This window comes from Zobellia russellii, from assembly GCF_044597075.1.
GTDB lineage: Bacteria > Bacteroidota > Bacteroidia > Flavobacteriales > Flavobacteriaceae > Zobellia > Zobellia russellii.
Map to the genome: position 1 here is coordinate 4370834 of NZ_CP139000.1, position 56242 is coordinate 4427075.

62 protein-coding genes and 1 tRNA gene (2 of these 63 cut by a window edge) are annotated in these 56242 nt (G+C 38.4%); 40 read left to right on the forward strand and 23 right to left on the reverse strand.

Annotation, left to right across the window (positions count from 1 at the left end):
* Nucleotides 1–146, reverse strand: partial view of a transcription termination factor Rho gene (rho, locus tag SJY45_RS17920; RefSeq protein WP_400072506.1) — the 5' end (the start) only. The gene continues 1474 nt to the left of window position 1, outside the view; 146 of the gene's 1620 nt are visible here — the first part of the coding sequence; it begins with the start codon at nt 144–146; the stop codon falls past the left edge of the window.
* Nucleotides 147–339: 193 nt separating this feature from the next.
* Between rho and SJY45_RS17925 the strand changes: the two genes are divergently transcribed.
* The 3 genes from SJY45_RS17925 (at nt 340) to SJY45_RS17935 (ending at nt 2504) form a co-directional block, all read left to right on the forward strand.
* Entirely contained in the window at nt 340–750 is a 411-nt protein-coding gene (locus tag SJY45_RS17925) for a DUF4293 domain-containing protein (protein ID WP_215441371.1), read from the forward strand.
* A gap of 269 nt (nt 751–1019) precedes the next feature.
* On the forward strand, nt 1020–1517 hold the full coding sequence (locus tag SJY45_RS17930) for a hypothetical protein (RefSeq protein ID WP_400072509.1): 498 nt from the start codon (nt 1020–1022) through the stop codon (nt 1515–1517).
* Between the two features lie 126 nt (nt 1518–1643).
* Entirely contained in the window at nt 1644–2504 is an 861-nt protein-coding gene (locus tag SJY45_RS17935; RefSeq protein ID WP_215912594.1) for a hypothetical protein, read from the forward strand.
* Nucleotides 2505–2551: 47 nt separating this feature from the next.
* Here the strand turns inward: SJY45_RS17935 and SJY45_RS17940 are convergent, their stop codons facing one another.
* Entirely contained in the window at nt 2552–3046 is a 495-nt protein-coding gene (locus tag SJY45_RS17940; protein ID WP_215441374.1) for a metallophosphoesterase, read from the reverse strand.
* A gap of 112 nt (nt 3047–3158) precedes the next feature.
* Here SJY45_RS17940 and truA point away from each other — a divergent pair, with 112 nt between their 5' ends.
* Nucleotides 3159–3911, forward strand: a complete 753-nt coding sequence (gene truA / locus SJY45_RS17945; protein ID WP_400072511.1) for a tRNA pseudouridine(38-40) synthase TruA — start codon at nt 3159–3161, stop codon at nt 3909–3911.
* Nucleotides 3904–5670: an ABC transporter ATP-binding protein gene (locus SJY45_RS17950; protein ID WP_215441377.1), complete on the forward strand. Its 1767-nt coding sequence runs from the start codon at nt 3904–3906 to the stop codon at nt 5668–5670. Before truA ends, SJY45_RS17950 begins: the two co-directional genes overlap by 8 nt.
* Here the strand turns inward: SJY45_RS17950 and SJY45_RS17955 are convergent.
* Both SJY45_RS17955 and folP read right to left on the reverse strand, forming a co-directional pair.
* Nucleotides 5667–6455, reverse strand: a complete 789-nt coding sequence (locus tag SJY45_RS17955; RefSeq protein WP_400072514.1) for a diadenylate cyclase — start codon at nt 6453–6455, stop codon at nt 5667–5669. The two genes, SJY45_RS17950 and SJY45_RS17955, sit on opposite strands and share 4 nt — an antisense overlap.
* A gap of 41 nt (nt 6456–6496) precedes the next feature.
* Nucleotides 6497–7324 (reverse strand): dihydropteroate synthase, encoded by an 828-nt coding sequence (folP, locus tag SJY45_RS17960; protein ID WP_400072516.1) that lies wholly within the window; start codon nt 7322–7324, stop codon nt 6497–6499.
* A gap of 107 nt (nt 7325–7431) precedes the next feature.
* On the opposite strand from folP, the gene SJY45_RS17965 reads away from it, so the two are divergent.
* The 5 genes from SJY45_RS17965 to SJY45_RS17985 all read left to right on the forward strand — a co-directional run bounded on the left by SJY45_RS17965 (nt 7432) and on the right by SJY45_RS17985 (nt 11183).
* Entirely contained in the window at nt 7432–7980 is a 549-nt protein-coding gene (locus tag SJY45_RS17965; RefSeq protein WP_400072518.1) for a DUF1599 domain-containing protein, read from the forward strand.
* A 1-nt stretch (nt 7981) separates the two neighbouring features.
* Nucleotides 7982–9079 carry a BT_3928 family protein gene (locus tag SJY45_RS17970; protein ID WP_400072520.1) on the forward strand — a complete coding sequence of 366 codons (1098 nt, stop codon included), beginning with the start codon at nt 7982–7984 and terminating at the stop codon, nt 9077–9079.
* A 57-nt stretch (nt 9080–9136) separates the two neighbouring features.
* A complete protein-coding gene (tpiA, locus tag SJY45_RS17975) occupies nt 9137–9886 on the forward strand; it encodes a triose-phosphate isomerase (protein WP_215441382.1) in 750 nt (249 codons plus the stop codon).
* Nucleotides 9887–10043: 157 nt separating this feature from the next.
* Nucleotides 10044–10880 carry a 50S ribosomal protein L11 methyltransferase gene (gene prmA, locus SJY45_RS17980; RefSeq protein WP_215441383.1) on the forward strand — a complete coding sequence of 279 codons (837 nt, stop codon included), beginning with the start codon at nt 10044–10046 and terminating at the stop codon, nt 10878–10880.
* Nucleotides 10881–10907: 27 nt separating this feature from the next.
* A complete protein-coding gene (locus SJY45_RS17985) occupies nt 10908–11183 on the forward strand; it encodes an ATP-dependent Clp protease adaptor ClpS (protein WP_215441384.1) in 276 nt (91 codons plus the stop codon).
* Between the two features lie 14 nt (nt 11184–11197).
* Here SJY45_RS17985 and SJY45_RS17990 read toward each other — a convergent pair whose 3' ends face one another.
* The 3 genes from SJY45_RS17990 to SJY45_RS18000 form a co-directional block, all read right to left on the reverse strand.
* On the reverse strand, nt 11198–11611 hold the full coding sequence (locus SJY45_RS17990) for a DUF6691 family protein (protein ID WP_289041457.1): 414 nt from the start codon (nt 11609–11611) through the stop codon (nt 11198–11200).
* A gap of 3 nt (nt 11612–11614) precedes the next feature.
* Nucleotides 11615–12172, reverse strand: a complete 558-nt coding sequence (locus SJY45_RS17995; RefSeq protein WP_303407604.1) for a YeeE/YedE family protein — start codon at nt 12170–12172, stop codon at nt 11615–11617.
* 147 nt (nt 12173–12319) lie between these two features.
* Nucleotides 12320–12393, reverse strand: a tRNA-Arg gene (locus tag SJY45_RS18000).
* 130 nt (nt 12394–12523) lie between these two features.
* On the opposite strand from SJY45_RS18000, the gene SJY45_RS18005 reads away from it, so the two are divergent.
* Entirely contained in the window at nt 12524–13036 is a 513-nt protein-coding gene (locus SJY45_RS18005) for an adenine phosphoribosyltransferase (protein ID WP_289041452.1), read from the forward strand.
* Here SJY45_RS18005 and SJY45_RS18010 read toward each other — a convergent pair.
* On the reverse strand, nt 13033–13185 hold the full coding sequence (locus SJY45_RS18010; RefSeq protein WP_289041451.1) for an SsrA-binding protein: 153 nt from the start codon (nt 13183–13185) through the stop codon (nt 13033–13035). The two genes, SJY45_RS18005 and SJY45_RS18010, sit on opposite strands and share 4 nt — an antisense overlap.
* 571 nt (nt 13186–13756) lie before the next feature.
* Here SJY45_RS18010 and SJY45_RS18015 point away from each other — a divergent pair.
* Nucleotides 13757–14695, forward strand: a complete 939-nt coding sequence (locus tag SJY45_RS18015) for a calcium/sodium antiporter (RefSeq protein WP_400072524.1) — start codon at nt 13757–13759, stop codon at nt 14693–14695.
* Nucleotides 14696–14822: 127 nt separating this feature from the next.
* Nucleotides 14823–15977, forward strand: a complete 1155-nt coding sequence (locus SJY45_RS18020) for a glycerophosphodiester phosphodiesterase (protein ID WP_400072526.1) — start codon at nt 14823–14825, stop codon at nt 15975–15977.
* 95 nt (nt 15978–16072) lie between these two features.
* Here the strand turns inward: SJY45_RS18020 and SJY45_RS18025 are convergent, their stop codons facing one another.
* The gene (locus SJY45_RS18025; protein WP_215441395.1) at nt 16073–17089 is read right to left on the reverse strand and encodes a glutamine synthetase beta-grasp domain-containing protein; all 1017 of its coding nucleotides are present in this window, start codon (nt 17087–17089) and stop codon (nt 16073–16075) included.
* Nucleotides 17090–17300: 211 nt separating this feature from the next.
* Here SJY45_RS18025 and SJY45_RS18030 point away from each other — a divergent pair, with 211 nt between their 5' ends.
* The 7 genes from SJY45_RS18030 (at nt 17301) to pyrF (ending at nt 24820) form a co-directional block, all read left to right on the forward strand.
* Complete coding sequence (locus SJY45_RS18030) at nt 17301–19487, forward strand: glutamine synthetase III (protein ID WP_215441396.1); 2187 nt, start codon at nt 17301–17303, stop codon at nt 19485–19487.
* A gap of 117 nt (nt 19488–19604) precedes the next feature.
* Nucleotides 19605–20786, forward strand: coding sequence for an AIR synthase related protein (locus SJY45_RS18035; protein ID WP_400072529.1), 1182 nt, complete (start codon nt 19605–19607; stop codon nt 20784–20786).
* A 50-nt stretch (nt 20787–20836) separates the two neighbouring features.
* Nucleotides 20837–21289: a ubiquinol-cytochrome c reductase iron-sulfur subunit gene (locus SJY45_RS18040; RefSeq protein WP_400072530.1), complete on the forward strand. Its 453-nt coding sequence runs from the start codon at nt 20837–20839 to the stop codon at nt 21287–21289.
* Between the two features lie 28 nt (nt 21290–21317).
* Nucleotides 21318–21752: a thioredoxin family protein gene (locus SJY45_RS18045; protein WP_215912612.1), complete on the forward strand. Its 435-nt coding sequence runs from the start codon at nt 21318–21320 to the stop codon at nt 21750–21752.
* Nucleotides 21753–21787: 35 nt separating this feature from the next.
* Nucleotides 21788–22744, forward strand: coding sequence for an FAD:protein FMN transferase (locus SJY45_RS18050; protein ID WP_289041439.1), 957 nt, complete (start codon nt 21788–21790; stop codon nt 22742–22744).
* Nucleotides 22745–22888: 144 nt separating this feature from the next.
* On the forward strand, nt 22889–23965 hold the full coding sequence (prfA, locus tag SJY45_RS18055) for a peptide chain release factor 1 (RefSeq protein WP_400072533.1): 1077 nt from the start codon (nt 22889–22891) through the stop codon (nt 23963–23965).
* A 45-nt stretch (nt 23966–24010) separates the two neighbouring features.
* Nucleotides 24011–24820, forward strand: coding sequence for an orotidine-5'-phosphate decarboxylase (pyrF, locus tag SJY45_RS18060; protein ID WP_400072535.1), 810 nt, complete (start codon nt 24011–24013; stop codon nt 24818–24820).
* Between the two features lie 12 nt (nt 24821–24832).
* Here pyrF and SJY45_RS18065 read toward each other — a convergent pair whose 3' ends face one another.
* Nucleotides 24833–25063, reverse strand: a complete 231-nt coding sequence (locus tag SJY45_RS18065) for a hypothetical protein (protein ID WP_289041435.1) — start codon at nt 25061–25063, stop codon at nt 24833–24835.
* Nucleotides 25064–25415: 352 nt separating this feature from the next.
* Here SJY45_RS18065 and SJY45_RS18070 point away from each other — a divergent pair, with 352 nt between their 5' ends.
* Nucleotides 25416–26204 (forward strand): alpha/beta fold hydrolase, encoded by a 789-nt coding sequence (locus SJY45_RS18070; RefSeq protein ID WP_289041433.1) that lies wholly within the window; start codon nt 25416–25418, stop codon nt 26202–26204.
* 263 nt (nt 26205–26467) lie between these two features.
* Here SJY45_RS18070 and SJY45_RS18075 read toward each other — a convergent pair whose 3' ends face one another.
* The 3 genes from SJY45_RS18075 to SJY45_RS18085 form a co-directional block, all read right to left on the reverse strand.
* Nucleotides 26468–27172, reverse strand: coding sequence for a DUF4197 domain-containing protein (locus SJY45_RS18075; protein WP_289063239.1), 705 nt, complete (start codon nt 27170–27172; stop codon nt 26468–26470).
* A gap of 103 nt (nt 27173–27275) precedes the next feature.
* On the reverse strand, nt 27276–28127 hold the full coding sequence (purU, locus tag SJY45_RS18080) for a formyltetrahydrofolate deformylase (RefSeq protein WP_215441412.1): 852 nt from the start codon (nt 28125–28127) through the stop codon (nt 27276–27278).
* 89 nt (nt 28128–28216) lie between these two features.
* Nucleotides 28217–28630 (reverse strand): hypothetical protein, encoded by a 414-nt coding sequence (locus tag SJY45_RS18085; protein ID WP_215441414.1) that lies wholly within the window; start codon nt 28628–28630, stop codon nt 28217–28219.
* 127 nt (nt 28631–28757) lie between these two features.
* On the opposite strand from SJY45_RS18085, the gene SJY45_RS18090 reads away from it, so the two are divergent.
* The 4 genes from SJY45_RS18090 (at nt 28758) to SJY45_RS18105 (ending at nt 33843) form a co-directional block, all read left to right on the forward strand.
* Nucleotides 28758–29204 (forward strand): Lrp/AsnC family transcriptional regulator, encoded by a 447-nt coding sequence (locus SJY45_RS18090; RefSeq protein WP_215441416.1) that lies wholly within the window; start codon nt 28758–28760, stop codon nt 29202–29204.
* 115 nt (nt 29205–29319) lie between these two features.
* Entirely contained in the window at nt 29320–31389 is a 2070-nt protein-coding gene (locus SJY45_RS18095; protein WP_400072538.1) for a choice-of-anchor L domain-containing protein, read from the forward strand.
* Nucleotides 31390–31516: 127 nt separating this feature from the next.
* The gene (locus SJY45_RS18100) at nt 31517–32341 is read left to right on the forward strand and encodes a mechanosensitive ion channel family protein (RefSeq protein WP_400072540.1); all 825 of its coding nucleotides are present in this window, start codon (nt 31517–31519) and stop codon (nt 32339–32341) included.
* Nucleotides 32342–32430: 89 nt separating this feature from the next.
* On the forward strand, nt 32431–33843 hold the full coding sequence (locus SJY45_RS18105; RefSeq protein ID WP_400072542.1) for an alpha/beta hydrolase: 1413 nt from the start codon (nt 32431–32433) through the stop codon (nt 33841–33843).
* A gap of 2 nt (nt 33844–33845) precedes the next feature.
* Here the strand turns inward: SJY45_RS18105 and SJY45_RS18110 are convergent, their stop codons facing one another.
* A complete protein-coding gene (locus SJY45_RS18110; protein WP_400072544.1) occupies nt 33846–34586 on the reverse strand; it encodes a DJ-1/PfpI family protein in 741 nt (246 codons plus the stop codon).
* 83 nt (nt 34587–34669) lie between these two features.
* On the opposite strand from SJY45_RS18110, the gene SJY45_RS18115 reads away from it, so the two are divergent.
* Nucleotides 34670–35320 carry a DUF1684 domain-containing protein gene (locus tag SJY45_RS18115; RefSeq protein ID WP_400072546.1) on the forward strand — a complete coding sequence of 217 codons (651 nt, stop codon included), beginning with the start codon at nt 34670–34672 and terminating at the stop codon, nt 35318–35320.
* A 77-nt stretch (nt 35321–35397) separates the two neighbouring features.
* Here SJY45_RS18115 and SJY45_RS18120 read toward each other — a convergent pair whose 3' ends face one another.
* The 5 genes from SJY45_RS18120 to SJY45_RS18140 all read right to left on the reverse strand — a co-directional run bounded on the left by SJY45_RS18120 (nt 35398) and on the right by SJY45_RS18140 (nt 39089).
* Complete coding sequence (locus tag SJY45_RS18120) at nt 35398–36480, reverse strand: outer membrane beta-barrel protein (protein ID WP_400072548.1); 1083 nt, start codon at nt 36478–36480, stop codon at nt 35398–35400.
* A gap of 115 nt (nt 36481–36595) precedes the next feature.
* Nucleotides 36596–37828: an ammonium transporter gene (locus SJY45_RS18125; protein WP_400072550.1), complete on the reverse strand. Its 1233-nt coding sequence runs from the start codon at nt 37826–37828 to the stop codon at nt 36596–36598.
* Between the two features lie 29 nt (nt 37829–37857).
* Nucleotides 37858–38196 carry a P-II family nitrogen regulator gene (locus tag SJY45_RS18130; protein ID WP_215441431.1) on the reverse strand — a complete coding sequence of 113 codons (339 nt, stop codon included), beginning with the start codon at nt 38194–38196 and terminating at the stop codon, nt 37858–37860.
* A 286-nt stretch (nt 38197–38482) separates the two neighbouring features.
* A complete protein-coding gene (gene crcB, locus SJY45_RS18135; RefSeq protein WP_215441433.1) occupies nt 38483–38854 on the reverse strand; it encodes a fluoride efflux transporter CrcB in 372 nt (123 codons plus the stop codon).
* Nucleotides 38855–38909: 55 nt separating this feature from the next.
* The gene (locus SJY45_RS18140; protein ID WP_215441435.1) at nt 38910–39089 is read right to left on the reverse strand and encodes a hypothetical protein; all 180 of its coding nucleotides are present in this window, start codon (nt 39087–39089) and stop codon (nt 38910–38912) included.
* Nucleotides 39090–39461: 372 nt separating this feature from the next.
* On the opposite strand from SJY45_RS18140, the gene SJY45_RS18145 reads away from it, so the two are divergent.
* Entirely contained in the window at nt 39462–39848 is a 387-nt protein-coding gene (locus SJY45_RS18145; protein ID WP_400072553.1) for a hypothetical protein, read from the forward strand.
* Nucleotides 39849–39944: 96 nt separating this feature from the next.
* Here SJY45_RS18145 and SJY45_RS18150 read toward each other — a convergent pair whose 3' ends face one another.
* On the reverse strand, nt 39945–41009 hold the full coding sequence (locus tag SJY45_RS18150) for a branched-chain amino acid aminotransferase (protein ID WP_400072554.1): 1065 nt from the start codon (nt 41007–41009) through the stop codon (nt 39945–39947).
* 106 nt (nt 41010–41115) lie between these two features.
* Between SJY45_RS18150 and SJY45_RS18155 the strand changes: the two genes are divergently transcribed.
* From SJY45_RS18155 to SJY45_RS18200, 10 genes are all read left to right on the forward strand, one after another.
* Entirely contained in the window at nt 41116–41610 is a 495-nt protein-coding gene (locus tag SJY45_RS18155) for a DUF4920 domain-containing protein (RefSeq protein WP_400072556.1), read from the forward strand.
* 1 nt (nt 41611) lies between these two features.
* The gene (gene mnmD, locus SJY45_RS18160; RefSeq protein ID WP_215441443.1) at nt 41612–42271 is read left to right on the forward strand and encodes a tRNA (5-methylaminomethyl-2-thiouridine)(34)-methyltransferase MnmD; all 660 of its coding nucleotides are present in this window, start codon (nt 41612–41614) and stop codon (nt 42269–42271) included.
* 127 nt (nt 42272–42398) lie between these two features.
* On the forward strand, nt 42399–43364 hold the full coding sequence (locus SJY45_RS18165) for a TIGR01777 family oxidoreductase (protein WP_400072558.1): 966 nt from the start codon (nt 42399–42401) through the stop codon (nt 43362–43364).
* Nucleotides 43365–43567: 203 nt separating this feature from the next.
* Nucleotides 43568–44113, forward strand: a complete 546-nt coding sequence (locus tag SJY45_RS18170; protein WP_215441447.1) for a nucleotide exchange factor GrpE — start codon at nt 43568–43570, stop codon at nt 44111–44113.
* Nucleotides 44114–44122: 9 nt separating this feature from the next.
* Nucleotides 44123–45256: a molecular chaperone DnaJ gene (gene dnaJ, locus SJY45_RS18175; protein WP_289063226.1), complete on the forward strand. Its 1134-nt coding sequence runs from the start codon at nt 44123–44125 to the stop codon at nt 45254–45256.
* A gap of 185 nt (nt 45257–45441) precedes the next feature.
* Nucleotides 45442–46383, forward strand: a complete 942-nt coding sequence (locus SJY45_RS18180) for an ABC transporter ATP-binding protein (protein WP_215441451.1) — start codon at nt 45442–45444, stop codon at nt 46381–46383.
* Nucleotides 46376–47704: an ABC transporter permease gene (locus SJY45_RS18185; RefSeq protein ID WP_400072561.1), complete on the forward strand. Its 1329-nt coding sequence runs from the start codon at nt 46376–46378 to the stop codon at nt 47702–47704. Before SJY45_RS18180 ends, SJY45_RS18185 begins: the two co-directional genes overlap by 8 nt.
* Before the next feature lie 2 nt (nt 47705–47706).
* Nucleotides 47707–48642: a mechanosensitive ion channel family protein gene (locus SJY45_RS18190; RefSeq protein WP_400072563.1), complete on the forward strand. Its 936-nt coding sequence runs from the start codon at nt 47707–47709 to the stop codon at nt 48640–48642.
* A complete protein-coding gene (locus SJY45_RS18195) occupies nt 48635–49510 on the forward strand; it encodes a DUF6268 family outer membrane beta-barrel protein (RefSeq protein WP_400072565.1) in 876 nt (291 codons plus the stop codon). The genes SJY45_RS18190 and SJY45_RS18195 overlap by 8 nt, the downstream gene beginning before the upstream one ends.
* A 12-nt stretch (nt 49511–49522) precedes the next feature.
* A complete protein-coding gene (locus SJY45_RS18200) occupies nt 49523–50686 on the forward strand; it encodes a sigma-54 dependent transcriptional regulator (protein WP_215912632.1) in 1164 nt (387 codons plus the stop codon).
* Nucleotides 50687–50726: 40 nt separating this feature from the next.
* Here the strand turns inward: SJY45_RS18200 and SJY45_RS18205 are convergent, their stop codons facing one another.
* The gene (locus SJY45_RS18205) at nt 50727–51413 is read right to left on the reverse strand and encodes a hypothetical protein (RefSeq protein WP_400072567.1); all 687 of its coding nucleotides are present in this window, start codon (nt 51411–51413) and stop codon (nt 50727–50729) included.
* A 200-nt stretch (nt 51414–51613) separates the two neighbouring features.
* Between SJY45_RS18205 and SJY45_RS18210 the strand changes: the two genes are divergently transcribed.
* The 3 genes from SJY45_RS18210 to SJY45_RS18220 all read left to right on the forward strand — a co-directional run bounded on the left by SJY45_RS18210 (nt 51614) and on the right by SJY45_RS18220 (nt 54917).
* Nucleotides 51614–52498, forward strand: a complete 885-nt coding sequence (locus SJY45_RS18210) for a PPK2 family polyphosphate kinase (RefSeq protein ID WP_400072569.1) — start codon at nt 51614–51616, stop codon at nt 52496–52498.
* Nucleotides 52495–53877: a M20/M25/M40 family metallo-hydrolase gene (locus SJY45_RS18215; protein ID WP_215912634.1), complete on the forward strand. Its 1383-nt coding sequence runs from the start codon at nt 52495–52497 to the stop codon at nt 53875–53877. The genes SJY45_RS18210 and SJY45_RS18215 overlap by 4 nt, the downstream gene beginning before the upstream one ends.
* A 107-nt stretch (nt 53878–53984) precedes the next feature.
* Entirely contained in the window at nt 53985–54917 is a 933-nt protein-coding gene (locus SJY45_RS18220; protein WP_215441466.1) for a peptidylprolyl isomerase, read from the forward strand.
* 529 nt (nt 54918–55446) lie between these two features.
* Here SJY45_RS18220 and SJY45_RS18225 read toward each other — a convergent pair.
* The gene (locus SJY45_RS18225; RefSeq protein WP_013994176.1) at nt 55447–55641 is read right to left on the reverse strand and encodes a cold-shock protein; all 195 of its coding nucleotides are present in this window, start codon (nt 55639–55641) and stop codon (nt 55447–55449) included.
* 300 nt (nt 55642–55941) lie between these two features.
* Nucleotides 55942–56242, reverse strand: the final stretch of a protein-coding gene (locus SJY45_RS18230; RefSeq protein ID WP_215441468.1) for a peroxiredoxin. It continues 338 nt past the right edge of the window; the window shows 301 of its 639 coding nt (coding positions 339–639); the start codon falls outside the window, past its right edge; it ends in the stop codon at nt 55942–55944.

A 56242-nucleotide genomic window follows, 5' to 3' on the forward strand; every position in this document is an offset into this window, starting at 1 on the left:
ACTTTGGGGTTGGCTGCTTGTACATCCAAGATTTGATAAACAAGGTCCAGCTTTTTTAAGGTTTTGAACTTTGGCACATTTAAGCCTTTGGCAATTTCCTGCAATTCAGGCAGTTTTTTTGCTTTTAAATCTGAAATTTCAAACATTAAGTATGATATAAATTATACGTCTCTAGTATTGATAAGAAGTGAATTGTTATCCGAGTATTACGAGGGAAAGATTTCCCAATAGGTAAGTGTAATAACTAATAATCTCACAATATTACGAATTATTTTGCTTGTGACACCGTTTTTTTTCAAAAAGACGTGTATTTTTGTGGAGCAAAATTGCGTTTAGAGAATGATTCAAAGAATACAGACGGTTTTTTTATTAGTAGTAGTTCTTGTTGCAGGGGTATTGCCGTTCTGGGTAAATTTGTGGTCAGATGCGGAGGGAAATGAAATTTTTGCAAAAAATGACGTTTTTATATCGGGAGCGTTTTATGTTTCCGCTTTGCTGGCGCTTATTGCCATTGTGCTGTTTAAAAATAGAAAAAATCAATTTGTGATGAACAGATTGAATATGATATTGAATCTTTTTTTACTAGGATTTTTCGTGTACAGGTCGCTAAATTTATCCGGAGAGATTTCGGTCTCGGAGAAGGGTATTGGGATGCTCATTCCTATTATTTCTATCGTTTTCTTGGTTCTTGCCAATAGAGCCATTAAGAAGGATGAGGATCTTGTAAAATCTGTTGATCGTTTGCGATAAACCTTACATCTTAGTAGTATTAGTGCGTAAAACCCGGAGTAGTTACCGGGTTTTTTTATGCTTTCCATTTAGTTGAAAAACCGTTCCGGTTTGTAAAGTATCACAAAAGTATCGCAGAATGCGAATTTAATGTGATAGACTTTTCATCTTTTCTTGAATTCTTCGTGATACCACCTTTCTATGTTTGTCCCAAGAAACAACGGAGCTATCGATAGTCGGTAACGAAACTGTTTCAAAAAACAATTAAACAATTTAAAAATTTTACGATTATGAAAAACAGAAAATTTTCTTTAGCACTAGTAGCTTTTGCCATGACAGCTTTTGTAGTTAGTTGTTCGGATGACGATGTAGAAACAGTAACAGTAACAGAAACGGTTACCGAAACAGAAACCGTTGAAGTAGATTCATCTATGCCAATTGGTGATTTAACAGTAACTAGAAGCGGAAACTTAACAGCAGAGAGTGGTACGCCTACCCAAGGTCTTGTAGAATTGGGAGCAGATACGGAAAGCACCAATTTTGTGCATTTTGATGATGACTTTATGACAGAATTGGGAACAGGTACAGTAGGTATCTTTTTCTCTACTTCAGAAACTTTTACTGCTGATCCTGCCAATGGAAACCCAGATTTAATGTTGATCGGCAACGTACAGGGTAATGGTGAAATGTACATTAAGTTAGATGCAGCTCCTGAGGATAAATATACTCACATTATTTTATGGTGTGCTACTGCAAACATTCCTTTTGGAAATGTACAATTGCAGTAATTAGAATTTTATGGCCTTTGGGAATAGAGACACATGATTCTGTTTTTCTATGTCTCCCAAAGGCTTTTTCTTTTTTGGGTGAAGCGAACAAATAGGTTAGCTCGCCCAAACAAATAAAACGGAGTTATGAAAAATAATAAATATATAGTTCTCTTGGTATTCTCCTTTTGTGCAGCTTATGTACAGGCGCAGAGTGGGTGGACAAGAGAAGCAAAGGGATTTTATGTTCAGGCTACTGCATCATATTTTTCCTCTAATGATTACTATACTACAGAAGGTAGACTGGCCGATCAGGGTAGTACGTTCAACAGTGGCGGACTTTTGATTTACGGTGAGTACGGTATTTCCGATAGGTTTACCGCTATATTGGATGTGCCATTGGTAAGATTGAATAGTTTTAGTACCACCGAAACCGTTGCTGGGGTAGGTAACATTCAATTGGCAATAAAATATAGACTGTTAAAGAGCTTTCCGTTATCGCTCCAAGTTGGGTTGGATATACCTAGTAATGATGGTGAGAATTTTGCGCGATCCAACACTGCGGATGACTTTGGCCAGTTTAACGAAATTAACCTTCCGCTTTCGGATGGGGAGTTTAATGTATGGACCACCTTAGCGGCATCTCATGGTTTTGCTAATGGAAAAACGTATGCTTCCGCCTTTACAAGCATCAATTTCAGAACGGAGTCTTTTAGCAATCAACTTCAGGTTGGAGCAGAAGTAGGGCACTTGTTTTTTGATAAGTTGTATCTAATAGGGAAGTTAAAAATTCAAGAACGGTTATCGTCCGAGAACAATGTTCAAAGCGGTTCTTTTCTATATGGTGAAGGAACTACGTTTACCAATTTTGGTTTAACGTCTATGTACAAGTTAACGAACCATTTGAATTTGGTAGCCAACTATTCCGATTATTCCGGTTTTTTGGTAGAGCGAAAGAATATATATGACGGGGGCACTTTTTCATTGGGCCTTTCTTTGGAATATTAGCTAGGGTAAAAAATTGGGGCGCCCAATGGTTTTGGTGCCCTATATTTTTACCTTTTTCCAATTTCTATTACTTCTAGATCCTTTATGTCATTTCCATCAATTACAAAACGAAGCATCGTTCTCATTTGGTGAAAACCGTGCTTTCCGCAGGCACCAGGATTCATATGTAGCACACCCAATTTTTTGTCCATCATTACTTTTAGGATATGTGAATGTCCGCAAATGAACAGTTTAGGTGGGTTTGCTTTAATAACATCGCGGGTTCTAATATTGTATTTGGGTGGGTATCCGCCAATGTGGGTCATATAAACTTCTACACCTTCACAGAAAAAACGACTATCTAATGGAAATTCTTTTTGAATAACATGGTCGTCTATGTTTCCGTAAACCGCTCTTAGGGGTTTAATTTTTTTTAAGGTATCGGTTACTTCTAAAGTGCCTATATCACCTGCATGCCATATTTCATCCGCTTGACGGGCATATTTTAAAATAGTATCATCCATATGCGAATGGGTGTCGGATAGCAATAGAATCTTGGTCATAAACGGATTTGAAATTAAATGATGGGTTGTGGCTCGGCTACTATTTTATAGTGCCTTGTTTCGTTTGTTCAAAGAAAAGTATCTTTGCTGCTCACAAAATTAAAGGTTTCGGTTGAGATATTTCGTTGAATTTTCATACTTGGGCAAGGATTACCATGGTTGGCAAAACCAACCTAACGCAATTTCTGTACAGGAAGTTCTGGAAAAGGCATTTTCTACTTTGTTACGGACTCCTCTGGCCTTGACCGGTGCGGGAAGGACAGATGCAGGTGTGCATGCCAAACAAATGTTCGCTCATTTTGAGGTTGACGAGATTAAAAACTTGGAGCAATTGGTTTATAGGTTGAATTCGCTTTTGCCCGAAGCTATTGCCGTTCATGATATTTTTGCCGTTCATGAAGATGCCCATGCCCGTTTTGACGCCCAAGAGCGTACCTATGAATATTGGGTGCTACAAAATAAAAATCCGTTTTTTATTGATTTTGCCCATTACGTAAAACACCCCTTGGATATAGGAGCTATGAACGATGCTGCTCAATTCCTTTTACAATTCAGTGATTTTGAATGTTTTTCCAAGACACACACAGACGTAAAGACCTATTTGTGCGATGTTAAAAAGGCGGTTTGGGAAATAAAAGACGATAAATTGGTGTTTACTATAACTGCAGATCGTTTTTTAAGAAATATGGTACGTGCCGTGGTTGGTACGTTACTGGATGTAGGCACGGGAAAAATAAAACCGGCCCATGTTAAATCAATCATAAATAGCAAGAACAGGGGCAATGCCGGCCCATCGGTACCGGCAAAAGGGCTATATTTGACCTCTGTTTTATACCCCAAAAAGATTACTGAAAAACATGGATAAAGATTCGGGAAAAGCATTTGACATGAGGCTGTTCAAACGGCTGTTAGCGCATACACGTCCGTATCGAGTTACTTTTTACGGGGTAGCCCTTGCGGCTATTCTGTTATCCGGATTTGCCGTGATGACCCCAATAATTGTTCAGAGAATTATTGATGATGCCATTAAATTGGGAGACGAAGACAAGCTGTTGTTTCTTACTATGGCTATGGCAGGTGTTCTTTTGGGGCAGGTTATTTGTCAGCTTTTGTTTAATTACTACGCCAACTGGTTAGGGGAATCTGTTATAAAGGATATCCGTATCAACCTATTTAAGCATATGCTGGGTTTCAGAATGAAATATTTTGATAATTCCTCATTGGGCGTGCTGGTAACACGGGCCGTTGCGGATATGCAGCGGATCGGTGAAATTTTTAGCCAAGGCTTTTTTGTTATTGTTGCGGATTTGTTGAAAATGTTCGTGGCTGCCGTGGTAATGCTTATAATGAACTGGCGGCTGGCTCTTATTGTTTTTGCCATTTTGCCGTTAATTCTTTATGCAACGCGTTTGTTTCAAAAGGCAATGAAAGTGGCGTTTGCGGAAGTTAGGGCCCAAGTGTCCAATCTCAATTCTTTTGTGCAGGAACGAATAACGGGCATGAAAATCGTGCAGTTGTTTACGCGAGAAAAAATTGAAAGCGAGAAATTCAGGGTCATTAATGAGAAGCACCAAAACGCTTGGTTAAAAACGGTTTGGTACAACTCCATCTTTTTCCCGATTGCAGAAATCGTTTCGTCAATTGCTGTGGGTTTAATTGTTTGGTACGGCGGACTCCAAAATGTATCCGACCTTTCTAAGGAAGAGCTGGGTACGTTATTTGCATTTATACTGTTAATCGATATGCTTTTTAGGCCCTTGCGCCAAATTGCGGATAAGTTCAATACGTTGCAAATGGGTATGGTAGCGGCTAACCGAGTTTTTAAAATTTTAGATACCCAAAGTAATATACAGGATGTGGGTACTGTGGTCAAAGAGAATGTAAAAGGAGATATAACCTTTAAGAATGTACGTTTTGGATATTTGGAAGATGAGGAAGTCTTGCATGGTATTTCATTTGAAGTAAAAGCAGGGGAGACGGTAGCAATTGTAGGAGCCACAGGTGCCGGAAAATCCACAATAATTAATTTATTGAATCGCTTCTATGAGATTAATTCAGGCTCTATTTTAGTTGATGGAGTGGATATTAAAGATTTCAGTTTGGCATCGCTTAGGTCTCAAATAGCAGTTGTTCTTCAAGATGTGTTTCTTTTTGCGGATACTATAGAGAACAATATATCCTTAAAGGACTCAAATGTTACTTTAGAGCTTATTGAAGAAGCTGCCAAACAGATTGGGGTAGATGAATTTATTACCAGTCTTCCGGATGGCTATAAGTATAATGTAAAGGAAAGGGGAACAATGCTTTCCAGTGGGCAACGCCAACTTATTGCATTTTTACGGGCCTATGTAAGTAACCCCAGTATTTTGGTTTTGGATGAGGCAACGTCTTCCGTAGACACTTATTCTGAGCAACTAATACAGAGGGCTACGGAGAAAATAACCGAAGGCAGAACCTCTATAATAATTGCACATCGTTTAGCTACGATTAAAAAAGCCGATACTATTATTGTAATGGATGCCGGTAAAATTGTTGAAACGGGAACCCACAAGCAGCTGTTGAAAAAAGGAGGATATTACAGTAACCTTTACGAGGCACAGTTTCTTTCGGAAGAAGTAGCTTAGTCTATTAAGTCTTCTTTTATTATTGCAGTCAGCTCGTCCATGCTGCCAAAATCAACAAATCTTCCGTTTTTTATATAAGATATATTTCCGGTCTCTTCACTTACAACAAGTGCCAAGGCATTTGTTTTTTCAGTAACCCCAACGGCGGCCCTATGTCTAAGTCCGTAGCGCAATGGAATATTACGTTCATTGGAAACCGGTAAAATTGCACGTGTAGCTACAATGTGGTTGTTTTCTATTATTGCGGCGCCATCATGTAGCGTGCTGTTCTTGTAAAAGATACTCTCAAGAATTGGTTTGTTCACTTCAATGAACATTTTATCGCCTGAGGATTTAATGAAATCCAAAGAGTTGTTTCGCTCCAGTACGATCAAAGCACCGGTTTTGGTAGAGCTCATTTTTTTGCAGGCAGCAACAATGGCGTCTACATCCATACTCACGGTTACGCCATCTTGCCTTAAAAATTTAAAATGCTTTATAAAGTTTCGCTTATTGGCAAAATTGGTAGAACCGATCATTAATAGGAACTTCCTTATCTCTTGCTGAAAAACTATGATTAGGGCAATAAGTCCCACTTGCATAAAGGCACCAACCAGACTGCTGATCATTTCCATGCCCAAGAGTTCGGTCAATTTCCAGAATCCCCAGACAATTACAATTCCAATAAAGATATTAATGGCAACAGAACCCCGTACCAACTTGTAAACATAGTACAAGAGTATGGCTACTAGAATAATGTCTAGTATATCAGTAATCTTAAATTCTAGAAAATTCAGAAAGTCCAATCCGGAGGTGTTTTTGTAAAATTAGTGAAATCCATACACTTTTAACAAGGCATTAATTCTTCTGCAAGTTTAACACATTCATACGCTTCTTTAACGTCATGAACCCTTAAAATATTGGCGCCGTTCATAATTGCGGCCATATTAAGGGCAGTGGTTCCGTTTAAAGCATTTTTTGCATCGGTTTTAAGTACTTTGTAAATCATGGATTTTCGGCTTAGGCCTATAAGCAATGGATGCTCAAGATTTTTGAAAAGCCCAAGTTTTTGTAAAACTTCATAATTCTGCTCCAAGGTTTTTGCAAACCCAAACCCAGGGTCTATAACAATGTCTACAATTCCCAAGGCCTTAGCGGCATTGATTCGTTCGGAGAAATAGGAAATTATATCAACTAGAAGGTCATTGTACGTGGTTTGCTGTTGCATGGTTTGGGGTGTGCCTTTCATGTGCATTATTATGTAGGGCACACGATGTTTAGCTACGGTCGGGAGCATTTGGTCGTCTAGCTTTCCGGCGGAAATATCATTTATCATGGCAGCTCCGGCATCAAGGCAGGCAGCGGCCACTTTACTTCTAAAGGTGTCAATGGACAGAATAATATCCGGGAAGTGCTTCAGTAACAGTTCTGTTAGGGGAAGCATACGTTTTATTTCCTCTTCTTCCGTAACATGTTCGGCACCCGGTCTGGAACTGTAACCGCCCACATCTATAAAGGTGGCACCATCATTCAGCATTTTCTCGGTCTGCTTTAAAATGGAGTCGTTGTTCCTGTATTTTCCGCCATCGTAAAACGAGTCTGGAGTACAGTTTAATATGCCCATCACTTTTGGGGTGGATAATTGGATGAGGCGGCCTTTGCAATTTAGTGTCATATATGATAAAGTTGAAGCGGTATTCCCTTGATTAACCAAGTTTAAAACACGAACTTTGAAAAATTCAAAATTTTGAGTGAAATTTACGCAAATTAGAAAGGATAGCCATGCAGAAGACTTCCGAACAATATGATGAGGTGATCAAAACCTGTAGAGACCTCTTTGAAAAGAAAATGAAGGATTACGGTAGTGCTTGGCGTATACTAAGACTTCCTTCGTTAACCGACCAGATTTTTATTAAGGCCCAGCGCATTAGGGGTCTTCAGGAAAACGAAGTTCATAAGGTGGATGAGGGCGAACGTTCTGAATTTATTGGGATTATCAACTATTCCATAATGGCGCTTGTTCAGTTGGAGAAAGGCGTGGCCGATCAACCAGACCTATCCGCAGAAGAGGCGGTGGCACTTTTTGATAAGCATGCTTTGGTTACTAAAACCCTAATGGAAAATAAGAACCATGACTACGGAGAGGCATGGCGAGACATGAGGGTAAGTTCTTTAACAGATCTTATTTTACAGAAACTTTTACGTGTAAAACAGATTGAGGATAATAAGGGTAAGACCTTAGTGAGCGAAGGTATAGATGCCAATTATCAGGATATGGTCAACTACGCAATTTTTGCAATGATTCATCTAGGTGTAAACTCTAAATCATAATATGAAATATCTTGTTGGCATTAGCCGAGTAATCGTAGGTATACTTTTTATTATCAGTGGTTTTATAAAATTGAACGATCCGGTTGGTTTTTCGTTCAAGCTAGAAGAATATTTTAGTCCGGGAGTTCTTGACCTTGCATTTTTTGAACCTCATGCACTTGCCATTTCTATTTTTGTCGTGATTTTTGAAGTGCTTTTGGGTGTGATGCTCTTAGTGGGTTTTAGGGTAAAATTTACCGTTTGGAGTCTGCTGCTCATGATTATAGGGTTTACATTTCTAACCTTTTACTCCGCTTATTTCAATAAGGTTACGGATTGCGGTTGTTTTGGAGATGCAATTAAACTAACGCCTTGGGAATCGTTTACGAAAGACATTATTCTTCTTGTGTTCATCATAATCCTTTTTAAGGGTAAGCAATATATAACACCAATAATTGGTGCCAATGCTAAAAGAATTGCTACGCTTGCCTCTTTGGTTTTGTGTATTGGATATTGTGTCTATGTGTTAAACCATCTACCGGTTATAGACTTTAGACCCTATAAGATTGGGGCGAATATTAACGAAGGAATGATTGTTCCGGATGATGCTCCAAAGCCTATTTATGATTATGCTTGGCGGTTTAAGGTGAATGGAGAGGATAAAATTATAGTAACCCAAGGAGATTATCCGCAGGTAGACGGAGAATTCATTGATGTTGAAACTACAGAAGTCCAAAAGGGATACGAGCCTCCTATTCATGATTTTACCATAGAGCAGGAAGGTGTGAACCTTGCGGATACCTTACTGCAAGAACCCAAGTTGGTCATGATTATAGCTTATGACCTTAGAAAAACCAATAAGGATGTATATTCCGAGGTGAAAAAAGTTACGAACAAGGCTATAAAGAAAGGATATAAGGTCATTGGTATGTCCGCCTCAAATAATGAGTTGACAGGCGCATTAAGAAAAGAATATAAATTGAATTTCGAATTCTATTTCACGGATGAAACCGCATTAAAAACAATAGTACGTTCCAACCCAGGGGCTTTGGTCTTGGAGAAAGGAACGATCAAACAAAAAGTACATTATAACGATTTGGATGAGTTGGTTTTTGAATAATTTCAGAAGTCGATGAAAATGAATCAACCCCATACAATAACACTAAACACTTAAAAAATGAGAAGCAAAATTGTTGCAGGAAACTGGAAAATGAATAAAAACTTGGCTGAAACTGAAGCATTGTTGACCGAATTAGGGGCTAAGTTACCGGATACGCAGGCCGAGGTTATGGTTGCGCCAACTTATGTAAACTTGGCATCTGCCGTAAGAACTTTAGAATCTTCGGCTATAGAGGTTATTGCCCAGAATATGCACTTTGCGGAAAGTGGTGCGTATACCGGAGAAATATCTGCAGACATGTTGTTGAGTATTGGTATTGATACCGCGATAATTGGACACTCGGAAAGAAGGGCTTACTTTGGAGAGACCGATGAAATATTGGCAAAAAAAGTAAAGGCTGCCTTGGCTAAGAACATTCGTGTTATGTTCTGTTTTGGAGAGGAGCTTGAAGATAGAAAATCCGATAACCACTTTAAAGTTGTTGAAAGTCAGTTGAAAAATGCACTTTTCTCTTTGGACGCATCGGATTGGAGTAAAATAGTTTTGGCCTATGAGCCGGTTTGGGCTATTGGAACAGGTGAAACGGCTTCACCGGAACAAGCACAGGAAATGCATGCCTTTATCCGCAAGGCCATTACGGAAGCTTATGATGCTTCTATAGCTAATAATGTTTCTATCCTTTATGGAGGTAGTGTAAAACCAGCTAATGCAGAAGAGATTTTTGGCAAGCCAGATGTAGACGGTGGTCTTATTGGTGGTGCGTCATTGGTGGCAGATGATTTTGTAGCCATTATAAAAGCAATCTAAATTTAGATCGGAACGTTACTTTAATAGCCCTTTCCCAGTGTGTGGAAAGGGTTGTTTATTTAACAAAGAAATGACCATATACTAAATAGCAAAGCCAAGGGAGTTTTGTAAGTTAACGAACGAAAAGCCGACTAAACATCGGTCAAAAAGTACTAGGATGTCCAACACTATATATATTGAGTATAATTTCTCCGTAACCCCAATGCAGCCTGGTTCGGATATTTTAATTGCCGAGTTAGGCGAGGTTGGTTTTGAGAGTTTTGTGGAAAATGAAGATGGAGTGTTGGCCTATATTCAGAAAGACGACTGGAACGAGAGTATTCTTGAAACGGTTGAAATTCTGGATAATGAGCTGTTTACCGTAAACTTTGCTGTAAAAGAGATTGAACAGGAAAACTGGAATGCCACTTGGGAAGAGAATTTTGAGGCAATTCAAGTAGCGGACCAATGTGTTGTTCGTGCTCCGTTTCATGAAAAGCCCAATGTGCAGTATGATATTGTTATTGAACCTAAAATGAGCTTTGGTACCGGACATCATGAAACCACTCATATGATGCTTCAGTTTATTTTGGAAAATGATTTTGAAGGAAAGGACGTTTTGGATATGGGTAGTGGTACCGGAGTTTTGGCCATACTGGCGGCAATGAAAAATGCCGGTCATGTAGATGCTATCGATATTGATAATTGGTGCTATTTGAACGCCAAGGAAAACGTAGAACGTAATAATTGTGGACATATTTCCGTTTTTGAAGGTGATTCTTCGCTTTTAGGTAAACAGAAATATGATATCATTCTAGCGAATATCAATAGAAATATTTTGCTGGCGGATATACCGGTGTACGCTGAAAACTTAAGGGAAAACGGAATCCTATTCTTAAGCGGTTTCTATGAAGAAGATATTCCCTTAATTTCGGAACAGTGCCTGAAGTCAGGGTTAAAGTTTGAAAAAAATCTGCAAAAAAATAATTGGGTTGCAGTAAAATACGTATTTTAGAAGGGTATACTATTTTAAATTGATTGTATGAGTTTCAAAGAAAAAGTATCGGAAGAGCTACTATTAGAGGAAGAAGTAGTAAAACAAAATGAAATTGTTGTTTTTAATGATGATGTAAATACTTTTGACCATGTTATAGAAACTTTGGTTGATGTATGTGATCATACACCTGTGCAAGCGGAGCAATGCTCCCTTATTGTACATTACAATGGTAAGTGTACCGTAAAGACAGGTGAGTACAAAGATTTAGAACCTAGATGTAGCAAATTGCTACAGGCGGGTCTAAGTGCGGAAATCGTCTAGGATTTCTATAGGTTTTAGTGTGGAAGTTTGTTTCTAAGCACGCCATAGGCAAATGTGCCAAGCGTGGCGGCCGCTATAACAATGAGCATACTAAAGAACCCAGCTCCTAAGAGTATATACATAGGGCCCGGGCATGCACCCGCTAGCGCCCATCCTAATCCAAATATGGTACCGCCCAATATATAACGGGTAAAACTTTTATCTTTAGGGGGAAGATTTATTTCTTTCCCCTCTATACTTTTTACACGGAATTTTTTAATTGCCCACACGGAAATAGCTCCTAGTACCACGGCCGAGCCGATGATTCCATACATATGAAATGATTGAAACTTGAACATTTCAAATATTCGGTACCAAGAAACAGCTTCTGATTTAACCAATACAATGCCAAAAAATATACCAACAAGTAAGAATTTTAGAAACTTCATGCCTTAAAAAATTAGGGGTAATAGAAAGTGTGTCATAATAAGTCCTCCTGCAAAAAAGCCGATAACGGCAATTAAAGAAGGTAGTTGAAGGTTGCTTAAGCCGGTAATGGCGTGCCCAGAAGTACAGCCACCGGCATAACGGGTCCCAAAACCAACTAGAAAGCCACCTACTATTAAAACAGCCAGGCCTTTTAAAGTCAATACGTGGTTCCAATCATAGATTTCGGCCGGTAGCAAGGAAGTGCCGGCATTTTCAAAACCCAGTTCTTTTAGGTCCAATACGGTTTGTGGGTTAAGTTCTATAGCAGAACCATCCGATAGAAAGTTAACGGCAATAAAACCACCTATAATAGCACCAAGAACTACGGTAAGATTCCACTTTTGGGCCTTCCAATCAAACTTAAAGAAGTCGGAATATTTGCCGGCACCACCAATACTACAAAAGGTTCTTAGGTTGGAAGACATGCCAAAAGTCTTTCCAAAATAGATAAGGAAAACCATTACTAAGGTGATTAACGGGCCCGAAACGTACCATGGCCAGGGTTGAAGTATGCTATCCATATTAAAAATTTGTACAAATGTAAAGCTAAAGTGTTTAGGGCAATGTAATAGATGTTACATTATGCAGATTTGCAGAGATCTTGAATTTATTATAGTTTGTTGCAAAAATAAAACCCCTAGAAACGGGTGTTTCTAGGGGTTTCGAAGTGATCCTGACAAGATTCGAACTTGTAACCTTCTGATTCGTAGTCAGATGCGCTATCCAGTTGCGCCACAGGACCAATAAAATAACTTTGATTAGGTTTCCTCTTAGTAGAAGAAAAAAGAAACTGAATATTGCCAGCTTTTTACCTAACGGGGTGCAAATATATTTCTTTTTACATTTACGGCAAAATATAAGTTACTTATTAAATGAATTTAAAAACCTTTATTAGGGATATTGACAACTTTCCGCAAGAAGGAGTTGTCTTTAAAGACATAACTCCCTTGCTGGCAAATGCCCGGGCCATGCAATATACATTGGATAAACTCTTAGAGTTAGTAGGTGATGTTGCTATAGATAAAGTGGTAGGAATGGAAAGTCGTGGTTTTTTCTTTGCACCGCTATTGGCTCAAAAGCTTAATGCCGGGTTTGTTCCTGTGCGAAAGCCTAACAAACTTCCAGCTGCAAAAACCAGTCAGACCTACGATTTAGAGTATGGTACTGATACACTGGAGATTCACAGTGATGCAATTCTACCTGGAGAAAAAATATTGGTACATGATGATGTATTGGCCACTGGCGGGACGGCAAAAGCCACCTGTAATTTAATTGAGCGTTTGGGCGGTGAAATAGTCCAATGTAATTTTTTAATTGAACTGGATTTTTTAAGTGGAAGACAAAAGCTAGGTGATATTCCTGCTCAGGCACTTTTGCATTACTAGTCCAATGCCCGGGTTGTAACAAAATAACGCCAACCAATTAAAGCCATCTGCAATTTTGAAGCCTTTGAAAGGTCCAGTCTTCTTTTGGTAAAAGAGGGGAGTAGTACTTGGTTTGCTTTGGCAAGAAATTTAAAAAACGCTTTTTTCATCTGTTAGTTTATCTCATCTACTAACTTATTGAAAATAAAGTAAAAGACCGCCATATGGCGGTCTTTTATTATATAGGCCTATATGATTTAACTTACGCTACTATCGTGATCAGCGATACTAGAATTAATAATAGAAGTTTAGCAAGTGTAATCATAATTAGGGGTTTTTAGGGTTAATAGATAGCTGGTAATAATCGATTATCCAATCAAGATAATTAAAAGAAATGCGCATTTCCTAATGAATTGATACGAATTATTCAATTTGAATGCGGTTTTATAAGCGTATAAATGAATTAAGTTTATAATTTGAAAATTTATTCTTCGGTAATGTTGTAAATTGAAATTTAAATGAGCTTAAAATGTTCTAAAGTGTAATGTGTGAAGGGGTATTTTTAGAGCTGTTTTATTTTTTAAGCATAGTTTTGGTTAAGAATTGATGTTTTTTGGGTAAAACCATTTTTGGGCAGTAAGTTGTTTTACAGTAAATGATGCTTGGCTGGCCCGGAAAGAAAGCTATCAATAAGTTAAAATGTTCATATATCTTTGTTACATAATACCCTGAAACCAGTACATGCAAAATCTTCTTTTTATTTTTCTAGGCCTAGCACTTTTAATTTCCGGAGGTAACTGGCTTTTAAAATCGGCTGTGGCACTTTCATTACGATTGAATATTCCAAAAATTGTTATAGGTATGACGGTGGTGTCCTTTGCTACCTCCGCTCCTGAGCTTATTGTTAGTATTAAAGCTGCTCTTGATGGTTTCCCGGATTTGGCATTAGGCAATGTAGTAGGGTCCAATATAGCCAACTTAGGACTGGTATTGGCGGTAACCGTACTTATGGGAAGTATAGATGTGCGTAAGACATTTTACACAACAGATTGGCCTGTTATGATGGTTGCGTCATTGCTTTTTTTCGGGTTTATATTTTTTGATGGAGAATTACAGCAGTATGAGGGAATAATTATGGTTTTAGGTTTATTTCTGTTCTTGGTGTATTTGCTCCGTTTTCAAAAGCAGGCCGTTGAGGATGAAGCGCCCGAAGATGATGAACCTTTGCCTTTATATAAATTGGTACTGTTTTTAGGACTTGGAGGTACAGCGCTTTGGGGCGGCTCAGAACTGCTTATTAGCGGGGCTGTAGGTTTGGCTACACTATACGGTGTTAGTGAGCGTGTAATTGCAGTAACGGTTGTTTCTGTTGGTACAAGTATACCGGAATTGGCCGCATCTGTAATCGCAGTTATTAAAAAAGAAAAAGCAATCTCCTTAGGTAACCTTCTTGGGTCCAATATTTTTAATCTTCTAGCGGTATTGGGAATCACTTCTATAATCACCCCTATTAAAGTGGTAGATGAAGGGTTGTTGAGTAATGATATTTTTTGGATGCTGGGTATTTCTTTTCTTATCCTTCCTTTGGTGTTCATTCCTAGAGGTTTGCGTTTGGGATGGCGAGACGGGTTGGTTTTGTTAGCTTGCTATATCACCTTTGTTTGTATTACGGTTTCATAAGTCTCTTTTCTGCTTATTTACAATTTCCTAAAGATTTCTATAGCTAATCGTATAGATATGGTAACCTAAATTAACCCTTGGCTAATATGTGTTTTGTTGTTTTAGTGTCAACTTAAAAACCACTAAAATGAAAAAAATGAAATTGTTGTCAATGGCCGGATTATGCTTTTTATCCCTATTTACTTCTTGCGATAAGTTAGATGATTTTGTCGGAGGAGGAGCTCAGGACAAGGAGCGTAAAGAGCCATTGGTAATAGCGCACAGGGGCGCACAGTCTATTTACCCTGAACATACCTTAAAGGCTTACGCAAAAGCTATTGAAATGGGGGCGGACTATATAGAGCCAGACTTGGTTATGACCAAGGATAGCGTTTTAATTGCAAGACACGAACCTTTTATCTCGGGTACCACCAATGTTGCAGATTTACCGGAGTTTGCTGATTTAAAAACTACCAAAAACCTAGATGGAAAGGAAATAACGGATTGGTTTGTGTCCGATTTTACTTTGGAGCAAATCAAAAAATTAAAGGCCAAGCAGGCACGTTCCGACCGTTCTAATAGTTTTGATGGTATGTTCCAGATTCCAACTTTGGACGAAATCATCTCCTTGGCAAAATCAAGAAAAACTACAAAAGGAGAAAAAGTAGGGATATATCCAGAAATGAAGCATCCGTACTTTCACAATCAATTGGGGCTTGCTATTGAAGATGCTTTGTTAGAGAAATTGTCCGAAGCAAAATTAAATTCTTACCATTCGCCTGTATTTGTACAGTGTTTTGAGGTGGCTCCTTTGCAGTACATCAACTCAAAATCAGATGTAAAGTTGGTTCAACTTATATCAACCTATAATGTAAATGCAGATGGTACGTTAGATTTTAATGTTCCTGAGGGCGATTTTATTTCGTATGCCGCTCCTTTTGATTTTTATGCCAATGGTGATGCTAGAACTTATGAGTATTTCTCTACGGAAGAAGGTATGCGCTTTGCTTCTGAATATGCAGATGGTATAGGACCATGGAAACCTTTTGTAATTTCCTTTTCGAGGGATGAGAGTGGGGCGATTACTGTTCTGCCAAAAACCGATTTTATTGATTTGGCCCATAAGTATGATTTAGATGTACACCCTTATACCTTTAGAAACGAAGATGAGAAGTGGAGCAACGGTAATGCCCAAGCTGAATATCACTTGTTCTTTGATGCCGGTGTAGATGGTGTTTTTACGGATTATACGGATGAGGCCGTAAATGCAGTGCGTACTTGGGAAAGACTTAAGGAGGATTAAATTCTCCTATTAAAATAACTAGATGTAAAAAAAACGTCCGAACCCATGGGTTCGGACGTTTTACATTATGTCAACAACAAAAAAATTATATGCAATTATACATCTGCAGACTTAACTGTCTTGATGATTCTACCTGCAATTTTGTATGGATCACCGTTAGAAGCTGGTCTACGATCTTCTAACCAACCTTTCCAGCCTTGTTCAACTGTAATGATTGGAATACGTATAGAGGCACCTCTATCTGAAATACCATAACTAAAGTCGGTAATAGAAGCAGTTTCGTGAAGACCGGTCAAACGTTGGTCGTTAAATTCACCGTAAACGGCAATGTGCTCTTTTACTACTGGACGGAAAGCCTCACAAATTTTCTCGTAAGTTTCTTTATCGCCACAAGTTCTTAATGTAGTGTTAGAGAAGTTGGCGTGCATACCGGAACCGTTCCAATCCATGTCTTTTCCTAATGGTTTTGGGTGGTACTCAATATAGTAACCATGTTGTTCTGTTAATCTATCTAAAAGGTATCTAGCAACCCAGATTTCATCTCCAGCTTTCTTAGCGCCTTTAGCAAATAATTGAAATTCCCATTGTCCAGAAGCAACCTCTTGGTTAATTCCTTCAAAGTTCAATCCTGCATCAATACAAAGGTCAGCGTGCTCTTCTACGATATCTCTACCGTGAGTGTTTTTACCACCTACGGAACAGTAGTACATTCCCTGTGGAGCAGGGTAACCACCAATAGGGAAACCTAAAGGAAGTTGAGTGGCCGTATCCATAATAAAGTATTCTTGCTCAAACCCGAACCAGAAATCGTTATCATCATCATCAATAGTTGCTCTACCGTTAGATACATGTGGTGTTCCATCGGCATTTAAAACCTCGGTCATTACCAAGTATGCATCTCTACGTGCAGGATCTGGGTAAATGGCAACTGGCTTTAATAAACAATCTGAAGATCCACCTTCTGCTTGTCTTGTTGAACTTCCATCAAAAGACCACATTTCACAATCTTCCAATTTTCCTCCAAAATCGTTTACGACTTTGGTCTTGCTACGCATGTTCTGTGTAGGGAAATATCCATCCAACCAGATGTACTCTAATTTAGTTTTGCTCATAATTACGGTAATTAATTTTAAATTTAAAGACAAACAAAAATATGTTTTTTGTTGAATTATACTAATTTTTAGGGGGGTAAATGTCAAAAAATTGAGTATAATTTAGGATAGCCCTATTTTTGACAGGGTATTTTGTGGTAAGTTGATTATTTTAAGTTTTTATTATTAAATCGTTAATCCTTATTTTAGCCGTTCAAAATTTTGTAAAAGTATGTCTAGACAGCGATTTGATGCTATTGCCGAGAGCAGAAAGAGAGAGCGTATAAATGTTGATGAAAAGGGCCGTAGATCGGAGCTTTTTGCCAGCAACGTCTTCAATAGTGAACGAATGTTGCAATATCTTACCAAAGATGCATTGGCAAGTGTGCAGGGTGCTATTTTTTCAGGTTCAAAAATTGATAGAAAAATAGCGGACCAAGTAGCCGAGGCTATGAAATGTTGGGCTATTGAAATGGGGGCAACCCATTATACACATTGGTTTCAACCGCTTACCGGAGCTACAGCGGAGAAGCATGATGCTTTTTTTGATTTGATGCCCGATGGCAGGGCTTTGGAAAAATTTGGCGGCGGACAATTGGTGCAGCAAGAACCAGATGCTTCCAGTTTTCCCAGTGGAGGAATAAGAAATACTTTTGAGGCAAGGGGGTATACGGCATGGGATCCAACTAGTCCCGCGTTTGTGTATGATACTACCCTATGTATACCTACAATTTTCGTTTCCTATACGGGAGAGGCTTTAGATAATAAGGCGCCTTTGTTACGTGCATTAAGTGCGGTTGATGAAGCGGCAACTGCAGTTGCCCGATACTTTGATAAAACCGTGGTTAAGGTAAATGCAACATTGGGATGGGAACAGGAATATTTCCTAATAGACAAAGAACTTGCTTTTTCTCGCGTAGATATAAACTTAACGGGTCGCACTTTGGTAGGGCATTCTGCGGCTAAAGGTCAGCAGTTAGATGATCATTATTTTGGTGTAATACCGCTACGGGCCATTAATTTTATGAAAGAATTAGAGGTGGAGTGTATGCGCCTTGGTATTCCGGTTAAAACAAGACATAACGAGGTGGCTCCCAATCAGTTTGAGTTGGCCCCGGTTTTTGAGGAAGCCAATTTAGCGGTGGATCACAACCTTCTTTTAATGGATGTGATGGATCGTATAGCCGATAAACATCATCTAAAGGTACTTTTTCACGAAAAGCCGTTTGCCGAGATTAATGGATCCGGTAAACATAATAATTGGTCATTGGCCACAGATACGGGAGTAAACCTTTTAAGTCCGGGTTCTACGCCCATGAAAAACCTTCAATTTTTGACCTTTTTTATAAACACGATAAAGGCGGTTGATACGTATGAGGAGTTGTTGAGGTCTTCCATTGCATCGGCTAGTAACGATCATAGGTTGGGGGCAAATGAAGCACCACCGGCAATTCTATCCATATTCGTAGGTAAGCAGTTAGGTAGTGTTCTAGATGAGTTGGAGGGAGTCTCCAAAGGTAAATTGTCACCGGAGGAAAAAACAGAACTTAAACTTAATGTTGTTGGGAAAATACCGGAAATATTACTGGATAATACGGATCGTAACCGTACATCGCCCTTTGCGTTCACCGGAAATAAATTTGAAATGCGAGGCGTTGGTTCAAAGACCAATTGCGCCAAGCCTATGACTATTCTGAACACCATAGTCGCTAAGCAACTACAGGACTTTAAAAAGGAGGTAGATGCATTGGTAGACAAAAAGAGCCTGAAGAAAGATGAGGCTGTTTTTAATGTGCTGCGTGAGTATATTAAAACCTCTAAGCGCATTCGTTTTGATGGCGATGGCTATAGCGATGAGTGGGAAAAGGAAGCAAAAAGAAGAAAATTAAGTAACAATAAAAATACGCCGCAAGCCTTACAGGTTCTTACCTCAAAGGAAAGTTTGGACCTTTTTGAGTCTATGGGCGTTATGAGTGAAAAAGAGGTTGCTGCCAGACAGGAAGTAGAGCTAGAGGCCTATATATTACATATTCAGATAGAAGGTAGGGTTTTTAATGAATTGGTGTACAATCATATAATTCCATCGGTTGTTGAGTATCAGAATATGTTGATTAAAAATGTTTTGGGCCTAAAGGAAATCTATGGTGCGGCACACCGTAAGTTAACAGACGGACAGTCTGGAATTATTGAGCAAATAGCGGAACATATTGCCGAGCTAAAAAAACAAACAGATGCTATGACCGATGCTCGAAGAAAAGCCAATAAATATACGGACACCCATAAAAAAGCTTTTGCATACAGTGATAATGTAAAACCTTATTTTGATGAGATAAGGATGCACTGTGATAAGCTGGAAAGGTTGGTAGATAATCGCTTTTGGCCATTAACCAAGTACAGGGAGTTATTGTCTATTAAATAAAGGCATGGTATAGGTATTCAGTGAAAATTCTTCTGTATTTAAGAACTTTTGGAAAGTTTTTTTTGTCAAGCAAGGATTATTCGGTGAATACCTTATTTTTGCCAAAAAGCTGTAATAATGAGTTCGTCTACTAGTGAAAGATATAGCCAAAGAGGGGTTTCGGCCTCAAAAGAAGATGTGCACAATGCCATAAAAAACATTGATAAGGGACTCTTTCCAAAGGCGTTCTGTAAAATTGTTCCGGATTATTTAACCAATGATGAAGACTATTGTTTGGTAATGCACGCAGATGGGGCAGGAACAAAATCTTCGTTGGCCTATATGTACTGGAAAGAGACCGGAGACTTATCCGTTTGGAAAGGTATAGCACAAGATGCCCTTATCATGAACATAGATGATCTTATCTGTGTGGGAGCTACTGATAATATTATGCTTTCCTCTACTATTGGGCGTAATAAAAACTTGATTCCGGGAGAAGTTATATCCGAAATCATAAACGGCACCGAAGAACTTATAAAAGATTTGGCATCCCATGGGTTGACCATTCGTTCTACCGGTGGGGAAACTGCAGATGTGGGTGATTTGGTTCGGACTATTATTGTAGATTCTACGGTTACGGCGCGTCTAAAGAAAACAGATGTTATAGATAATGCCAATATAAAGGCAGGAGATGTTATTGTTGGTTTGGCCTCCTTTGGTCAAGCAACCTATGAAAAGGAGTACAACGGGGGTATGGGCAGTAACGGGTTGACTTCTGCTAGGCACGATGTTTTCTCTAAATATCTTGCTGAGAAATATCCGGAGAGTTTTGATGCTTCCGTACCAGATGATTTGGTGTATTCAGGGAGCACAAAATTAACGGATAAAGTTGATGAAAATTTACCATTGGATGCGGGTAAATTAGTATTGTCACCTACCCGAACGTATGCACCTATCGTAAAGAAAATTTTAAGCAAATATTCTTCCCAGGATATTCATGGTATGGTACACTGTAGTGGTGGTGCGCAAACTAAAATTCTACACTTTGTAGATGAGCTTCATATTATAAAGGACAATCTTTTTCCTGTGCCACCTCTATTTAAATTAATTCAAGAACAATCCGGTACGGACTGGAAAGAAATGTACCAGGTGTTCAACTGTGGTCATCGTCTTGAGATTTATACCAGTGAAGCCGTAGCCAAAGATCTTATTGCAATTTCCGAAAGCTTTGGTGTAGATGCTCAAATTGTAGGTAGGGTAGAGGCAAGTCCTTCTAAAAAACTGACCATAGAGAGTACTTATGGCAAGTTTGTCTATTAAAGCATACGAATCGTTTCAATACTTCGTTTTCTATAGTAAACAGTAGTACTATGGAGAGAAAACAGTTCTTAAAAACCCTAGGGGCCAGTGCAGCCTTTGCCTTGGCTTTTCCATGTTTACACGGCTGCTCTAGTGACAGTGGCGATGATGGAGAAGCGGAAGGAAACACCCCAATACCTACTGGAATAGATTTTACTCTTGATTTAGAAGCTCCGGAAAATGCGAAACTAGCCAGTAATGGCGGTTTTGTTTTGAAAAATTTAGTGGTGGTGGCTAAAAATTTGGAAGGAGAATTTGTTGCTGCTAGTCAAGTTTGTAGTCATCAGGGATATGAAGAAGTGCGTTTTGCCAATTTGCATGGAGGTATTTTTTATTGTGATGTGCATGGTTCGCAATTTGAGCAAGATGGTGCTCCAAAGAACAAAGTAGACAGTGCTACACCCAAGGCATTGAAAATTTTTAAAACCGAATTAACGGATAATATGCTACGCGTATTTGAATAAATGGCATTGAATTTGTTTTAACCCAGATATGAAAAAGGTCGTATTCTTACTATGCATGAGTTTTGTTAGTTCTCTTTTTGCTCAAAATTGGCAGGAGAACTATACAGAAGCCCAAGCTCTGGCAAAAGAAACCAACAAAAACCTATTATTGGTTTTTGCTGGGTCAGATTGGTGTGCGCCTTGCATAAAACTGGAAAAGACTATTTGGGAATCTGCAAATTTTAAACAGTTTGCAAAGACGGATTTGGTGCTCTATAAGGCGGATTTTCCGAGAAAGAAAGCCAATAAGCTTAGTAAGGATTTAGTTATTCAAAATGCAGATTTAGCAGAACAATATAACCCACAAGGGCACTTTCCTTTGGTTGTTCTTTTAAATGAAGAAGGTAAGGTTTTAGGTAATACAGGGTATCTTAAACTTACTCCGGAAGCGTATGTAAATCACTTAAAGACTTTTTTAAAGTGAGGAAACTACTATGCATAATATCTTTTTTTTGTCTTTTGAGCAATTTTGCTCAGGAGAAAAAACTGGTTACCGTACATAAGGCCATGGAGCTTATGGGTACCCGGTTTGATATAACCGTTGTTTCCACCAATGAGGATTTAGGTTATATAAATATAGAAGAGGCTACTGCAGAAATTAAGCGTATTGAGAATATGATCTCTGCATGGAACCCGGAATCAGAAACTTCATTGATCAATTCAAATGCTGGAATAAAACCGGTAAAAGTAAGTCTGGAATTATTTATGTTGATAGAGCGGGCCAAACAGATTTCTGAAATAACGGATGGTGCTTTTGATATTTCTTTCGCTTCTATGGATGTCGTTTGGAAGTTTGATGGGTCAATGGCAAAAATTCCTACTCCGGAAGAAGTTAGCGCTTCCGTGAAGAATGTAGGCTATGAAAAAATAATATTGAATCCTGTAGATCATACCGTATATCTAAGTCAAAAAGGTATGAAAATATCTTTTGGGGCTATTGGTAAAGGGTATGCGGCGGATAAGGCCAAGGAGCTTTTGGTGTCCAAACAAGTGTTGGGAGGTATCATCAATGCCGCTGGAGACCTTACTACGTGGGGTACAAAAGCAACTGGAGAAAAATGGCTAATAGGTATAGCCAACCCATTAAGTGATGAAAAAATATTTTCTTGGCTGCCCATTGTTGAGTCCTCTGTAGCCACATCGGGGAATTCTGAAAAATATGTTCTTTTTGATGAGGTTAAATACTCACATATTATAGACCCTAGAACCGGTTATCCTACAACAGGGGTCAATAGTGTTTCCATTTTCGCCAAAAGCGCAGAATTATGTGATGCACTGGCAACCGCTGTGTATATTATGGGTAAAGAAGATGGTCTTGCGCTAATAAATCAATTGGGCGGTACCGAGGTTATTCTGGTAGATGCCAATAATGAGAGATATAATAGCAGTGGTATTTTGTTGAATGACAAGCCTTAGCGAACTACTAAATCTTCCGTTAAATAAAAAGTAAACAAACCTCTTATGATTTGGGGCTTCTAACTATTGCTTTTCATCAAAATAAAGGGATATCAATAAATGTACAAATTTGTCGTAAATTCGCAGCACAAGTGATGTAAGATAATGATAGATAAACTCAATATTGTTAAACAGCGTTTTGATGAGGTTTCTGACCTAATTATTCAACCGGATATTATTTCCGATCAGAAGCGCTATGTAGAATTAACTAAAGAATATTCAGACCTGAAGGAACTGGTCGGTAAGCGGGAGCAGTACGTAGAGCTTATGGACAATATTCAGGAGGCTGAGGAAATAATAGCGGACGGTAGTGATGAGGAAATGGTGGAAATGGCCAAAATGCAGCTAGAAGAAGCAAAGGGAAACCTGCCCCAGCTAGAGGAGGAAATAAAATTGATGCTTATACCTAAGGATCCGGAGGACGCCAAAGATGTGGTAGTGGAGATAAGGGCTGGAACCGGTGGCGATGAAGCCAGTATCTTTGCTGGAGATTTGTTCCGTATGTACACCAAATATTGTGAGAACAGGGGTTGGAAGACCAATGTTATTGATTTAAGTGAAGGTACAAGCGGCGGTTATAAGGAAATTCAGTTTGAGGTAACCGGGAAAGATGTTTACGGGACACTTAAGTTTGAGGCGGGCGTTCACCGTGTACAGCGTGTACCCCAGACCGAGACCCAGGGTAGGGTGCATACCAGTGCCGCAACGGTAATGGTTTTGCCAGAAGCGGAAGATTTTGATGTACAAATAGATCCTAAGGATGTACGGATAGATTTTTTCTGTTCTTCAGGGCCTGGTGGGCAGTCTGTAAACACCACATATTCTGCGGTGCGTTTAACACACATTCCTACCGGATTGGTGGCGCAATGTCAAGATCAGAAATCGCAGCATAAAAACAAGGATAAAGCTTTTAGGGTACTACGTTCACGTCTTTATGACCTTGAATTGGCCAAAAAGCAAGAGGAAGATGCGGCAAAACGTAATTCCCAGGTAAGTAGTGGAGACCGTTCAGCAAAGATTAGAACGTATAACTATCCGCAAGGACGGGTTACTGATCACCGTATTGGTTTAACCCTTTATGATCTGCAAAATATAATTGATGGTGATATCCAGAAAATCATTGATGAACTTAGTTTTGTTGAAAATACCGAAAAACTTAAAGAAGCTTCCGAAATTTTTTAAGCCTCTTTATTCTTGAAAACTCTAATATAATAGCGTAGCGTTTCTATGACTACAGAACAACTTGTTGCCCAGATTAGAAAAAAAAAGTCGTTTTTATGTATTGGTCTTGATACCGATCTAGAGAAAATTCCGCCTCATTTACTTGAAGAAGAAGACCCGATATTTGCTTTTAACAAGGCGATTATAGATGCCACGCATGATATTTGTGTCTCCTATAAACCTAACATTGCTTTTTATGAAGCCTATGGTATAAAGGGGTGGCAGGCGTTAGAGAAAACAATAACTTATATCAATACCAATTATCCGGAAATATTTACTATAGCAGATGCTAAAAGAGGGGATATAGGAAACACATCAACACGTTATGCCAAGGCATTTTTTGAGGACTTGGAGTTTGATTCGGTTACTATAGCTCCGTATATGGGAAAGGATTCCGTTGAGCCATTTTTGGCTTTTAAGGATAAGCATACCATACTATTGGCGTTGACCTCTAATGTGGGTGCTTTTGATTTTCAAACGAAGCTGGTAGAGGGTAAGGAATTGTATAAAACCGTACTTGAAACCTCAAAAACGTACAGCAATGCTGAAAATTTGATGTACGTAGTAGGGGCTACCAAAGCCGAATACTTGAAAGATATCCGAAAAATTATTCCTGAAAGCTTTTTGTTGGTGCCAGGTGTTGGCGCACAAGGGGGCAATCTAAAGGAGGTCTGTGAAAATGGAATGAGTGAAAATGTAGGTCTTCTAATAAATTCTTCAAGAGGTATAATATATGCCTCAACAGGTTCAGATTTTGCAGACGCAGCAAGGCACAAAGCTTTGGAGCTACAACGCCAAATGGCCGAACTTTTATAATTTACGAAGAAATTACTTCATCATATTTTCTAGAACCCTTTGGATTTTTTCAGCTTTTTGCTCAAAAAATTCTACCAATTTGGCATCGGTATACTTCATGTCGCTAGCCTTGTTCAAAAAGGTCTGATACTGGTACTCTAAAAGTGAAATCGCGTTTCTGTTTGAAGCGATTGGAGTAACTGTTCCTACTTTGCAATATTGATTTTCCATAGTCTTAAATTCCTTTATTACAAATATACGCACGTAAATCATCTTTGGATCTCGATAATCGCTGTAGATAGCAAAAATTAAGTTGAATTGATGATTTATTAACAGTTACCAAATACAATGGTTGCGAATCTGTTTTAAGTCTTGTTAATAACTCATTTTTCCTTGCGGATGTGTTACTTATTTTTTCGTTAAAACGATAAGATATTAACAATGAGCATTAGGGTTTGCAGGAGCTTGTAAACCAGATTCTTAAGTTTTTTACGTTTTTCTTGAATTTTTCGTTTTTTCATGTCTTTGTGAATTATATTTTTCGCTCAATTCTAAAATGGATCAAAAGATTTAATACATTGCAAGATTCCCTAATGGGAGAAAACGAGAGAACACTTTGTTGAATTATGTAACATATCTAAACCAAGAATCGGATTCTTGGGTAACCTTTGTACACGGAGCTGGGGGCAGTTCTTCTATTTGGTACAAACAGCTAAGGGAGTTTAAAAAGCACTTTAATGTATTGCTTTTGGACCTTAGGGGGCATGGTGATTCCCAACCTGGTCTTAAGGATGCCTTTAACGATAAGTATACTTTTGATTACATTACGGAAGATATATTGGAGGTGCTTGATTTTCTTAAAATCCAAAAATCGCATTTCATTGGTATTTCATTAGGTACGGTACTAATAAGGAATTTGGCCGAAAAATATCCGGGACGTGTAGAGAGTATGGTGTTGGGCGGGGCAATTATTCGGTTAGATATGCGCTTTAGGCTACTAATGGGCTTTGGAGGCTTGTTTAAATCACTGGTACCTTATATATGGTTGTACAAGCTTTTTACTTTTGCGATTATGCCAGATGGCAATCATAAAGAGTCTAGATTGCTTTTTGTAAGGGAGGCCAAACGAATGTACCAAAAGGAATTTGTAAGATGGTACAAAATGGGCTCGCAAATCAATAGACTCTTACGTTTTTTTAGAGCTGGTGATATCAATATCCCAACATTATATGTTATGGGAGGTGAAGATTACCTTTTTCTTCCTTCCGTTAAGAAAATGGTTCAAAAACAATCTCAATCCAGTTTGTTGACTATTGAGCACTGTGGTCATGTGGTAAACGTGGAGCAGCCACAACTTTTCAATCGTTTTGTAATAGACTTTGTTGCAGACGTAAATAGAGGTTAGTTTAGCAAATTGTAGTTCAATACTGTTATTAGGAACTATAAGAATTTGCTGATAGTATTTTGATTAATAGAATAAAAAAAAACCGGTGCTCCCACCGGTTTTAAACTAACTAACTCAAAAATTACTAACTCAAAAAATTCAGTATTTTAATATATAATTTTTACAATCAACAAGGTTGGTAAAGTTGTAATCTGTAAAGACTACTTATGAATTTAACGGGTTAATTTTCAAGTTATTGTAGGGTTTATGTAAAATATTTTGCTTTAATCTTGGAGGCTAAAAACACGCCTTAAAAGGTCCGTTGTTCTAGAGGTGGCATTGTTCCTTATTTCCTTTTCTTCTACAGCTATCATGGTATAAACACCATTAAGTGCTTCTTGGGTAACATAGTCCGTTAGGTCAGGGTTTACTTTCTTTGTTAACGGTATGTTGTTGTATTTGGTAATAAGGTTGCTCCAAATTTTATCGGCCCCTACTTTGCTAAAGGAATTCTTGATAACGGGATTAAATTTAGCGTAAAGTTGCGTTTGCGTAGCTGAGGTTAAATATTGCGTGGCTGCATTGTCGCTTCCCAATAAAATGTTTTTTGCATCGTTAAAAGTTATGCCTTTTACGGCATCAACAAAAATAGGGGTGGCTTCACCAACCGCATCTTCTGCGGCTCTGTTCAACACCTTTAACCCTTCATCTGCTAGACTTCCTAGTCCAATATCACGTAACGTCTTATCTACTTTTTGAAGTTCTTCGGGTAACAGAATTTTTACAGCTTCATTTTTTAAGAAACCATCTTCTTGGGTTAGTTTGCTTACTTGACTTTGAATGCCTTTGTCTAAAGCTTGTCTAAGGCCAGCGGCAATTTGGTCATTACCTAAGGCCGTTTCACCCTGAGGTAGTTGGTTTACCACCTGTTGTAGTTCGTGACATGAGGTTAGACTCAGGGCAAAAAATAGTATAATTAGTTTTTTCATAGCTTTAATTTTGATTTTCGCTTCAGTAAAGAAATAGAGGAAACACAACCCTTTATAGTAATGGCTGTTATAGATTTGTTATAAGATGTTCTTTAAATATATACTACGAAAAAATTACGGTCTTATTGTTGTAGACCATAGTCTTTCTAAGAATATGTAGTTTAACAGCTCTAGAAAGCACAATTTTTTCTAAATCACGCCCTTTGGCAATGAAATCTTTAATGCTGTGCGCATGGGTTACCGTGGTAACGTCTTGTTCTATAATTGGGCCGGCATCCAGTTCTTCCGTAACATAATGGCTTGTGGCTCCAATAATCTTTACACCCCGTTTAAAAGCGGCATGATACGGTTTGGCACCGGCAAACGCAGGTAGGAACGAGTGGTGAATGTTAATGATGCGGTTGGGGAAATTGCTTATGATTTTAGGACTTACAATCTGCATGTACCTAGCTAGAACAATAAAATCTACTTGATGCTCCTTCAGTAGTTCCAGTTGCTTTGTTTCTGCCTGCTCCTTGGTTTCCTTGGTTACCGGTATGTGGTAATAGGGAATGTTAAACTGGTCAGCAATAGGTTTAAGGTCTGGATGGTTGCTAATAATGAAGGGAATTTCAACTTCAAGCTCACTAGAGTTAAATCTACTTAAAAGGTCATAAAGACAATGGTTGTATTTGGAAACAAAAATGGCCATCCTCGGTTTCACCCCACCTTCATGCATGCTCCATTGCATTTGGTACCTATCTGCAAGTTCTTTCTGAAACTCTTGTTTAAAGGTTTCGGTAGCAAATGAGGGGTCTTCAAAATCACTGTCCAAGCGCATGAAAAATACGTTGGCCTCCTTATCAACATGTTGGTCAAGATAAACGATGTTTCCTTTATGTTGGTGGATAAAGTTGGTGGTGGTACTTATAATCCCTGCTTGGTCAGGACAATGAATAAGAATAGTTGTTTTCAAAATCGATAATTTAAAATCCAAAATTAGAACTTTAAACTTACAATTTTAGTATGTTATAAAATTTAAAACAAAAATGAGGGGGAAGGTGTTCAATTAAAATAATTGGCACCTCCGTCCGGAAAAGAACTGCGCCATTTTTTAAATGACCGTCTAAAGCTCTTTATTTCGGTTCTTAAGAGGTTCAGGTACTCTTTTTCTTTTACGCCATCTTTTTCCAGACCATTGCAATATGAGTTAATGTTGCGTATCATTATATTAATGAAACTTGCACTTTTCATACGCTCTATATGACAACCGCTAATTTCTGCGGAAGCAATTTTTTTAGGAATAAGAATAGCATCCGTTAATAGGGAATCTGCAATGCTATCTCTATGGCTATTAGATTGGTAGAGGTTAAGAAGGTCTTTGTTCAAAGAAACGTACGATGCAATTTCCCTGCTCATATGACAGAGTTCCAAAGCTTTTTTATAGACCGGTAAGGCACGAAGGTTCTTGTACGACATTTTTTCTTTAACTACCAATTTGGATTAATAAAGTTACGGCCAGATTTCAAGTTTTGTCTTTAGAATCAAAAGCTATTTTGTAATTTAGCTTTGGATAACAATCTATTTTTAAATTTTAGTTTCGATAATGAATATAGATGATTTAAACTGGAAAATACTCAAAAGACTTCAAGCAAACGCTCGCGAAACCTTTGCGGATATTGGTAGGCATGTAGGGCTTACGGCTCCCGCTGTGGCGGAGCGTATAAAAAAAATGGAGGATCTTGGAATTATTGAAGGCTATAACACCAAAGTCTCGCATGCAAAGACAGGTCATCATCTAAAAGCTATTATAACCTTGCGGGCTTTTATGGGGAAACTAAAACCTTTTTTGGAAACGGTAAAAACTTACAAAGAGGTGGTAAACTGTTATCGCATAACCGGAAACGAGAATATAGTTATGGAGGTGGTTTTAAAGGACCAATTTCATTTAGAGCGGTTCATAGATAAACTTATTCAATATGGAGAGACACGTACCCATATTATTTTGTCTAACGTGGTGTCCAGTGCTCCCATAGGCAAGAATACATTTTAATATAGTTTAAGCAATTAACTATTACCTAACAGCTATATTAAAAATAAGTGCCTAGAACTAGTAAAGAGTTTCTTATATTTAGCATTCCGGTTTTTTCGGAATTACGCTATAGAAAATGAAAACATTAGGATTTTTGCTAGTGCTACTATCGTCTTATGGGCTAATGGGCCAGATTAAGGTAGATGATACCGGTTATTCGGTAGAAGAATTGGTGAAAAACGTACTGATTAACAGTAATTGTGCGGAAACGGGTAATTACACGTCAAAGACAGGTCTGGCCGAGGGTCTAAATGGTATAGGATATTTTGAGGCAAATGGTTCCGATTTTCCGTATGAAGAGGGTATTGTATTAAGTACGGGGCAGGCCAAGTTTGCCGAGGGTCCTAATGACAACATTCATGATGCTGGTAGCGAGCAGTGGCCTGGTGATGCCGATTTGAAATCCATAACAGGCTCCGATATACTTTTCAATGCTTCTTACCTACAGTTCGATTTTGTTCCGCATACCAATCATATCAGCTTTAATTTTTTATTCGCTTCGGAAGAATATCAAGAAAACTATCAATGTACTTTTGGAGATGTTTTTGCTTTTATCCTAACGGATTCAAAAGGGGTGTCTACAAATTTGGCGGTATTGCCCAATAATAAACTACCGGTAAGTGTAACTTCTATACGTCCTGGTGTTGATGGGGAGTGCGGAGGAAAAAACATCGCCTACTTTGATAAAATAAATGGCGAAGATTCAGCTATTTCCTTTCATGGCCAAACTACAAGTTTAACCGCAGAATCTCCCGTAGTTCCCGGAAGTTCATATACTATTAAGTTAGTAATTGCTGATAATAGGGATTCTAAGGTAGATTCGGCCGTTTTTTTGGAGGCAGGAAGTTTTTCATTGGGGTATGATTTAGGTGGGGACAGGACCGTAGAAAGTGGTAATCCTGTATGTATAGATGAGGTTATTGAATTAGATGCCACTGTAGAAGGGGTTACGGATTACAAATGGTATAAAGATGATGTTGAAATTGTGGATTGGTCAGGAACTGCTACTGTTAATGTAACCGAGAGTGGAGATTACCGTGTGGAACTGGTTTTTTCTGAATCTTGCGTGGCTTCTGGAACCTTAAAAGCGGAGTTTATTCCGGCTCCCGTTATTACGGAAGCACCAGCGGATTTAGTTTTTTGCGATATTGATGATACTTCTGGAGAGGTGATAAATCTTACAGTTAATAGTCTACCTATGTTAGGTGGGCAAGATACCAACATTTATCAGGTTACGTATTATTCAACTCTAAAGGATGCAGAGGAGTTTAAAAATTCTATTGAAGCCCCAGAAACCTATGAGTTAGTAAATGAGTCCCAGACTATTTTTGCAAGAATATCTTCCGGGAGCAGTTGTTATAAAATTGCCTCTTTTGAGATTAATTTACTCGGACTTAATTTTCAATCGGAACTTGAGGAAGAGTATGTTCTTTGTTTGGATGCCGAAGGTGAAACATTAGACCCATTACCTGTTTTAAATACAGGGCTTTCCGCTTCGGCCTATAGGTTTGCCTGGTATAAAGACACTATTTCCGCCGATAATTTAATAACCGGGGCAACGGATGCTTTTTACACAGCAAATGAGGAAGGAAATTATGTGGTGCAGCTTCAAAATATTGAATTGGGTTGTGAGTTTTCGATAGCTACTAAAGTAGTTAGCTCCCAACAACCCGAAGTTTTTGAAGTGGTCTTTGTTTCAGATCCTTTTACAGATAATAATACGGTAGACCTCATGGCCGAAGGAAACGGAAATTACCTTTACAGTATTGATGGTTTTGATTTTGTGTCGGATAATAGGTTTGAAAACCTAAGTCCGGGAGAGCATACGGCCTATGTGACGGACATTCATAATTGCAGTACGTTGTCCGAAGAATTCACTGTAGTAGATTTTCCTAGATTTTTCACCCCCAATGGAGACGGTGTTAATGATGTTTGGACCATTACAGGTTTTTCTCAAATAGAGAATCCGGATGTTAGTATTTTCAACCAGTATGGTAGGTTGTTGTATCAGTTAAACGGAAACGTGGGCTGGGATGGGACTTTTAATGGGCAGGCGGCTCCGTCTAGCGATTATTGGTTTAAAGTGGAATACACAAAAGATGGGGTTCGGAAAGAATTTAAAAGTCACTTTTCTTTAAAAAGGTAATAGGGTGACCCTTTGTTAGGTGTGAAGACTTCCCTTTAGATACCATTTTTAAATTTTTTCAGTATCCAGTGTGTAAAAAACACAAACTTTCTATAGAAGAACGCTCTCTAATTGTTAATTTTAATTCATGGATTTGGATAAACTTAATGAGTACGCTCAAATTGCAATAGATAAAGCGGTTTTTTATATACCTCGCATTTTCTTAGCGGGACTGATTTTATGGATTGGTTTTAAGTTAGCCAAGAAAGTAGTAGAGCTCGTAAGGAAGGCTCTGGAAAAAACTGGGTTTTCGGAAACCCTCCGTCCATTTTTGTCTTCAATTGTAGGGGTGCTGCTAAAAGGTACGGTTCTGTTTATTATAGCAACCGTTCTAGGGGCGGACCTTACAGGTCTTTTTGCCATATTGGCTGCAGCGGCTTTTGCGGTAGGGATGGCATTGCAGGGGAGCTTAGGCAACTTTGCTTCCGGTATTTTAATTTTAACGCTTAAGCCCTTTAAGGTATCGGATTGGATTCAAGTAGACGATAAGTTTGGTCGGGTGGTGGAAATAGGCATTTTTAGTACGGATGTGCTCACTCCTGGTAATAAAATATTGATTATTCCCAACTCTATGATTACTGAATCCGTAGTGACCAATTATTCGGAAAAAGGAATGATCAGGTTGGAGTTAGAGGTTACCATGCCCTATGAAGAGAGCTTTCCTAAAGTAAAAAAGGTTTTGGAGAATGCCCTACAAGAAGTTTCAAAAATTCTACCTGAACCTGCACCGGAAATAGGAATCTTGGATTTTGATTCGCACAATGTGCAATTGATCGTAAGGCCGTTTGTGTTGCCAGATGATTTTTGGGAAGTAACGTTTAATGCCAATAAAGCCATTAAAAAGGCCTTTAGCGAACATGATGTTAAAGTGGCTTACTCGGAAGGTGTGGAAATAGGAAAAATAGGGGAGTAGCCTTGAATTAATTTTTTACTGCCCGCTCACGTTAAGCAAAAATCTATGAATGTCTGTCTTTTGGCTAGATTTTTGATGATTCAATTTTTATGAAAAGAATACTATTGTTACTGGCCTTTAGTGCTATGTTTATTGGTTCTGCCCAAAATATCACCTTAAAAAAAGGGGTGGTAATAGATTCGCTGGCAGTTAAAGATACAATTCCGGAAACCTTCTCTTTGTACCTGCCAAAAAAGTTTGACGTTTCAAAAACATGGCCAGTGGTGTTTGTTTTTGATATGAACGGCAGGGGTAGACAGGCTTTGGCCATGTTCAGTGCTGCTGCGGAAGAACAAGGTTATGTTCTTGCGGCGTCTAATAATGTTAGTGATACCTTATCTATTTCAAAGAACATTTTGGTTACCAGTAGAATGTTCAATACGGTAGCCACTATGTTGCCCATTAGAAAGAATGGTATATATACAGGTGGTTTCTCTGCGGGTGGCCGTTTTTCTACTTTGGTTCCCACGTTCATAAAAGGTGTTGAGGGAGTAATTGCTTGTGGAGCTGCAGTAGCTAACGTTGAGGTGCTTACCAGTAGAAATCCGTTTCATTTTATAGGTATAGTGGGGGATGAGGATTTCAGTTATTCTGAAACGCTATCCGTAGAAAAAATCTTGAGTAAGATGAAATTTCCTAATCAGGTATTGGTTTTTGAGGGAGGTCACCAATGGCCAAGTACAAAAGAACTTGGTTCTGCTCTCAAAATTTTGACCTTGGCGGCTATGGCAAAAGGAGGGACTCCTAAAGATGAAGCTTATATAGATGAGAGTTATAATGCGGATTTACTAAAAGTAAATAAATTATATACTACTAATAAACCTTTGTTAGCAGATGGTTGGTTAGAGGAAATGACGGAAATGTACCAACCTTTTGTCTCTTTAGATTCTATAAAGAACAGTAGAAAGACGCTTAGAAAAAGCAGGCTGTTCAGAAATCAAAATAGGGCGCAGAATTCAATTTTTTTAAAGGAAAGTTTTCTTAAGGACGAGTTTAACTATTACCTTGAAGAAGATATCCTAACATATAACTACAACAATTTGGGGTGGTGGAAGTATCAGATGGAAGAACTTCAGAAATTTCAGAAAAACCCAAATATACTACAGCAAAAAATGGGGAAACGATTGGAAGGCTATGTAAAAGCATTGGTTTCCGATAATGTGGATATATTAAGTGCGGAGAGTCCTATTGATGGCGAAGCACTTAACTTTTTATGGATGTTAAAGACCGTAATTGAGCCGGATAATTTTGAGAGCTACTTGAAAATTATATCCTATACAGCTAAAACCGATGATTATGGAACGGCGCTTTTCTATTTGGAAGAACTTTTAAAAAGAGGGTATACCAACCGTGGTGAGCTCTACGCTCTGGAAAATACGGCCTTATTACGTATAACGCCAGAGTTTAATGAGTTGGTAGAGAAGTATTTAAAAGAAGCTAGGTATTCTATTTTTGAAGAGTAACCTTATGGGGTTATTTTAAGATGAGGAACCTCGTTTAAATCCCAATTTATGACCAAGCCTTGAGCTAAAGCATCCGTAACCTCTTTTCCGTATAAATACTCGCATAAATAAAGTGCGGCTTCAAAGCTTTTTGCGCCTCCTGCAGAAGTAATGTACTTTCCATCATGAACAAATAGAACACTGTCCGCAACTTTAAGAGAGGGAAACATTTCTTTATAAGCTTCAATATCACTGGGAAAAGTGGTTGAGGTTTTCCCTTTAAGTACACCGGCTTTGGCTAAAACAAAAGCGCCATCGCAATGGCTGGTCATGAATAAAGCAGAGCTATCTATTTTTCGTACAAAATTCAACATTATGCTATATCTTAGGTCCGTATCTAAATGGTGTTCTGCGCTAGGAACTACCAAAATATCTATTGGGGGCAGTTGATCCGTGGTATAGTCAAAATCCGGTAGTAGGCGTATACCTTCAAAAGTGGTAACGGGTTCTAAGGTGTTGGCTACGGTAAAAGTGTTCATAGCTTTTATATTTTTTCTGAATTTGGTATGCTGAAAAATATCGAACGGAGCGGTTAATTCAGTGTTGAAAGTGCCGTTCATGATTAGAAAAGCTACGTTATAGCGATCGGGTAATATTTCGGGCATAACTCTTTCCGTTTCGACTTTTATTTTGACTTCTTTTTTGGGTGAGTTGCACGAGAAAAACAAGGTTAGGGCGAGTAGGATGGTGTAAAGTGCTTTCATTTTATTCATTTGGGTTGCAATGTACAACCGGTTCGATTAGGTTAATTACTTAATGTTGTATTTTTGTTGCAAAAATTAAGTTTATGAGAATTCTTGTTTTATTTTTTTTCTTTATGATTATAGGTTGCAAGACCGATAAAAAGTATCACGATGCACCTGAGGAAAAAGAGGTGGTTCTTGAAACCGATGCATTGCAGGCTATTTTGGATCATCAGAAAAAATTGAATGAGGAATTTAAAGATCCAGAAACATCGCCCTTGCCAGACCGTTACCGAAAAGACTTTGAAGCATTGGATTTCTTTGCTCCCGATACCAATTATGTAGTAACCGCCAAGTTTGTACGTACACCTGAGGCGTTGCCATTTTTAATGCCTAGCACCACTGGTGAGGCATCTGAAGAAACCGTTTACGGTATTGCCCATTTTACATTAAATGGAAAGAACAGACAGTTAGAGGTGTATCAAAACAAAGAACTAATGCAGCAGGAAAAGTATAGGGATTATCTCTTTTTGCCTTTTACGGATAATACTAATGGAGAGCAGACGTACACAGGCGGGAGATATATAGATCTTTCAATACCTGATGGTGATACTATAGTTATTGATTTCAATAGGGCCTATAATCCGTATTGTGCCTATAATAAAAAGTTTTCTTGCCCTATTGTACCCAGTGTGAACAATTTGGATACCGAGATTCGTGCGGGGGTAAAAGCTTTCGAACCTAATAAAAAATAAAGACCCCAACGTTAAACGTCAGGGCCTTTACTTGAATTAGCTTTAAATTATAAACACTTAACCATTATAATTCTTTTTTAGAAAGAGTAGACCGCAGCCAACACGAAAGAAGAAAGGCCTCCAATTGGGTTTCCGTCATTGTCAATGAATACTTCTTCTGAAGCACTGTCTAATCTTAATTCTGGCTTGATGATCAAGTCACCAATAGTTGCGCTACCGGTAAGGGTTACAGCAAATACACTTGCGTCACCATCAGCATCTGATCCACCAACTGCTCCAAAGAAATCGGTTTCAGCAAAATATTCACCTCTTAAACCTATAGAGAAATTGTCAGAAGTGGCCAACTGTGGGTAAACTGCCAAACCTGCAAAGCTACCAACACCGTCATCTTCGTCACCATCAAAATAAGCAGCGTTCAGTCCTAGGAAGAAAGTATCAGAAAGGTCAAAACCACCTGTGAAATCTACTTCGTAAGAACCGTTGTCAATTAAAAGGTTCAAATATTGACCGCTGTAGCCTAATTGAGCTCCCCAAGCATACTGTCCTGTTGGGTTAAGTTCAGTAAGGTCTGTTGGATTCATTACTGCTAACATTAAGCTGAAATCATCAGATAATGCAAAATCTGCTTTAAGACCGGTGTGTGAAAACGGGCCGTAAGAGAACAAGTAAGATGTGCTGTAGTTAAAGTTGGCAACCGGAGAGATAACCTCGTAACCTAAGAAGGTATTAAAGTTACCAAAGGTTAATGTTACGGCATCACTTACATTCCAGTAAGCATACAATTGGTTAACAATGTTTCCGGTAGCAGAGTACATTGGCGATGCAAAAATAGCATCCGTACCTCTAGGGCCAAAAACCAAATCGGCAACAAAACCTACTTTTTCACCTTCGTAAGCACCAATAACATTGGCCATACCTAAGGCAAATCCTGGTAGGTTAGCAAATGAGCTTCCTGGAGCTGTAGTTGGAGAACCTGTAGTTTCGTCAAAACCATTGTCTCCATTTAAATTTGCTCTATAATACGCATCAACAGAACCGCTGAAAGAAAACTTTGGCTTTGATTCTTCTTCCTCTTGTGCAACAACCGCTGTTGCAGAGAAAAGTAGTATTGCTAGGAAAAATAGATTTTTTACGTATTTTGTATTTGTAATCGCTTTCATCTGAATTTTGTTTAGTTATCCCTGTGTGGAATGATTATTTTAATCTGTAAAGATTTTGAAAGGGTTATATAACGGAGCGTTCTGCAAAACGCTCCGTTTCTAATTAATATGGTTATTAGTCGTTTATGAAATCTGGGTAAGCATCCATACCGTGCTCGTGAATGTCAAGACCTTCGATCTCTTCTTCTTTGCTCACTCTAAGTCCCATTACCGCTTTTAGGGTTCCAAGGATAATGAATGTGCAAACTACACAGAAGACACCTACGATCAATACTCCGTACAATTGGGTCATGAATTGCTCACCACCTGCTTTTGCTCCAAAGATTCCTACTGCTAATGTTCCCCAGATACCACAGATCAAGTGAACTGCAACGGCACCAACAGGATCATCTAGTTTTAATTTGTCTATTAGGGCAACACCTAAGACGATGATAAGACCAGCTAAGAATCCAATTATAATTGCTTCGTTAGGAGACATAAGGTCCGCGCCAGCGGTAATACCTACAAGGCCGCCAAGAATACCGTTAAGGAACATGGTTAAATCTAAGTTCTTATATAGTATGGTAGATAGGATAAAGGCTCCAAAACCACCTGCAGCTGCTGCTAAACTTGTAGTTACCAGTACAAGTGAAGTTAATTCTGGGTCGGCTGAAAGTACAGATCCACCGTTAAACCCGAACCATCCTAACCAAAGGATAAGTACACCTGCGGTTGCTAATGGTATGTTATGTCCTGGTATGGCCTTAGGCTTACCGTTTTCGTCAAATTTGCCAATTCGTGATCCTAGTAAGAAGATAGCAACCAATGCTGCCCAACCACCTACAGAGTGAACCAAAGTAGAACCTGCAAAATCATAGAAACCCCATGAATCCAAGAAACCACCACCCCATTTCCAAGCACCTACTATTGGGTAAACAAGACCTACGTAGATTACGGTAAAGATCATAAAGGCACCAATTTTCATACGTTCTGCAACGGCACCGGATACGATAGTTGCTGCTGTAGCTGCAAACATACCTTGAAACAAGAAGTCTGTCCACCAAGTGTAACCGCCATCTGCGTATTCAGGAGTCATTCCGTTTTCTGGAGCTGCAATACCAAAGCCTGCAAATCCGAATATACCTGAAGAACCTTCTTCAAAGCCTGGGTACATCATGTTAAAGCCCCATGCGTAGTAAAGTAAAAGTCCACCTGTAATAATAAAGATGTTCTTAAATAATATGTTTATTGTATTTTTTTGTCTGGTAAGGCCTATTTCTAAAAAGGCGAATCCGGTGTGCATGAAGAATACCAAAGCGGTAGCCAACATCATCCAAACGTTATTTGCTGTAAATAATCCTGCGTCCATTTTCTTTAAAGTTTAGTTATTGGTTTTTTTTAGTTGATTCCAGCTTGCCCGCTTTCTTTTGTTCGTATTCTGTAAGCCTCAAGAACCTCGGAAACAAATATTTTTCCATCTCCAACATTACCGGTATAAGCTGCTTCAAGAATGGTATCAACCGTACGCTCAACAAATTCATCGGATACTACTATAGAAAGGTATCTTCTCTGAATGTCGCTCGTACTATAAGAGATTCCTCTATAGACATGACCTTGTTTTTCGTTTCCTACCCCTGTTACATCCCAGTAACTGAAGAAGTTCACCTCTATTTGATGAAGCGCTTTTTTTACGTCATCAAACTTCGATTTTCTAATGATTGCCTCGATTTGTTTCATAATAATTGTATTAATTAGAGAAACAAATGTATGTTAAAATAATTAACACCCCATAAATTTTGGGGTGTTATGCTTTATTTTTATGTTTATGTGAAATTATACCCCTATTTTTTTGGGGTATCTTAATAAAATTTGTTCAAAATGTATTTTTGCTGATGTAAAATCAGAGAATCTGATGGAATATTGAAAAAAATGGACAAAAAATGTCATAAGGTTAGATAATCATAAGCTGATTACCTAAAACTTTGAATTTTTGATAGGGTAGAAAAAGGGTGAGTAAAGGCCTTTAGACCAATTTTGACAACCAAAGACCTAGTGCAACGGCTAAAATGCCAACAACAACACTAGAAATAAGATAGGTAAAGAAACCTATAAATTCTCCTGAAGTTAAAAGTGAGTGCTTTTCAAAAGCAAAGGTGGAAAATGTAGTAAAGCCTCCGCAGAAACCGGTAGCGAACAAAAGTGTCTGGTTAGAGGTTAAATAATTTGTCTTAACAGAAAGACCTAAAATAAGACCTATTAGTAAACAGCCTAGAACGTTTACAATAAAAGTACCTAGAAAGAAATGTTGAAAGTGATTGTTGAGTGATTTGGAAACCAGATAGCGAAGTATGCTACCTATGCCACCTCCAAAGAATACAAGTAACAATTGTTTCATCTGCGCAAATTACGTAAATAATTTGTCAGCTTGGTAATGCTTTTTGTGGATAGTTTTAAACGGCTTTCTTAAACTTGGAAGAAAGATTGTTAAGCGTATAAACTTTAGATGATGCAGATTTGGATGCATTCTCTTCCGTCTTTTTTGCTCCATTAGATATTCCACTTAAGCTAAATACCATAAACAAAGCATTTGCCCCGATTAAAACTAAAAGTATTGTGAAGAAAGTCATCATTTTTTTACCCCTTTGGAATACATAACGCAAAATTACGCTATTTGTTATGTTATACGAGAAGAAATAACTTTTAGTCGTGAAAAGCGGTGTTTTTATCGAGACTATAAATATTGTCCTAATTTTTAAGGAAATGCTTAATAAAAAGTAGGATTATTACGAAGGATATGAATAAAAGTCCCACCCATTTAACCCCTTTGTAGTTTTTTGCGTGTAGTTTTTTGTCTTTTTTGTAGGACAAAAAGATAATTACGATAAAACAGATGGCAAAAAGCGCGGCAAAAACGATTTGTCCGGTGGTGAACATATTCTTTATTTTTATGCAAAATTACGCTATTATTGGCAGAAACTATTTTTAAATCAATACAACTATATATGAAAAACAAAATTAGTGCGGTAGCGCTTTTCCACAACTCGTTTGGGTTGGGAGTCTCAGAAACCATGTGTGCAGATTTAGGGGAAGCCAAGAACCTGCTTAGGTTTAATTTGATGGATGAGGAGAATCAAGAATATCTGGAGGCGGCAAGAAATAATGACCTGGTAGAAGTTGCAGATGCCCTTGGTGATATGCTCTACATCTTGTGCGGGACTATTCTTGAACACGGTATGCAACATAAAATAGAAGAAGTGTTCAATGAAATTCAACGTAGTAATATGAGTAAATTGGGGCAAGACGGTAAGCCTATCTACCGCGAAGATGGTAAGGTGTTAAAAGGGCCCAACTATTTTAAACCTAATATTGCGGAAATTTTGGAGAAATAATTCTACGTTTAAGAGAATGAAAAACGGGTGCTAAATTTAGCACCCGTTTTTTATCCTATATAATTAAGATGTTCACTTTATGTAAACGGTCTTATTTTAAAGCCCTACTCTCCAACCAAATGGGTCTTCGGCACGGTTGTATTGTATATCCGTAATGTCTTTCTTTATTTGAGAAGCAAAACTGTTTTCCAATTCCGGTAAATCATAATCTACACCTCTGTAGCCAAATGCGGAAATTGGTGAAACTACGGCAGCAGTTCCCGCTCCGAACATTTCTTTAAGTCTTCCGTTCTTGGCGGCTTCAACAACTTCGGCAACTGTTATCTTTCTTACTTCGGTTTTAATATCTTTTTGTTCTGCCAACTGCAAAATACTTTTTCGTGTAATACCGTCTAATATACGGTCACTTGTTGGGCCTGTAATTAAAGTATCGTCAATACGAACAAAAATGTTCATGGCACCGGCTTCCTCAATATATTCATGATTGTGGTCATCGGTCCAAATAACTTGATTGTATCCTTTTTCAACCGCTAATTGGGTTGGGTAGAACTGTCCGGCATAATTGCCACCAGTTTTAGCATAACCTACGCCTCCGTTCGCGGAACGCGAATATTTTTCTTCAATAAGTACTTTAACTTTTCCGGAAAAATAGGATCCAGACGGCGCAAGACATATTATAAATTTATAAGCATTTGCAGGAGAGGCGTGAAAACCGTTCCCGGAAGCAAACATAAAAGGTCTTATGTACATAGAGCTCCCTTCGGTCTGCGGAATCCATTTTTCTTCCAACTCCAATAGCGCCTTTAGGCCTTCCATGAAAAACTCTTCGGGTAATTCCGGAATGGCCATACGTTTTGCGGAGATGTTCAATCTTTTAAAATTCTCCAACGGTCTAAAAAGCCACGTTTTGTTATTATCATCTTTGTAGGCTTTCATTCCTTCAAAAATAGACTGCCCGTAATGGAAAATTTTTGCAGACGGGTCAAGGCTAATGGGCTGGTAGGGAGTTATTTTTGGAGTTTCCCAAGCACCATTTTTATAATCGCAGACCAGCATGTGATCAGTAAATACACTCCCAAAAGCGAGATTGTTAAAATCTACTTGTTCGATCTTTGATTCTTTTACCTTTTCAATGCTGATTTTTTGCATGGTCGAGTTCATAACTTTTTAAATTAAAGGATTAAAATTAACGATTTATCCTTACCTGTTCTTCTTTTTTCGTTGAAAAATGCCCAGTTTTGCGGTACTTATCTAATTTTTATAGGAAATGCGTGTATTTAACAATTTACTTGCGGTTTTTATGGTGGTTTTGGCCTGTAGTGGGCAAGAAACCAAAGAGATAACTTACAATGGCGTCAACTATAAAATGATTGGCGAGAATTTGGAAGCCTCCAATGCATTGACCAGTGCCAAAATGGCCCGAAAATATAGCGGTATGTCCGTGCAGGATACATTACGCGCAAAATTCAAAGCTACGGTAACGGATGTTTGTAAGGTTAAGGGCTGTTGGATGAAGTTGCAATTGAACGACGGACGGGAAACTATGGTCCGCTTTAAGGATTATGCCTTTTTTATGCCAAGTGATATTACGGGTAAGGAAGTAATCGTTAACGGTTATGCATATGTAGAGTCTATGAGCGTAGAGGACCAAAAACATTACGCAAAAGATGGGGGGAAGTCTGAGTCCGAAATCGCAAAAATCAAGGAGCCTAAGAAAACTCTAGGTTTTGAGGCAGATGGTGTTTTGATAGAAAATAAATAGTTTGGAAAGAAAAATTATTACAACGGGCGATGGATCAAAGACCATTCAGATTTCTGATTGGGACGAACAGTACCATTCAAAACACGGGGCGGTTCAAGAAGCGTATCACGTTTTTATAAAACATGGTCTTTCGCTTTTTTTTGGAAAAAACATACATATTCTTGAAATAGGTTTCGGTACGGGACTCAATGCGCTTATTACCCGAATCGAATCAAAGAAAAATCCCACTGAAATTACTTATAGGGGGGTAGAGGCATATCCGGTCTCACCAGAAGAATTGGAACAACTTAATTATATATCCGAGTTAAAAGCCGAAGAATTCAGGTCGGATTTTGAGAAAATGCATACCGCTCCGTGGGAAAATGATGTTCGGATTTCGGAAAATTTTCTCTTGAAAAAGGAACAGAAGTTTTTTGCCGATATTGATGATGAAAATGTTTTTGACCTGGTTTATTTTGATGCCTTTGGCGCAAGGGTGCAACCTGAACTTTGGACAGAGGATATTTTTTCCAAGATGTACCGTGCTATGAAAAAAGACGGAGTGTTAGTTACATATGCCGCCAAAGGTAGTGTTAGAAGGGCAATGTTAGCAGTTGGGTTTGAGGTAGAACGCCTGCCAGGTCCTCCAGGAAAAAGAGAAATGTTAAGGGCTAAAAAGTAACTGTATGTACTAACAAAAAGTTAATTATAAACGGGTTATCGGCATTTCTTAACATATTAGCACATATTAGTGTTAAATCCGAATTAAATGATAGTCAGCTAGTTTGCAAAAGCTATACCTTTGAATCATGAGAATACTGATTACAGGGGCAACAGGTCTAGTGGGCAGTGCGATTGTGGAGCAATGTCAAAGGAAAGATATTGCCGTAAATTACCTTACTACAAGTAAAAGTAAAATTTCTTCAAAGCCAGAATACAAGGGGTATTATTGGAACCCTGATAAAGGCGAAATTGATTTGGATTGTCTAACTGGGGTTTCTGCTATTATAAATTTGGCGGGGTCTTCCATTTCTAAAAGATGGACATCTAGCAATAAAAAAAAGATAATATCCAGCAGGATCAATTCCTTAAGGACTTTATATACAGCATTAGAAAAGGTAGATACCAGTAAAATATCATCTTTTGTATCGGCATCTGCAATTGGTAGATACCCAGATTCTTTAAGTAAATTTTATACCGAAGAAGATACAGAGGTTGATGATAGTTTTTTAGGTGAAGTTGTAGCGTTGTGGGAAAATGAGATAGATCGCTTCAACACCTTTGGTTTTAATGTGGCCAAGGTAAGAATAGGTTTGGTAATGTCATGTAAGGGAGGAGCGCTTCCGGAAATGGCAAAACCAATTAAGAATTATGTGGGAGCTGCATTTGGTAGTGGAGAGCAATGGCAGTCCTGGGTTCATATTTCGGATTTGGCAAGAATGTTTTTGTTTGTTGTAGAATATGGTCTGGATGGTGTGTTTAATGGGGTAGGGCCAAACCCTGTTACCAATAACAAATTGGTAAAAGAGATAGCTAAGGTCCTTGAAAAACCAGTTATACTTCCTAATATTCCAAGAATGGCTATGAGAATTATTTTGGGTAAAATGTCTTATCTACTCTTTGCTAGCCAGCGCGTAAGTTGCAAGAAAATAGAGGAAGAGGGGTTCAATTTTATCTATCCCAATGTTTGTGTTGCCTTGGAAGCTATATATAATAGTAAGGAATGCACTAAACCATCTAATATTAAAGCTTTATCAAAAGAATATATTCCCTAGTAAATTATTTGGGTTATAATAAGTATAGGATACCTGCGTAGGCAGGTATTTTTTTTGCTTTAATATTTAACGGTGTGGTTTGTTGGGGTTGTAGAAACTTTGGAGATATTTTTTTGATTTCTTTTTTTAGTGACATTTTGACATTTTTAAAGAAATGGCAGTACTTTTGCCAACCTAAAAGCGAGAATTCAAATTGTATCACAATGAGCGATAAACAAAATACAGAAGACCTTGATCAGGTATTGGACAAAGACCAAGCAGAAACAACGTCTGAAAATAATATAGAGCAAGAAGAACTAAGTGTGGAAGAACAATTAAGAGAGGATCTTGCTAAGGAAAAAGATAAATTTCTACGGTTGTTTGCTGAGTTTGAAAACTTCAAGAAACGAACTTCAAAAGAGCGAATGGATTTATTTAAGACCGCTGGACAGGAAATTATGGTTTCTATGTTGCCGGTTTTAGATGATTTTGAACGCGCTTTAAAAGAGATGGCCAAATCTGAGGATAAAGAGATGTTTAAAGGTGTAGAACTTATTAGAGTAAAGTTCCGTGAGACCTTAAAATCTAAAGGACTAGAAGAGGTAAGTGCCGAAATAGGCGATGCTTTTGATGCAGATGTGCATGAGGCTATTACACAAATACCTGCCCCTAACAAAAAACTTAAAGGAAAGATTGTTGATGTGGTTGAGAAAGGGTTTAAGCTTGGTGATAGAATCATTCGTCACCCAAAAGTGGTAGTAGGAAACTAAAAAGAAAGGATGAAGGAAGATTATTATGACGTACTTGGCATAAGTAAAAGTGCCAGCGCAGCAGAGATAAAGAAAGCCTATAGAAAAAAGGCGTTGCAGCATCATCCGGATAAAAATCCGGGAGATACCAAGGCTGAGGAAATGTTCAAAAAGTCTGCGGAAGCATATGAAGTGTTGAGCGACCCTGACAAAAGAGCACGTTACGATCAGTTTGGGCATGGTGCTTTTGACGGTTCTGGCGGCTTTGGAGGCGGCGGAATGAATATGGATGATATCTTCAGCCAATTTGGAGACATTTTCGGTAGCGCTTTTGGCGGTGGCGGAGGTGGTTTTGGCGGTTTTGGCGGCGGCGGCTTTGGTGGCGGTGGTCAACGTAGGGTTAAAGGAAGTAACCTTCGCATCCGTGTAAAGTTAACGCTTGAGGAAGTTGCCAACGGCGTAGAGAAAAAAATAAAGGTTAAAAGAAAAATCCAGGCAAGTGGTGTAACCTATAAAACATGTGCAACATGTGGTGGTAGGGGACAGGTTACCAAAATCACCAATACAATTCTTGGACGTATGCAGACCGCAGCTACTTGTAGCACATGTGGTGGTAGCGGTCAGGTTTTGGATAAAAAACCTAGTGATGCAGATGCACAAGGGCTTAAGGTAGCAGAGGAAACCGTATCAATAAATATTCCTGCAGGGGTTGAGGACGGTATGCAGTTAAAGGTGCCCAATAAGGGTAACGATGCTCCGGGCAATGGCGTTCCAGGAGATTTGTTGGTAGCTATTGAAACCGTAGATCATGAGACTTTAAAGCGCGAGGGAGACAACCTTCACTATGACTTGTATATTAGCTTTTCAGAAGCCGTTTTAGGTACGTCCAAAGAAATTGATGCCGTTGGTGGAAAGGTGCGTATAAAATTAGAGTCAGGTATTCAGTCCGGTAAAATATTACGTTTAAGAGGTAAGGGTATCTCTAGTATTAATGGTTACGGTAGTGGTGATTTATTGGTTCATGTTAACGTTTGGACTCCAAAAGAGTTGAACAAAGAGCAAAAAGAGTTCTTTGAACGGATGCAGAACAATGAAAACTTTTTGCCAAAACCTGAGAAATCTGACAAATCTTTCTTTGAAAAAGTAAAAGATATGTTCTCATAATTCATATGAATTGCGTTTTAAATAAAAAACGTATATTTGATTTAATATTGGTATTCCAATATTAATTTTCTTTTTCATAGCAATTTTTTTCCCATCCTTATTTGCTTAAGGGTGGGTTTTGTTTTTAGGAATATATTGGCAATGTCTTGTGAGGACAAAAAACTATCTTTGACAAAATTGCTTACATGGATAATATTTTGGTCACTAAAGAGGTCACCAAACAATTTGGGGAATATACCGCTCTAAATAATGTATCGTTAGAGATTCCCAAAAATAGTATTTACGGACTCCTAGGTCCAAACGGTGCTGGGAAGACTACCCTTATTCGTATTATAAATCAGATTACGTATCCGGACAGTGGTGAGGTTTTGTTTGATGGGAAACCCTTAAAGGCGGAACACGTAGCACAAATAGGATACCTGCCGGAAGAGCGCGGTCTGTACAAGAGCATGAAAGTGGGCGAGCAAGCGCTCTACTTGGCACAATTAAAAGGCTTATCTAAAGCTGAAGCTAAAAAAAGACTTAAATTTTGGTTTGAGCGTTTAGAAATTGGGGATTGGTGGAACAAAAAAATCCAGGAACTTTCTAAAGGTATGGCTCAAAAGATACAGTTTATTGTAACCGTATTACATGAACCCAAATTATTGATTTTTGACGAGCCCTTTAGTGGGTTTGATCCTATTAATGCCAATATTATAAAGGATGAAATTCTTAAGTTGAAGGAGAAGGGTACATCAATTATTTTTTCTACGCATAGGATGGAATCTGTAGAGGAACTTTGCGAGTACATTGCACTGATTCATCGTTCCGAAAAAATATTGGACGGTAAGCTATCGGACATTAAAAAAGCATATAAAAACAATGTTTTTAAAGTGGGCTTACAGACCCAGCATGCAGATATGCTCTTAAAAGAGCTAACGGATAAATTTACCATTAACACCTCCCAATTTGACGCCGAAGAAAATCAGTTGGATCTTACACTGCAATTACCCACTAATGATTCTCGTGAGGTGCTCACCTATTTATCGTCCAAAGCAAACATCAATCACTTTGTAGAGACCATTCCGTCTACAAGCGAAATTTTTATACAAACCGTACAAAGCAAAAGTAAAGGTCTAAATGAATAAGCTATCACTTATTATAAAAAGGGAGTATTTGGCAAAGGTGCGGAATAAGTCCTTTGTAATAATGACATTTTTAAGTCCCATTCTTATGGTTGCCATGGTGGTGCTTGTTGCATATCTGGCCAAAGTGAACGATAATGAATCTAGGGTTATCGGTATATTGAACCAAAGCGATTATTTTTCAAATGATTTTGTTCCTAGTGAGACTACTTCATTTGTAGAGTTTAGTGATGTAACCTTAGAGGAAGCAAAAGATTCCGTTGCTAGTTTAGGTTTTGATGGGCTGCTATACCTTCCTAAGGACTCTAGTTTAAGAGAGGTAACTGAAAATTCGTTTTTTTATACCAAAGACGCACCGCCCACACAGGTGGTGGAACGTTTGGAGAATACCATCCAAGAACGATTGCGGCAAGAACGATTACACGAAATGGGTATCTCGGCAGCAGATTTTGCCAAGATGGATGCAAATTTTGAGATGAACACCGCAACCTTTTCGGGGGAAACCAATCTTAAGGGAATCAATGAAATAAAAGCTTTTATTGGTGGAGGCTTTGGTTATCTCATCATGATGTTTATAATCATTTATGGTGGTTTTGTAATGCGTAGTGTAATAGAGGAAAAGACCAGCCGTATTATTGAGGTAATAATCTCTTCAGTTAAGCCTTTTCAACTTATGCTGGGTAAAATTATAGGTACTTCCTTGGCGGGAATCACTCAGTTTGCCATATGGATTATCTCCGCAGGTATTCTTTTATTAATATCATTTGCGGTTTTTGATATTGATCCTGTGGCTCTAAATACAGGGGCTACTATGGCTTCGAGTATGGGGGGCGGGTTACCTTCCGTGGATCATACCATGCAACTGTACGCTCAGGAACTGTTCAAGATTCCATGGGTAATGCTCATTACCTTCTTTCTTATCTATTTTGTTCTGGGATACTTGATCTACAGTTCAATTTATGCAGCTATTGGCGCTGCGGTAGACAATGAAACGGATACTCAGCAATTTATATTTCCTATTATTCTTCCTCTAATGTTGGCCATTTACGTGGGTTTCTTTTCGGTTTTTAGTAATCCTCATGGTCCCATAGCGGTTGGTTTTTCGTTATTTCCATTAACCTCTCCAATTGTTATGCTCATGCGCTTACCTGGAGGAATTGGAGAAGGAGGTGTGCCTGTTTGGGAGTTGATAACATCTATTATCCTTTTAATCGTTACATTTATAGGTATCGTTTGGTTGGCGGCAAAAATATATAGGGTAGGTATTCTTATGTACGGTAAAAAGCCAACCTATAAAGAATTGTTCAAGTGGTTAAGATATTGATCATGATTCAGGACACACAAAGTAAAGTAGAGGAAATAATAGAAGAAGATATTTGGGGAGCCATTAAAGACTTTCTTAATCTAGGCCTCAAATATGGCGAAGGCGAGAATACCATTAATATAACCATTGGTCTTCTACTTTTGCTAGTTGCTGCATTTTTGATTACCGGAGTGGTTTTAAAATGGTTGCGTACCCTTTTAACCAGACGTATGTCCGGAGATGATAAGCTTAAGTTTATTAGCGTTTTTAAGTTTATTAGGTACGTCGTCTATATGGTGGTCATACTTTTGACCATGAGTGCGGCAGGAATAGATATAACTCTGCTTCTTACGGCTTCGGCAGCACTTTTTGTAGGTTTGGGGTTGGCCTTACAGGAGCTTTTTCAAGATGTAATAGGTGGTATTTTTATAATAATAGACAAGTCTCTCCATGTTGGGGATATTATAGAGGTAGACAGTAAAGTGGGCAAGGTGTTCGAAATAAAATTGAGAACCACCCGCGCCATTACAAGAGATGATAAGGTAATTATTATTCCCAACCACAAGTTCATTAGTGATATAATTTACAATTACACCCAAAACCATAAAACCACTAGGGAGCAGATTAAAATAGGAATTGCCTATGGTAGTGATGTTAATTTGGCTACCAGTATTTTAGAAGGAATTGCTGCAAAGCAAAAAGGGCTGTTAAAAAGCCCCAAGCCATTTGTGATTTTTGAAGATTTTGGCGATTCGGCCTTAATGTTTTCCCTTAATTTCTATACGAACGATAGTTTTAGTGTCCCCAAAATAAAAAGTGAAATGCGTTATAAGTTAGACGCGGAATTTAGAAGCAACAATATTTCTATACCTTTTCCGCAAAGAGATATACATATTATTCAGCAAAAGCCGTTTCAATATAGTAATATAAGTAATATTGAATCAAAACAGGGTGAATAGTAGCAAGTTTAGTGCCCGTATTATCTTTTTTCTTTTATGGTCTTTTGTGGGGTTCGGACAAACCCCGGACGTAGTAAGATTAGAGTACATGATGATGCCAAGGAACAATTCCGATGCGGAGTTGTCCCGAATGAAGCTTTTGGTAAACGTGCCAATAAAAGTTAAGGATTCCAACAACCTTGTTGTTGGAGCTGAGTATAACCGTCTAGCCTATAATCTCGCGCGAGAGCTTCCGTTCAGTAATGCAGGGTTAAAGCAGTTTCATGTAGTGGATTTTAATATGGCCTATGTTTGGAAATTCAATCCAAATTGGCGCTTCATTGGGGTGGTCACGCCCCGTTTGTCATCTACCTTAACAAACCCAATTGAGAATGGGGATTTTTCGGTGAACTCAACAATCGGTTTTTTAAAAGAGAAGAAAAATATAGACAAACCAAGTATAATGGTGTTAGGTCTTGCCTACAATTCTACGGTAGCACTTCGTGTACCCATTCCTATTTTTTATTACGAACAGCGTTTTCATAAAAACTGGAGTTTTGTAGTTGGGATACCCAAAACGGGAATGAAATACCATTTAAAAGAAAGACACCAATTTCAAACGGAGTTTATATTTGATGGGTATTATGTGAATTTGCAGAATAATATAGTGCTGCCAAATACGATAAGCGCTTCTTCCGTATCCTCGTCTGCGGCCTTGGTAACGGTAGGTTACCAGTTTAAGTTGGCGGCGAGTACGTTTGTTTACGCCTACGCTGGTCATACGGTATTTCAAGACGGTGTTTTGAGAGATGAAGAAAGAAATGATATTTTTACGTTAAACGATAACCCTAGTTTTTATTTTAGAACAGGATTTAGAATAGGACTTTAAAATTAAGATACTATGCCCAAAATATTAGTAATTGAAGACGAAGCCGCAATTAGACGTGTACTGGTCAAGATTCTCTCAGAAGAGAGCGATAGCTATCAGTTAGAAGAGGCAGAAGATGGGGTTAAAGGTCTAGAGGCAGTTAAGAACAATGATTATGATCTTGTGCTTTGCGATATAAAAATGCCTAAAATGGATGGGGTAGAAGTGTTGGAAGCAGCTCGTAAGATAAAACCGGAAACACCATTTATCATGATTTCCGGGCACGGAGATTTGGATACTGCGGTCAATACAATGAGGCTAGGAGCGTTTGATTACATTTCAAAACCACCGGACCTTAATAGGCTTCTGACTACCGTTCGTAATGCAGTGGATAGAAAAGTATTGGTGGTAGAGAATAAGAAGTTAAAGAAAAAGGTAAGCAAGAATTACGAGATGATCGGTGAGAGTAAGGAAATCACCGTCATTAAAGATATGATTGAAAAAGTTGCGCCTACGGATGCCCGTGTACTTATTACAGGTTCAAATGGTACCGGTAAGGAGTTGGTTGCACATTGGGTGCATGAAAAGAGTGAACGTAGCTCAGCTCCTTTTGTTGAGGTGAACTGTGCGGCCATACCTTCGGAATTAATAGAGAGCGAACTCTTTGGCCATGTAAAAGGCGCCTTTACATCTGCCGTTCGCGATCGTGCCGGTAAATTTGAGGCGGCCAACAAAGGAACCATTTTTCTAGATGAAATTGGTGATATGAGTCTATCTGCTCAGGCTAAGGTACTGAGAGCGCTTCAGGAAAGTAAAATATCTCGTGTAGGAACGGATAAGGATATAAAAGTAGATGTACGCGTTATAGCGGCAACCAACAAAAATCTAAAAAAGGAAATAGAAGAAGGTAATTTCCGTGAAGATCTATACCATAGATTGGCAGTTATATTAATTCAGGTTCCAGCTTTGAACGATAGGCGTGATGATATTCCTTTGCTTATTGAACATTTTGCGAAAAAAATAGCTTCGGAACAGGGCAGTGCCTCCAAAACGTTTTCGGCGAAAGCCATAAAACTTTTAAAAAGTTACGATTGGACCGGGAATATAAGAGAACTTAGAAACGTAGTTGAACGTTTAATTATCTTGGGAGGAAAAGAAGTTACGGAAGAGGATGTAAAACTCTTCGCAAGCAAGTAGCAAGCGTGTGTATGGAAATAAGCAAAGGTTAGGAGGAATTCTATCTTCCACATTTACCTAAACGCTCCAAGGCTTGTGCGGTTATCTCTTTTGTCTTTAGATTGTAGTATTTCTTACTTTCGGACAGGTGTGGCTTAAGAAGTTCTTGCTCACAGTTTTCATAGATATTTTGTGCAAAGGCTCTGGCTTCAGCACAATCTACTGTATTTATAACCTTGTCCAATGAAGCTTTGTACTTCAATAAAGAGGTATCTATCTTTTGCTGTATTTTGGTATTATCAAGGAAAGACATGATAACTTCTTCTTCAGGATTTTCTACATTCATGACCAGATTATTGGAACCATATATGCTGCCATGCTCATCATGGTTGGCAATGGCTTCTAAACTTTCTTTACTGAATTCAAGCGCTTTGTTAAGTAATATACGGGTGCCGGCAAGGGAGGTGGCTCTGGTGGCGTTTTTTAGATATTCAATATTCTCTATGACACTGTCCGAAGCATATTCACAACCGCAATCCGCTATTTGATTTTTAGATTTTTCAAGTGCATTTAGGGCCTTAAATGTATAGAATCTAGCCATTTGCAAATCTTTCATAGAAAGTGCTTTTTTGGTCTGATTTTTTACGTAGCCCAAGTTAGAGTTGGCATAATCGCAATCTTGGGTGGCTCCAAAAGAGTACGAAAATGAAAACATGAAAAGAAATAATATAAAGTAGTATAACTTCATAGGCTAGGCTTTTTCTGCTGTAAAATTTGGGGTTATTTACGGTGTAAAGTTAAGCACGCCAGCTTGTTAACCTGTAGTTTTTTCGATGGACAACCTACTGTGTGTGGTATTTTGGATAAACCGGGCAGTTCTGTTGTTAAACGGTCATTTTTTTTAACATTTGATACCGTTCAACGGTAAAATAGTTTTATATTCAACCTATGTACGAGTCAAAAATTACTTCATTTAGAGTGGACGGGAAGGTTAAACTTCTAGAGCGGCCCACGAGAGAGGATTTCGGTAAGACCGATAAAGAATTAAAAAAGGATTTAGAAAACATCCGTGAAGAGCTAGGTGATTTTCAAGACACACTATATGCTCATGGGAAGTATAGTGTTCTTATCTGTCTACAAGGTATGGATACCGCTGGTAAGGACAGTTTGATCCGGGAGGTATTCAAGGACTTTAATGCACGCGGTGTTGTGGTACACAGTTTTAAAGTGCCTACGGAGTTGGAGCTGGGCCATGATTATTTGTGGAGGCATTACATAGCTTTGCCTGCCAAAGGTAAATTTGGGGTTTTTAATAGAACACATTATGAGAATGTTCTGGTAACCCGTGTACATCCTGAATATATTATGGGAGAGCACATTCCTGGGATTCATTCGGTAGCAGATATAGATCAAAAATTTTGGGATAAACGTTTTGAACAAATCAATAATTTTGAGCGCCACATTGCCGAAAATGGTACGATTATCTTTAAATTTTACCTTCACCTATCTAAAGAGGAACAGCGCTTAAGATTACTTAGAAGGCTAGCTTTAAAACGTAAAAATTGGAAATTTTCCCCGGGAGATCTTAAAGAACGCAAACTTTGGGATACGTACCGGAACTGTTACGAAGAAGCTATTAATGAAACATCCAAAGCCCATGCGCCTTGGTACATTGTACCTGCGGACAATAAAAAAGCGGCACGGGTTATTGTAGCATCCGTTTTACTGGAAGAACTTAAAAAGTATAAGGATATTAAGGAACCGGAGCTAGACGATAAGATAAAGGCCAATTTGGCACTCTATAAACAACAATTGGAAAAAGAAGCAGAATGAAGAAAGTTATAGTTCTCTTGTTGGGCTTAATCTTAAGTACCTATGGATACGCTCAGAACGATGATGAGAAACAAATAAAAAAAATATATGATCAAGCGCTTACCAAAGGGAAGGCTTATGATTGGCTCAATTACCTTTCCAATCAGATAGGAGGTAGGTTATCCGGCAGTGTGCAGGCGCAATTGGCAGTAGATTATACTAAGGCACAGTTAGATTCCTTGGGTCTTGATAGAGTATGGCTTCAGCCGGTAAAAGTGCCAAAATGGGTACGGGGTACTCCTGAATTCGCATATTTTGAAACCAGTCCGGGTTTATCTACAAACGTGTCAATTTGTGCCTTGGGAGGGTCTGTGGCCACTCCATTGGGCGGATTAAAAGCCGGGGTGGTAGAAGTACAAGGAATAGAAGACTTGGAAAAGTTGGGCAAATCAAAAATAGAGGGCAAAATTGTTTTTTATAACCGTCCTATGGACCCAACGCTGATCAGCACGTTTGCGGCATATACGGGTTGCGTAGATCAACGTTATTCCGGAGCGGAGGAAGCCGCTAAGTATGGAGCGGTTGGTGTAATCGTAAGATCAATGAATTTGAGGTTGGATGATTACCCACATACGGGATCTATGGGGTATGGAGACACACCTGTGTCAAAAAGGATTCCAGCTGCGGCCATTAGCACAAAGGGAGCAGAGCTGTTGAGTACAACCTTAAAGTTGAGTGAGGATACTCAATTTTATTTTAAACAGAACTGCAAACAGTTTGATGATGTGGAGTCGTTTAATGTAATTGGAGAGATTAAAGGAAGCGAGTTTCCAAACGAAATTATGGTCGTAGGAGGACATTTAGATTCTTGGGACCTTGGAGACGGTTCTCATGATGACGGAGCAGGATGTGTACAGAGTATGGATGTATTACGCTTGTTGAAAACTACGGGTTATAAGCCTAAAAGAACTATAAGGGTGGTTTTGTTCATGAACGAGGAAAACGGATTGAGAGGTGGTAATAAGTATGCCGAGGTAGCCAGCAATAAAAAAGAAAAACACGTTTTTGCTTTAGAGAGTGATGCAGGTGGTTTTACCCCTCGCGGATTTTCTTTTGATTGTTCCGATGAAAACCTAAAACAGGTTCAAAGTTGGAAAACTTTGTTTGAACCGTATTATATTCACCTTTTTGAGAAAGGCTATAGCGGTGCGGATATTCGCCCGTTAAAAGATGACCAAATGGTATTGGCCGGCTTAAGACCGGATTCACAGCGCTATTTTGTGCATCACCATGCAGAGAACGATACTTTTGAGCATGTTAATAAACGTGAGCTGGAACTAGGTGCCGCCAGTATGGCCAGTTTAGTGTATTTGTTTGATAAATATGGTATTGTAAAGTAATTTTTTAACTGATTTGGGAGCGTAACGGAATAGTTGTAAGGAGACTTTTCCCTCCAATTTTTCCGAACAAATTTGCTTATCTTTGCCGCTCATTAAAAAAATGAAAAATGCAAGACGGAATCTACGCAAAATTCAATACGGACAAAGGTGAAGTAGTAGTAAAACTCACCCATGATAAAACTCCGGGTACGGTAGGTAACTTTGTTGCCCTTGCCGAAGGAAAACAAGAAAATACTGCAAAAGCAGCAGGTGAGCCTTATTATGATGGATTAAAATTCCATAGGGTAATTCCTGATTTTATGATACAAGGCGGATGCCCTCAAGGAACAGGTACAGGTGATGCCGGTTATAAATTTGATGACGAATTTCATCCGGACTTAAACCATTCTGCACCAGGAGTACTTTCTATGGCTAACGCCGGTCCTGGAACCAACGGTAGCCAGTTTTTCATTACGCATGTGCCAACACCGTGGTTAGATAATAAACATACTGTGTTTGGTCATGTAGAAAGTGGTCAAGATGTGGTTGATGCTATTGCTCAAGGCGATAAAATAAATAGTTTAGAGATTGTTCGTGTAGGTGATGAAGCCCAAAATTGGGATGCACTGGCTAGTTTTGAAAAATTTAAAAGTTCCAAGGAAGAGCGCCTAGCGGAAGAGAAAGCAAAGCAAGCTGCAGAATTAGATAAAATAGCTGCAGGTTTTGATGAAACTGCAAGTGGGTTACGTTACAAAATGATTCAAAAAGGGAGTGGTGTGCAAGCTGAAAATGGTAAAACCGTATCAGTACACTATGAAGGTTCTTTAGTGAACGGCCAAGTTTTTGATTCTTCGTACAAGCGCAATCAACCTATTGATTTTCAATTAGGGGTTGGCCAAGTAATCCCAGGATGGGATGAAGGTATTCAACTTCTGCAAGTAGGAGACAAAGCAAGATTGGTTATTCCGTCTAGTTTAGGATATGGTAGTGCTGGTGCAGGTGGGGTTATTCCTCCTAATGCCACATTATTATTTGATGTAGAATTGATGGATGTGAAATAAAGAAAAGTAATTTATTCTTTGTTACAGTATACAAAGCCTTGGCAGAAATGTCAGGGCTTTTTTATGTTATAGGTGGAAGCTGTACTTAGAATAATGAGTTTATTCAAAGCTTTGTCAGCCTATGTAAAAGCAGGTGGAGTTATATAAACGCTGAAATTTATGCTGGAAAAAAACAAAAGAAGGAAGGGCAGCGCAATTTTTAGGTCGCTCTGCTAAAGAATCAATGCCCCGCCAATAATGATTATCGGGAGTTCTTGGCTCTATTTGTGCTTAATATGAGTAAAACAATATTTACTACAAGCAATACGAAAATAATACCAAAAAAAGTAAGCATATTCTATTGTTTGGTTAAGTGGGGAAAACCTAGTTTCTAACTAGACGCACAATAAGTAAAAGGGTTGCGTTAAAAACTTAAAAACAAATGTACGAAAATTACGACAAAAATAGAATTTCTTGTATGTGGGAAAGAAAAAAGCCCCGTTACCATTGGTAACAGGGCTTTTGTATAAAAAAAGTTTTTGCGTCTTTCTTAGTCAACTACTTTCACATTTACCGCGTTCAGTCCTTTTTTACCTTGTTGTAGCTCAAATTCTACAACGTCACCTTCACGAATTTCATCGATTAAACCAGAAATGTGTACAAAGTGATCTTCGCTTGAACCATCTTCAGTGATAAATCCGTAACCTTTGGAATCATTGAAGAATTTTACTGTTCCTTTACTCATAATACAAAAAAATTAAATTAAATTATGCCGCAAAGATAACTATAAAAAATTAATTCAATGATTTTTACCAAGTTATCTTTACTTTAACTGAGGGTTAGGGTTAAACTTTCTGTTTTTGCCAAAACCTACCTAATAGCTTTTCTTTGAGTTTCTTACATCCTATCATTAAGTATCCAGTAAAGTTTTTTAGTTTGAACCTAGTAAGTTAAGCTACTTTTTAATGTAAGAATTTTAGAAATAAGAAAGCCATCTATTTTAATTAAAAAGTAGATGGCTTTGTAAAAATATTAAAAGACCTTTTTATGCAGTTGGGTCCGGTGTCATACGCAAATATGGTTTTACTTCATTAACGCCCTTACTAAAAATTGTTTTGGCATCTTCTGTAGAAATTGCCGGGCTAACAACAACGTCCTCACCATTTTTCCAGTTAGCAGGTGTTGCTACCTTATGGTTTGCAGTAAGTTGTAATGAGTCAATAACCCGTAACAATTCATAAAAATTACGACCCGTAGAAGCAGGGTAGGTCAACATAAGTTTAACCGTTCTGTCCGGAGCAATAATAAATACGGAACGTACAGTTAGGGTACTATCCGCTTTTGGG

What these genes read in the sequence shown, in the direction of transcription:
- SJY45_RS17925 (WP_215441371.1), top strand. Translation starts at nt 340, where the DNA reads ATGATTCAAAGAATACAGACGGTTTTTTTATTAGTAGTAGTTCTTGTT.
- SJY45_RS17930 (WP_400072509.1), top strand. Translation starts at nt 1,020, where the DNA reads ATGAAAAACAGAAAATTTTCTTTAGCACTAGTAGCTTTTGCCATGACA.
- SJY45_RS17935 (WP_215912594.1), top strand. Translation starts at nt 1,644, where the DNA reads ATGAAAAATAATAAATATATAGTTCTCTTGGTATTCTCCTTTTGTGCA.
- SJY45_RS17940 (WP_215441374.1), bottom strand. Translation starts at nt 3,046, where the DNA reads ATGACCAAGATTCTATTGCTATCCGACACCCATTCGCATATGGATGAT.
- SJY45_RS17950 (WP_215441377.1), top strand. Translation starts at nt 3,904, where the DNA reads ATGGATAAAGATTCGGGAAAAGCATTTGACATGAGGCTGTTCAAACGG.
- folP (WP_400072516.1), bottom strand. Translation starts at nt 7,324, where the DNA reads ATGACACTAAATTGCAAAGGCCGCCTCATCCAATTATCCACCCCAAAA.
- SJY45_RS17965 (WP_400072518.1), top strand. Translation starts at nt 7,432, where the DNA reads ATGCAGAAGACTTCCGAACAATATGATGAGGTGATCAAAACCTGTAGA.
- SJY45_RS17970 (WP_400072520.1), top strand. Translation starts at nt 7,982, where the DNA reads ATGAAATATCTTGTTGGCATTAGCCGAGTAATCGTAGGTATACTTTTT.
- tpiA (WP_215441382.1), top strand. Translation starts at nt 9,137, where the DNA reads ATGAGAAGCAAAATTGTTGCAGGAAACTGGAAAATGAATAAAAACTTG.
- prmA (WP_215441383.1), top strand. Translation starts at nt 10,044, where the DNA reads ATGTCCAACACTATATATATTGAGTATAATTTCTCCGTAACCCCAATG.
- SJY45_RS17985 (WP_215441384.1), top strand. Translation starts at nt 10,908, where the DNA reads ATGAGTTTCAAAGAAAAAGTATCGGAAGAGCTACTATTAGAGGAAGAA.
- SJY45_RS17990 (WP_289041457.1), bottom strand. Translation starts at nt 11,611, where the DNA reads ATGAAGTTTCTAAAATTCTTACTTGTTGGTATATTTTTTGGCATTGTA.
- SJY45_RS17995 (WP_303407604.1), bottom strand. Translation starts at nt 12,172, where the DNA reads ATGGATAGCATACTTCAACCCTGGCCATGGTACGTTTCGGGCCCGTTA.
- SJY45_RS18005 (WP_289041452.1), top strand. Translation starts at nt 12,524, where the DNA reads ATGAATTTAAAAACCTTTATTAGGGATATTGACAACTTTCCGCAAGAA.
- SJY45_RS18010 (WP_289041451.1), bottom strand. Translation starts at nt 13,185, where the DNA reads ATGAAAAAAGCGTTTTTTAAATTTCTTGCCAAAGCAAACCAAGTACTA.
- SJY45_RS18015 (WP_400072524.1), top strand. Translation starts at nt 13,757, where the DNA reads ATGCAAAATCTTCTTTTTATTTTTCTAGGCCTAGCACTTTTAATTTCC.
- SJY45_RS18020 (WP_400072526.1), top strand. Translation starts at nt 14,823, where the DNA reads ATGAAAAAAATGAAATTGTTGTCAATGGCCGGATTATGCTTTTTATCC.
- SJY45_RS18025 (WP_215441395.1), bottom strand. Translation starts at nt 17,089, where the DNA reads ATGAGCAAAACTAAATTAGAGTACATCTGGTTGGATGGATATTTCCCT.
- SJY45_RS18030 (WP_215441396.1), top strand. Translation starts at nt 17,301, where the DNA reads ATGTCTAGACAGCGATTTGATGCTATTGCCGAGAGCAGAAAGAGAGAG.
- SJY45_RS18035 (WP_400072529.1), top strand. Translation starts at nt 19,605, where the DNA reads ATGAGTTCGTCTACTAGTGAAAGATATAGCCAAAGAGGGGTTTCGGCC.
- SJY45_RS18040 (WP_400072530.1), top strand. Translation starts at nt 20,837, where the DNA reads ATGGAGAGAAAACAGTTCTTAAAAACCCTAGGGGCCAGTGCAGCCTTT.
- SJY45_RS18045 (WP_215912612.1), top strand. Translation starts at nt 21,318, where the DNA reads ATGAAAAAGGTCGTATTCTTACTATGCATGAGTTTTGTTAGTTCTCTT.
- prfA (WP_400072533.1), top strand. Translation starts at nt 22,889, where the DNA reads ATGATAGATAAACTCAATATTGTTAAACAGCGTTTTGATGAGGTTTCT.
- pyrF (WP_400072535.1), top strand. Translation starts at nt 24,011, where the DNA reads ATGACTACAGAACAACTTGTTGCCCAGATTAGAAAAAAAAAGTCGTTT.
- SJY45_RS18075 (WP_289063239.1), bottom strand. Translation starts at nt 27,172, where the DNA reads ATGAAAAAACTAATTATACTATTTTTTGCCCTGAGTCTAACCTCATGT.
- SJY45_RS18085 (WP_215441414.1), bottom strand. Translation starts at nt 28,630, where the DNA reads ATGTCGTACAAGAACCTTCGTGCCTTACCGGTCTATAAAAAAGCTTTG.
- SJY45_RS18090 (WP_215441416.1), top strand. Translation starts at nt 28,758, where the DNA reads ATGAATATAGATGATTTAAACTGGAAAATACTCAAAAGACTTCAAGCA.
- SJY45_RS18095 (WP_400072538.1), top strand. Translation starts at nt 29,320, where the DNA reads ATGAAAACATTAGGATTTTTGCTAGTGCTACTATCGTCTTATGGGCTA.
- SJY45_RS18100 (WP_400072540.1), top strand. Translation starts at nt 31,517, where the DNA reads ATGGATTTGGATAAACTTAATGAGTACGCTCAAATTGCAATAGATAAA.
- SJY45_RS18105 (WP_400072542.1), top strand. Translation starts at nt 32,431, where the DNA reads ATGAAAAGAATACTATTGTTACTGGCCTTTAGTGCTATGTTTATTGGT.
- SJY45_RS18110 (WP_400072544.1), bottom strand. Translation starts at nt 34,586, where the DNA reads ATGAAAGCACTTTACACCATCCTACTCGCCCTAACCTTGTTTTTCTCG.
- SJY45_RS18115 (WP_400072546.1), top strand. Translation starts at nt 34,670, where the DNA reads ATGAGAATTCTTGTTTTATTTTTTTTCTTTATGATTATAGGTTGCAAG.
- SJY45_RS18120 (WP_400072548.1), bottom strand. Translation starts at nt 36,480, where the DNA reads ATGAAAGCGATTACAAATACAAAATACGTAAAAAATCTATTTTTCCTA.
- SJY45_RS18125 (WP_400072550.1), bottom strand. Translation starts at nt 37,828, where the DNA reads ATGGACGCAGGATTATTTACAGCAAATAACGTTTGGATGATGTTGGCT.
- SJY45_RS18130 (WP_215441431.1), bottom strand. Translation starts at nt 38,196, where the DNA reads ATGAAACAAATCGAGGCAATCATTAGAAAATCGAAGTTTGATGACGTA.
- crcB (WP_215441433.1), bottom strand. Translation starts at nt 38,854, where the DNA reads ATGAAACAATTGTTACTTGTATTCTTTGGAGGTGGCATAGGTAGCATA.
- SJY45_RS18140 (WP_215441435.1), bottom strand. Translation starts at nt 39,089, where the DNA reads ATGATGACTTTCTTCACAATACTTTTAGTTTTAATCGGGGCAAATGCT.
- SJY45_RS18145 (WP_400072553.1), top strand. Translation starts at nt 39,462, where the DNA reads ATGAAAAACAAAATTAGTGCGGTAGCGCTTTTCCACAACTCGTTTGGG.
- SJY45_RS18150 (WP_400072554.1), bottom strand. Translation starts at nt 41,009, where the DNA reads ATGAACTCGACCATGCAAAAAATCAGCATTGAAAAGGTAAAAGAATCA.
- SJY45_RS18155 (WP_400072556.1), top strand. Translation starts at nt 41,116, where the DNA reads ATGCGTGTATTTAACAATTTACTTGCGGTTTTTATGGTGGTTTTGGCC.
- SJY45_RS18165 (WP_400072558.1), top strand. Translation starts at nt 42,399, where the DNA reads ATGAGAATACTGATTACAGGGGCAACAGGTCTAGTGGGCAGTGCGATT.
- SJY45_RS18170 (WP_215441447.1), top strand. Translation starts at nt 43,568, where the DNA reads ATGAGCGATAAACAAAATACAGAAGACCTTGATCAGGTATTGGACAAA.
- dnaJ (WP_289063226.1), top strand. Translation starts at nt 44,123, where the DNA reads ATGAAGGAAGATTATTATGACGTACTTGGCATAAGTAAAAGTGCCAGC.
- SJY45_RS18180 (WP_215441451.1), top strand. Translation starts at nt 45,442, where the DNA reads ATGGATAATATTTTGGTCACTAAAGAGGTCACCAAACAATTTGGGGAA.
- SJY45_RS18185 (WP_400072561.1), top strand. Translation starts at nt 46,376, where the DNA reads ATGAATAAGCTATCACTTATTATAAAAAGGGAGTATTTGGCAAAGGTG.
- SJY45_RS18190 (WP_400072563.1), top strand. Translation starts at nt 47,707, where the DNA reads ATGATTCAGGACACACAAAGTAAAGTAGAGGAAATAATAGAAGAAGAT.
- SJY45_RS18200 (WP_215912632.1), top strand. Translation starts at nt 49,523, where the DNA reads ATGCCCAAAATATTAGTAATTGAAGACGAAGCCGCAATTAGACGTGTA.
- SJY45_RS18205 (WP_400072567.1), bottom strand. Translation starts at nt 51,413, where the DNA reads ATGAAGTTATACTACTTTATATTATTTCTTTTCATGTTTTCATTTTCG.
- SJY45_RS18210 (WP_400072569.1), top strand. Translation starts at nt 51,614, where the DNA reads ATGTACGAGTCAAAAATTACTTCATTTAGAGTGGACGGGAAGGTTAAA.
- SJY45_RS18215 (WP_215912634.1), top strand. Translation starts at nt 52,495, where the DNA reads ATGAAGAAAGTTATAGTTCTCTTGTTGGGCTTAATCTTAAGTACCTAT.
- SJY45_RS18220 (WP_215441466.1), top strand. Translation starts at nt 53,985, where the DNA reads ATGCAAGACGGAATCTACGCAAAATTCAATACGGACAAAGGTGAAGTA.
- SJY45_RS18225 (WP_013994176.1), bottom strand. Translation starts at nt 55,641, where the DNA reads ATGAGTAAAGGAACAGTAAAATTCTTCAATGATTCCAAAGGTTACGGA.